Genomic DNA, 57,671 nt, shown 5'->3' on the forward strand with positions numbered 1-57,671 from the left:
TAGAAAAAATTATTGAAGAGAAAGCTTCTCAACAAGCTGAAGAGCAAGAAGCAATGGCTGAGCGTAATGCCAAAATCGAAGAGATCCGTAAGCAAATGGAAGCTATCGGATTATCTGTTGATGATATTGGTGGAGCAGCAGTGAAAGCCGCTCCTAAGAAGCGTGCTCCTCGCCCAGCTAAATATCAAATTGAAGTTGATGGCGAGATGGTTCAATGGACTGGCCAAGGTCGCATGCCTACCGTATTTAAGAATCAACTTGAAAACGGCCGTACTATGGAAGACTTCTTGATCTAATTTCAAGTCTACCGACTAAAGCCCTGCTATATGCAGGGCTTTTTTGTTTTTACGTTAATAATATTACATTGGTCGTTACAATTGCTGCTTAGTCATTGTTAATAAGTTAGGATACCCTCACCTATTTCCTGTTTATCTAACAATAATAAGTAGAATAATGCGTAAACATATCATCACAACCCCAATCGCTTTACTTAGCTTGTTATGCAGTCACGCTGCGTTTGCTAATGAGCAACTCACTGATAACACCCCAAGACTTACAGCATTAACTCATGCAGAACTGATGCTTGCCCCTGGTAAATCGTTAAAGAATGCCACCTTATTGATTGAAAATAACAAAATTAAGGCTGTTATCAAAAACAACGATATTCCTGAAGATGCTTTTGTTATTGATTTAACGGGACATACAATATATTCAGGCTTTATCGATCCCTTTACTGAATATGCCATTGAGTATGAAAGAGAAGCCCAAGATAAATCGGGGCCTGTATATGAAATAAAGCGAATTGGCGGCAATGCGAGTAATGGCGCAATACATGCCCAAATGCAATGGTTTAATTATGTCTACCCAGATAAAGACCAAGCAAAAAAATGGATTGATAACGGCTTCACCAGTGTTCAGTCTAGTTATTTAGATGGGATCTTTAGAGGACAAGGCGTGACAATATCATTAGCTGATAAAAAAGCTAACGATGTTATTTATAATGCACAGACAAGTCAGTTTATGGCCTTTAACAAAGGTTCATCTGTTCAAGATTACCCACAATCCTTAATGGGTAGTCTGGCATTAATAAGACAAACCTTCTCTGACGCTAAATGGTATAACGAAAATAAGAATAAAACCGCCTCTAGTAACGAGGTAGAATTTAATATTGCCTTAGAACGCTTAGGTGACCCAAAAAAACAACACTTTATCTTTGAGACTAAAAACCTCAATAACCAATTACGTGCAGCTCGATTATTAAACGAACATAACTTTAGCGGAAGCTTAATTGGTAACGGCAGTGAATATGCAAGGCTTTCTGAATTAAAGTCCTACCCCTTTAGTCTCGTTTTACCCTTAAATTACCCAGCAGCTCCAAAAATAACCGACGGTGACAGTGAGCGAGAGGTGAGTCTTGCCTCTTTAAGACACTGGGAACGTGCCCCGAGTAATCTCGCTATGGTGGCAAATGCAGAAATCCCCTTTGCATTAACTCAATATGGAATAGAATCCGATAAATTTTGGCCAAGGCTTAAACTCGCACTGACGAGAGGTTTATCTGAAGAAGCTGCACTGGCAGCGCTGACCACTGACGCCGCTGAAATTTCGGGAATTGATCACTTAGCCGGTAAGCTAGAGCCTGGCTTTATGGCTGATTTGGTGATCACCGATGGTAATATTTTTGATGACGGTAAAATTGTCAGTATTTGGTTACAAGGTGAAGAGCAGCAAGTCATCAATCGAGACCGAGCACTACTCGATCATGCCTATCAAATACAGATAGACGAATTAACCTTTGACCTTAATATCAGTCAATTCCCATCGCTAAGTGGTACTCTCTCAAGTGGCGAAAACGATATAAACCTTGCCAATCTGGACTATCAGTTAGGTCGCCTAAGCTTTAGCGCTGATCTTTCCAAGGCCGGCATAGAAGGTATGAGTCGCTTTACGCTATGGTTAGATAACCAAGGATTAAGAGGCCGGTTACTCGATGGCAATAATCAAGCTATCCCCTTTGGCGGAATAAAGCTTGAGCCCATGGCCACCATAGACAATAGTGACAATGGCAATAAAGACAACGTAAAGCTTATATCCAAACAAACCTCCCCCAATGTGGCGTATGGCTTAAATGAGCAACCCGCACTTGATAAAGTGCATATTAAGAATGCCACCATCTGGACATCTGATGAGAGTGGCGTGTTAGTCAATAATGATTTGATTATTTCTCGGGGAAAAATTGAAGAGATAGGTCAAAATCTTAAAACACCTTCTGGCTACACCACTATTGATGCCACAGGGAAACACCTTACTGCTGGTATTATCGATGAGCATTCTCATATTGCCCTTAATGGCGGCACGAATGAGGGTACCGATGCGATAACCTCTGAGGTACGTATTGGCGATGTGATCAATCCAGACGATATTGCTATTTACCGAGGCCTTGCTGGCGGTGTTACCACAGTGCAGCTCCTACACGGCAGCGCTAACCCCATTGGCGGCCAAGCACAGATCATTCAGCTTAAGTGGGGTGATAATGCCCAGCAGCTTAAATTTGAAGGTGCACCAGCAAGTATTAAATTTGCCTTAGGTGAAAACGTAAAACAGAGTAATTGGGGTGATGCTTTCACCCGCCGATTCCCTCAAAGCCGTATCGGGGTCAAATCGCTGTTTAGTGAAGCCTTCAATGAAGCCCTTGCCTACCGCAAAGCACAAACTGATTATAACAAGATGCGTTCAAGCGAGCGTAGACGTACCGTTGCACCGCAATATAACTACCGCTTAGAGGCCATTGCTGAAGTACTTGAGCAAACTCGTAATATCCATATTCATTCTTATGTGCAATCTGAAATATTAATGTTCCTGCGTCTTGCTGAAGCGTATAACTTTAAGGTCAGCACCTTTACCCATATTCTTGAAGGTTACAAAGTTGCCGAAGAGATGGCTAAACATGGTGCTCATGCTTCTACCTTCTCTGATTGGTGGGCGTACAAATTTGAAGTCTATGATGCTATTCCACAAAATACCTGCTTAATGCAAGACAAAGGCGTACTCACCAGCATCAACTCCGATGACTATGAGATGCAGCGCAGACTTAACCAAGAAGCGGCAAAGTCGATGATGTATTGCGGTATGTCAGCAGAAGATGCCTGGAAGATGATCACCATCAACCCAGCTATTCAGCTTGGTATCGACGCGCAGGTCGGTTCATTGGTTGAAGATAAACAAGCCGATGTTGTGCTATGGGATAACCCGCCACTATCAGTCTATGCCAAGGTGGATTCGACCTGGATTAACGGCCGCCGCTATTTTGATCGTGAACAAGACAAAGTAGCGCAAATTGACGTCGTAACAGAACGCGCGGCGTTAATTCAAAAAGTCCTGCGCAGCGATGATGTCCATAAACAAGGTGAAAACCCCATTGATTTAACAGAGCCAGAATGGCACTGCGATACCCACTTCAACGCATGGCAACAGTCAGCGACAGGAGCACTGTAATGAAGTTAAATACCTCTTTTAAACATAGCGTTTTTATGCAGGCCGCAGCCCTGCTAAGCCTGCCTTTTTGTTTTATGGCAAACGCCCATGACATGCTACCGGCAAAGGCACAAAGCCAGACCATACTGTTTACTAACGCAACGGTGCACACTGTCACTCATGGCGTAATGCAAGACAGCGACGTGCTGATTGCTGATGGTAAAGTCATTGCCGTCGGGCAAGATTTAGATGCGGCCAAAACGAACGTTGCAGAGCCCGCTGGCAATGCCTCATCCAATGCACCATTAAATTCAACATTAGACGCAGGAGCAAGCCCAGATCACTCACTGCTGCTTGTTGGCGCCGAAATTATCGATGCCAGCGGTAAGCATCTGTATCCAGGACTCATCGCCCTAGATACCACCATGGGATTAATTGAAGTTGAAATGATGCGTCCCAGTAATGATGCCTATGAAGTGGGTTATATCAATCCGCAATTAGAAGCGATTAGTGCATTTAATCCGGATTCTGAGATTATCCCCACGGTGCGCGTTAACGGCATTACTCACGCCCAAGTCGTGCCACAAGGCGACGGTTTAGCTGGTCAGTCGGCATTGGTGTCAATGGACAGCTGGACCATTGAGGATGCCTTAGTTGAATCAAATAAGCAGTTTCACCTTTACTGGCCACATGTTCGCTGGTTATCAAAAGAGGCGGATAAGCGTAAAGAACAGTTAGCGGATCTCAAGCGTAGACTCGATACCGTCTACAGTGCTTTTGCCGATGGCAAGCGCTATCAACTCGCTGATAAAGCCGACAAGGTCAATACGATTGACCTTAGGTGGCAGGCGCTTGCTCCTTTATACGAAGGTAATGCACAACTATTTATTCATGCGCAGTCACAAAAGCAGATTGAAGAGGCGATAGCTTTAGCTAAGCTTTATGACTTTAACATCGTCATAGTCGGTGGATACGATGCCTGGCGAGTGGCTGACGCCTTAGCGGAAGTGAATGCTAAGGTGGTTTACAATCAAACCCTAGCACTGCCTAAACGCAATGATGAACCTATTGATCTCGCCTTTAAGATCCCCGCATTGTTAAACCAAGCACAAGTCCCCTTTGCGCTCGCTTTTTCATCTGACTGGAATAGTAGAAACTTACCTTTTGCAGCCGGACAGGCCGCAGCATATGGTTTAACCAAAGAGGATGCGCTTAAAAGTATCACTTTAGATGCTGCAAAAGTATTAGATATTAATGACATGGGGGCTATCGCACCTGGATTTAAAGCCAATCTAATCTTAGCAACGGGTGATATATTGGATCCTATGCATGCAGGTATTGAATCTGTTTATATTGATGGCCGAAAAATTGATCTTAATAATCGTCATCAACAGCTTTATCAAAAGTATCTAAAGCGCTAGAATTTCAAACTTATAGCGCAACGAAAGCTTAATCGTGAAAAAGTGCTCTTTATGAGCACTTTTTTATTAATGGCTTGAGTGAGCAACGGCATTTTAACCTCAATAATAAGACAGGCCCGCCACCATGAAATATTTATTACCCTCTGCTTTTATCCTTTTGCTGAGCGGCTGTGCCGGTGAATATACCTTTAACAGCAATTTGGACAGCGATGCAATTAATGACTACTTTAAAGCATCGGACGTGACGGTTTATGAAGGTACACTGCAACCTGTAGGCCCTTTTGAGATTAAAGGTATGGTCGAAGGTGAAACCTGCCAAATATCAAACAATGATGCACCAGCCTCAATCGTTGAAGCTCGTACGCTGGCTCGCCGAGCAGCTGCAGACAAGCAAGCTAACGGGCTAGTGATAAAAAAATGTTTGTTGATTAAAGAAGCAAGCCAGAACTGTGTTAGCCGCGCGATTTGCGTTGGCCAAGCAATTGTCACCAAAAGTGACACTCAATAATTTTATTTACTCATTTTAGAAGTAACCTTAATGTCTTTTACCAGCCAGATCCAAGCAGTGGCTTTTTGCCGCACTCCCTATAAACAAAAATTTGGCATACCTAGGCAGCCAGGTTTAGTGAGTGCCGCCCGCGGTTTTGTTGAATTAGCTCCACCTTTTAATCAAATTGATGCAGTGAGAGGATTGGAACAATACTCTCATTTATGGCTGCTATTTTGTTTTCATGAAAACCTCGCTGCCGGCTGGAAAACAACGGTGCGCCCTCCAAGACTCGGTGGTAATGAAAAGCTTGGCGTATTTGCCACGCGCTCTACCTTCAGACCTAACGGTATTGGCCAGTCAGTGGTTAAGCTCCATGCTGTGCATACTAATAACGGCAAAGTTAGCCTTGAGATCTCGGGCATGGACTTGCTTGATGGCACGCCGATTATTGATATTAAGCCCTATATTCCCTTTTCTGACTCAATCGACAATGCTCAAGGGGGAATTGCCCAGGAAGCGCCAGTTTTAGCCAAGGTGAACTTTACCGAGCAAGCACTAAAACAACTTGAGCTATATCAGCAAAATCCAGCTTACCCGCACCTTGCAGAATTGATTGAAGGTGTACTGGCACAAGATCCCCGCCCTGCCTATAAAAAATCTAAAGCCGATCCTAAGCTGTATCAAGTCGCGCTATATGACTTAGATATCTTATGGGTGATAACCGATACCGGGATTGAAGTCACTGAACTTAGAGCCTCTACGGTGGGCAAAACCCAGCCACCGGCAACTCAGTCAGCTCATCAAAGCTAGATAGCCATATGAATCCGCCACCAGCAGCACAACATAAGCCTGATTATCAAACTCAGCATAAAAAGCGCCTGTCTTATATGCCATGGCTTTATTTCTCATTAAAAGAGAAGCACCTAGAATGGGCAAAACCTTGGCAAGATGATGTACAAGCCCACTTTTGTGCAGTTGAAACCGTCTCTATTGGCGAGCGCTGTTTCATCGCGCCAGAAGCGAACCTGTTTGCCGAGCCTGGTCGCAATATCACTATCGGTGAGCAATGTATGATTGCTGCCGACAGCTTCTTACATGGCCCCATTAGCCTCGGCAATGAGGTCGCGATTAATCACGGCTGCTCACTGGATGGTGGCCGCCATGGTATTACTATTGGTCATCAAACCCGTATCGCCAATAACGTGACTATTTACGCCTTTAATCACGGCATGGCGTCCGATATGCCTATCTATCAACAGCCATCTAACTCTAAAGGCGTGGTGATAGGTGAAGATGTCTGGATTGGCGCTCAAGCGGGTATTGTCGATGGCGTCACGATTGGCAATCATGCTGTCATTGGTATGGGCGCTATTGTCACTAAAGATGTGGCTGATTATGCAATTGTGGCAGGAAATCCAGCACGAGTGATTGGTGATAGGCGAGATAAGCGCTAGCCGTTTCAGTGCAACTACAACATAAAAACTAGCCTACAGGGCTTTGACTTCCTGCTGAGCAATCACTTATTTAATGTGCTTGGAATTAAGATCATCCCTTGAAAATGATTCCCCTAATCACGAAACATATTTTGGCCTTGGTATAAAGCACATTTGAGCTGTGATATTTAACCACCTATATTTATTGAGTAACCATGTAAATAGGAGGATGCGATGCGCACTCGAGATATTTTGTGCCCGATAGACTTTTCAGAAACGGCTAATCACGCACTAGGATATGCCGTCGAAATGGCAAACTTATATAGGGTAAATATTCAGTTATTAAATGTAATAGGCCTACCTTATATCGCACCAGATTTCGGCATTGTGATAAACAGCCCCGCAGAGCAACTCATAGACCCTGAACCCTATGCCAATGATAAGATGAAACAGATAGTGGCTGAAGTACGTGAAATGCTCCCAAAAGGCTTGAGGGTAAATAGCAAAATCCGCACGGGGGATGTAGTTAAGCAAATTTTAGCGGAAGCTGAAGCACAAAGAGTCGGAATGATTGTCATCGCCAGCCACGGCTATACGGGGTTATCTCACCTATTAAACTCCAACGTCGCTGAAACTATTGCAAATCAGGCTAAATGTCCTGTTCTGGTCGTTAAATAGTAGCACTCGATATTAACCGCTAGGTTATTGGCTACATCTCTGCAGTTCTGTTATGCCAATCAGTATAAGAAGTTGATCGACTCAGAGCGTTTTTTGACACTCTAATTCAAGGCGAATAGATGAGATAGTGGTTGTTCCCTTCAGAACCTATTCAGCGCAGAAGTAGGCAGCCAAAAACACTCTTTCAGTATCGGTTTACACTTTTTTACAACCACAAATTCTCCAGAGCTACATTGAGAAAACACGCACATAAACGAGCCGTAATACACGGCGTGGCGACGCTAACCCAGCCGTCATTGGTATAAAAGCAGTCACCTCTAAAACCGTTTGCAATTATGTAATTATGGAGGATTGTCCAGCTAAAACCCTGGGGATATGCAAAGTAAAACCTAATGCTTGCGCACCGCGCTGGCTGCGTTGCTCCGCGTTACGCGCGCTCTTTTAAACTAATTTTGTCATTTTCTTGAATAAATTCAATTTAAAACGGTGGTATTGCAATATTTGTTCTATCTTCAATAGTAATAATGTAAGCCCTTGACCAATTGAGAGTTATAACTATGTCACCCCATACTCAAAATCCAGCTAACTGCAATTGCATAAAATTTAACCTTCAAAGATATCCAATATCTCAAATCTAAGTTTTTCGCACTTTACTTTTTAAATAAATATATAAGATGTGTACTAACCTGGGAGTCCATTTAATGAAACAACAAAATGCGCCAACAAGTACAGCTAGGCATATGAGCCTATTTGGATTTTTTGCTCTAACCGCCACCATGGTTATGACCGTATATGAATACCCGACCTTTGCTTCATCGGGCATATCACTGGTTTTCTATTTGGTTGTCGCGGGTGTCTTTTGGTTTTTACCTGTCGCTTTATGCGCTGCAGAAATGGCAACTGTCGAAGGTTGGGACAAAGGGGGGGTATTCACTTGGTCTGGACATGCATTAGGAGAACGATGGGGCTTTGCTAATATCTTTTTCCAATGGTTCCAAATCACCGTTGGTTTTGTCACCATGATTTATTTCATTTTAGGCGCGCTGTCCTATGTATTTGACTGGGCTGCACTCAATGATAATAGTACGATAAAGTTTATCGGAGTAATGGTTATTTTTTGGGGACTCACTTTATCTCAATTAGGCGGAACCAAGTACACAGCAATGATCTCCAAAGTCGGTTTCTTGCTCGGTATTCTCATTCCAGCCTGTATCCTATTTAGTCTCTCGATTGCATTTTTTGTCACTGGTGGTATCAGTGATATGCCGATCACCACTGAAGCCTTATTACCAGACTTCACCCAACTCAATACCTTGGTTGTATTTGTGTCATTTATCCTTGCCTATGCGGGTATTGAGGCATCGGCGACCCACGCCAACGAAATGAAAAACGTAAAAAGAGATTACCCTATCGCTATTATCATGCTGGTGATATTAGCCATTGTGCTAAATGCCATCGGTGGCGTTGCGATTGGTGCTGTCGTACCTGAGAAAGAACTTGGGCTGTCAATTGGAGTAATCCAAGGATTCGAAGGGTTATTTCACTATTTCACTCATGATATGGATTGGGCAATTCGAGTGATTGCGGTGTTAATTGCACTTGGCGTAGTCGCTGAAGTATCGGCCTGGGTAGTTGGCCCATCATGGGGTATGTTAGAAGCAGGGAAAAAAGGCTTACTCCCCGCTAAACTCTCTGCCACAAATGCTGAAGGTGTGCCAGTTAACTTTTTACTTCTACAAGGTGCGATTGTTTCAATATGGGCGGCGGTACTGACATTTGGTGGGGGGGGCGCTAACGTTTCCTTCTTTACCGCAATATCGCTAACGGTAGTGATATACGTTGTCGGCTATATTATCTTCTTCCTCGCCTATATGAAGGTCGTGCTAAGTTATTCAAACCTGCCTCGCGCCTTTGAAATTCCTGGAGGAAAAGGCGTTAAGATGTTCGTCGCTATCAGTGGATTAGTTATATCCATTGTTGCTCTTGCAATCTCATTTATTCCACCGGCACAAGTTGGCGGAGGAGCTGCTGCAACTGAGTATATGACGATTCTGGTTGTGAGCTTTGCTATTACCCTTGTTTTGCCATTTTGGATATACCACGTAATGCGTAAAAATAATCCATTGCCACCAGGCGTAAAAATGCTTGATGACAACGAAACTTCAAGCTAATAGCAATGGTTGAGGATAGAGAACAGAGATCTCTATCCTCTATAGAACCCATATAACCCAATAACCTCGTTATCTTAAAAAGCCACTAACTTTTAGTGGCTTTCTTTTATCGATATACCGTTAAAGTTAAACCAGAACCTAAGCCCAGGTTTGTAATCCTATTATGCCAAACCAAGCTAAATAACTGACCACCAACAAGTGTGTAAAAGAGGCAATGGTGCAATACCAGTAGTTCACCTTATTCATCTCACTCGCCTTCGCTTTTATGGCCACATAACAACCTAAAAACGTAAAGATTAACAAGGCTATACTTGATAGCATTAAGCCTATGGACACATAGGTTATGTTACCCAATAACCTGAAAGGGTCGACACCACCAAGTTGGAACATAAACACAAAACATAAGACCGACAATGTTGCGAGTAAAGGCCATACTCGGATCATTAATGCATTACCTTTAATGTCAGCGCCCATAATGATACGCACTCCCCACACCAATAAATACAGCAGACCTGTCACGTTGATAATCAACCAGAGGGCTAATATTGTAAACTGGCCAAAGACTATCACGGCACTGACGGAGCGATATACCGATGAGTCAGAATGAAAAACCGGCCCTACCAATGGATCTTCAACAAATGATAGGTTCATTTCACCGGTTTCGGCTGACTGAAACAATGTCTCAGAAACTGGAAAATATTCCTTAGGTACACCACCTAATAAATTTGTTCGAATGAGTTTTCCCCCCTTAAATGTAAATTGGTAGATATTCAATACCCGCTCAAGAAACTCGGTCATCGCCATGCGTGAATTAATTGGATAATAATATCCTTGCAACGCTTTCATTGAGTCAGTCACAGCTTGTGTGGCTGTGATACTTTTTTCTGTAAGCTCTTTAGTTTCAAATTCACGGATGAGATCAGTAATTTTCTTTACCGACTGCGCGTCATCAGAGTTAATCATCACAACATGACCCACGCCCGCTTCGGGTAAATATTCAAGCTTGGTTATTCCGCCGTTAACCCCACCGTCATGACCTTGGTAGATCCATTGTTTGTAAGGGGTTGAGTAATTGCTAAGTCCGTAACCCGCCGTTTGACCAGCTTGTGCCGCAGGTGTTGACTTAACTTGCTCCATGCGCGCAAATGAAGCTTCAGAAATCAATGGCTGCTCAACAGTACGTCCTCTATTCACCAGAAAAGACAGAAACTTTGCCATATCATTAGCTGAGGCATTTATTGAGCCCGATGGCCGCATAATAATGTGCCAATATGCCTCTTCTTTCCCCTTAGAATAAAGTGTCGCACCTTTGGCTTTAACATCATCAGACTGGAAATAGCTCATGGTCTCCATCCCCATAGGAATGAAAAAGTTTTCGGCAACGTAATCTTCAAATACTTGCCCAGTGACCTTTTCGACGATATACGCGGCAACAGGAGGTCCGGCATTGCAGTAAGCCATTCTACTACCAGGCTTCCAACGTGAAACGCGGGAATGAGGATGATAATCTAGACCTTGTTTGAGCGTTGCTGGCGAAGGGTCGTTATGGGCATACTCAACGATATGAATATCATCCCAGCCGGTGGTGTGCTCCAAGAGGTGAACAATACGAATTGGGTCTGACGCTTCCCACTGATTGGTATAGGCTATTTCTGGTGCAAGATCGGCAAGTTTATCGTCAAGAGATAACTTACCCTGCTCTACAAGTTTCAATATTGATAAAGAAACAAACATTTTAGAGGTCGAGCCAATCCGGAACAGGGTTTGACTATCGGCAGGTTGGTTATTGGCGATATTAGCCAAGCCTATTGCCTCAATCCAAACCGGCCCCTCTTGGTTAACCATCGCAATAGCAACGGCAGGCAGTTCCTCTGTTTCAACAATGTCGACAATCGCGGCTTTGAGTGCTTCTAAAGTCGTTGGTGATGAGTGCTTAGCCTCATCCGTCGATGCTAACGGTTGCTCCGCAAAAAGCCAACTTGACCACAATAGGCCAAATAACACACATAAAAATCGCTTCATTTTCAATCCTTTAAATGAGCCAATTTAGCTAATATGACAACATCCTTGATATGAACCTATCGACCAAAAGACCTACATCAGCTTTATTCTTTTAAGTTAAAATATTAATTTAAAAACATATAGATAGTTACACATAACAAAACACTAATCTACCCAAGGACTTCATGCGAGATTGAGGAGAGAATAAATAATAGAGAAGGTAAACAGCTAACTGGCCACAGGGCTAAAGGCTGAGCATTGCCAAAGAGCATAATACGAAAGCAATCAGTTGAAAAAAACGAGCAACGCAATAAATGCCGTGCACACCCCCAACGTACTCAATACTCGGATCACCGAGGTTGGATATTGAGTTTGAATGTCAGGGTAAATATAAAAAAGATACGATATGGAAGGAATACCGATATAAAAACTGCCCAACCTTGAATTTGGCGGTAACGTTAATGTGGTCAATGCCAGTGCATAAACAAGAAAGAACAGTGTAAACAACCACTCTGCACGTGCGTACTGCTTGTACTTAACAAGCACTATCAGTAGCGGTAAAAATATCAATTCCATTATTTTACAGTCGCTCTCAAAGTCGAGGTTGAGATAATAGGTATCGGAAGAAAACAACGGGTCCATTTACACAAGGTTGCTCAACAAACCCCAGTCTAAGCAATAGCTTTGCAGAAGCCTTATTGCTCTGGCTGACACCTGCAATCAAGTAATCCCAACTTTGACCTTGAATTGAAATATCAATAAAGCCTTGGAGCAATTCGGTCGCCAACCCTTGTCCCCAATACGGCTCACCTAGCAGGTAACCAATATGGGCGTCACGTTTACTTCCTATAAACACAAACATAAAACCAATAATAACATTCGCTTCTGTATGTTTGACGACAAAAAGACGACTCTCCACTACCATACGTTTAAACCATTTTCTGGCGTCAGAAAGTGAATCGATGTGCTGAAAATGTGGCGGCAAGTTTTCAACGACGGCAGGTGTTAACAGCTCAGTGACTCGAACCAGCAATGGCGATAATTCAGCTGGCGCTATCTCAGAAAATAATTCCGAAACCTCCAATCTTGATGTTTGATAATGTAACGCCATATTGGCTCACCTTGTTATAAACAATTTTTCTGTGTCATAAGCTAACATCAATCTGAACTTGTACGCATCAAGATGTAGGCATAATCCTACAATAAAACACGAGTTTGCTCATGGATAACAGGGTTAGGTTTTTTCCTATAACTCAACTGCTAACTTAAAGTATTAACTCAACTTGTCACTCATCATCGTCAAAGCAAAGGAGTATAACCTGCATCGCTTAGCGCAAAAACCTATGTTCAAAGTAAATAAATCACTCGAATCGCAAAATCCATAGGTGACAGAAGCACTACAAGTGATAAAATAGCGCCCATTCAACTCAAATTTGGACACCGGTAATGCGCGTAAGCAAGTACCTGCTATCAACTCAAAAAGAAACGCCTGCTAATGCAGAAGTGGTTAGTCATCAGTTAATGTTACGTGCGGGTATGATCCGTCGTAACGCATCTGGCTTATACAGCTGGTTGCCGACAGGTTTACGTGTACTACGTAAAATCGAAGCGATTGTTCGTGAAGAAATGAACAAAGCGGGCTCAGTTGAGATCCTTATGCCTATGGTTCAACCTGCCGATCTTTGGGTTGAAACGGGTCGTTTTGAAAAGTTTGGTCCTGAACTACTTCGTTTCCAAGACCGCCACAACCGTGACTTCGTACTGGGTCCAACTCACGAAGAAGTGATCACAGACATCGTGCGTAAAGAGGTTAACTCATACAAGCAGTTACCACTTAACCTATACCAAATTCAAACCAAGTTCCGTGACGAAGTTCGTCCACGTTTTGGTGTAATGCGTTCACGTGAATTCTTGATGAAAGATGCTTACTCTTTCCATATCGATCAAGAAACGATGGATGAAACCTACGAGGCGATGTTCCAAGCCTATAGCAACATTCTGACTCGTTTAGGCCTAGCCTTCCGTCCAGTAATGGCTGACACAGGTTCTATCGGTGGCAGCATGTCACACGAGTTCCACGTATTAGCTAACAGCGGTGAAGACTTAATCGCTTACTCAACAGAAAGCGATTACGCTGCTAACATTGAAAAATGTGAAGCGCCACTGCCTACTGACACGCGTCAAGCAGCTACTAGCGAGATGACATTAGTTGACACGCCAAACGCAAAAACCATTGCAGAGCTTGTTGAGCAACACGGCATTGCGATTGAGAAAACAGTTAAGACATTAATCGTTAAGGGTGCAACTGAAGAAGCGCCATTAGTGGCTATCGTTATTCGTGGCGACCACGAGCTAAACGAAGTTAAAGCAGAAAAACTTGATGCGGTATTAGCGCCATTTGAGTTTGCAGATGAAGCCGCTATCCGTGATGCTGTTGGCGCTGGTACTGGTTCTATCGGTCCTGTTGGCCTAAATATGCCTGTATTTGTTGATCACAGTGTTAGCATCATGAGCGACTTTGGCGCGGGTGCAAACCAAGATGGCAAGCACTACTTCGGCATCAACTGGGAGCGTGATTTACCAGAAGTTGCCGCATTCGACTTACGTAACATCATCGAAGGCGAGCCTAGCCCATGTGGTAAAGGTACTATTGCACTACTTCGCGGTATCGAAGTGGGTCATATCTTCCAGTTAGGTACTAACTACTCTGAAGCGATGAATGCTAACGTACTTGACCAAAATGGTAAGTCACAGACTCTACTTATGGGTTGTTACGGTGTGGGCGTAAGTCGTATGGTTGCTGCTGCAATTGAGCAAAACAACGATGACCGCGGTATTATCTGGCCTGAAGCGATTGCACCGTTCACTGTGGGCATCTTGCCAATGAACATGCACAAGTCGCATCGCGTTAAAGATATCGCCGAGCAACTATATCAAGACCTAAACGATGCTGGCATGGAAGTCATGTTCGACGACCGTAAAGAGCGTCCTGGCGTAATGTTTGCTGATATGGAGCTTATCGGTATTCCACACGTTGTGGTTATTGGCGATCGTAATATTGATAACGGCATGTTCGAATACAAGAACCGTCGTACTGGTGAGAAGCAAGATATCCCACTAGACGAAATCGTTGAGTTCTTAAAAGCGCAACAAGCTTAATCGCGAACCTTAATCGCTAAGTAATCAATAAAAACGCCGATGATATCATCGGCGTTTTTTTATGCTAAAAATATAAAGATCCCCATCACTGAATCTCCATGCATATGACAGCTTGTTTTTTATCTTTGTTTTCACTTGTTACTTGAAGAACACTCCAGAGTCACATATTCTAAATTTAGGCCATGTGTTTTGAATATGTTTTAATTTTCAACCGATAAGGAACGTCGACTTGCCAGATAAAATAGCATTAGTCCTTGGTGGCGGCGGCGCGCGAGCGGCCTATCAAATCGGGGTTCTCAAAGCGATTGTACAGTTTTATCCACGTAATCACGGGATCCCGTTTAAGATCATCTGTGGTACGTCTGCTGGCGCAATCAACGCGACATCAATAGCAACCCATGCCTCCTGTTTTCATTTGGGGGTGCGTAAGCTTGAATGGGTTTGGCGTCATGTTCATGCCCGTAAAGTCTACCAAGCCTCCATTGGTGGGGTATTGAAACATTTAAGTAAGATGGCGCTAAAAGGCCTGCAAAGCGACGGGGTATCAAACTCAGCTGGTAGCCTATTTAATAGTGAGCCGTTACGAGGCCTGCTTAACGATCTCATCAGCTTTGAACGCATCGACCGTAATATCAACAGCGGAGCACTTGAAGCTGTTAGCCTAGATACTTCCTGTTATAACAACTCACGCTCAGTGACATTTTTCCAGGCTAATGCCCATATCAATAACTGGCACAGGGCAAGACGTCATGGCGTACGTACTCGTCTCAATACTGATCATCTATTAGCCAGCTCGGCCATACCTATGGTGTTTCCTTCGATAAGATTAAATCAAGAATATTATGGCGATGGCTCGGTACACCAGCTGGCGCCGTTGAGTAGTCCAATACACCTTGGCGCAGATAAGATCATGGTGATTAACCTTGAAAGTCCACATAAAGTTCAATCAAAAGAGTTAGAGCATCACCCAAAGACGGCAACGATTGCTGGTCACTTACTCGATACTATCTTCTCTGATACGCTAAACAGCGATCTTGAAAGGTTACAGCGAATTAATACCACGCTAAATCTGGTCCCCGAACAGAGCCGTGATCAACTAGCACTAAAAACCATCGAAACATTAGTGATTAAACCCAGTGAGGATTTAAGCGCAATGGCATCACGCTACTTTCAGGATATGCCTTTTGCGATTAAAACCATGCTAAAAATACTGGGGATAAACGAACACTCCGACTCAAGTATTGTGTCATATCTATTGTTTGAGCAAGGCTATTGCAGTGCATTAATCGAATTAGGTTATGAAGACGCTATGTGCCAGATTGATGAGATAAAACAATTTTTTAATCTTCAATAAACTAAGGCTTATCAGCCAACAGAGCGCTCGCCACGCTCTTCCCCCAATCTTGATATATTAATGCACCAGGATGAAAGCCATCTGTTGCCATCGCATCACTATTGAGTTGATGACCAAATTCCAACAAGGTGAATTTTGGCTCTTGCAGGGCGTAGCGTTGTAGTTGACGGTTAAAGGCTTGGCTACGCTGACCAAGAAACCAGCGCAGTGGCTGCGGCAATACCGGAAAATCCCCCATGGGTGGCACTCGAGTCAATATCAAACGCTGACAGCCCAGCTTTTCAGTGACTAACTCAACTAAGGCTTGTTGCTGGCTTATCCATTGGTTAACGGTTAACGGGCTTAAAACATCGTTCACTCCAAGCGATACCACTACGGCCTCAAAATGCATGGTTTGTTGCACTACCAACTCTTGTTGTAACATCTCAATGGTCTGGGCGGTATTATGACCAGACTTTGCCAGTAAACGCCAATCAACTTGGTACCGCTGGGCAAGCGTATTTACCACCACGCCCGTTAATGCTTGCTGCTGGCTAGCAACGCCAACTCCAGCTGCGGCGCTGTCACCTAAAATGAGTACCGATAATCCCGCGCCGTCCCCCACAGAACCTTGCCGGGGCCCTGCAGCTTCCGGCAGTTTTGGGGTATTTCTCTTAACGATACGCCCCTGTAATAATAAGATCGGTGCCAACAGGATAAAAATGAGGTAATGCACAATGTCACTCCAGGGAGCCCGCAGCTTTTACTTAAATATGCTGCAACGAGATGGTGGGCTAAATCTACTTTATAACGGTTAACTATAGCTAAACGTGACCCATTGAGAGTAAAAGAGTGGCTTAGCCTTGCAATAAAAAGATCTCGGCTTTTTCCATGCGTCTTGGCTTGCCAAGTAAGATCAGGATATCGCCAGACATAATCTGCCAATCGGATTTAGGATCCTCAACCTCAGCGCCTGCTCTTCGCACCGCTCGCACTTCAACTCTTAACTTCTCCCACGGGATCTCACCTAGGGTCAGTCCAACCGCATTCGCCCCTTTAGGCAGAGCAACAGCATGCAATAGCTCAAGGGTCAAATCGGTTTCAGCTCCGGAGAAAAAACCATGTAAATATTGGTAGTGATTTCGCCGCTCAGATTCCAGGCGTTTCAATATTCTTGCTAGCGGCACACCACATTGATATAGCACTTGAGATACTAACATCAAACTACCTTCAAGCGTCTCAGGAATAACCTGACTTGCTCCTGCTTCCTCCAACTCCTCCATCCCGGTATCGTCACGAGTACGCACCAAAATCTTAGCCTCGGGTGCTAATTGACGACATAACGGCAACACCTCTTGGAGGATCCGCTCACTACTAAAAGTGATTACGATTAACTTAGCTTCACGCACCTTTGCCTGCTTTAAGATACTTCTCTTACACACATCACCAAAATAGACAGGCTCTCCAGCGGTTCTGGCCTCAGAGACTCTTTTCGGGTCGAGATCCAGCACTAAGTATGGGATAGCTTCAGTTTTCATAAACCTAGCAATGGTTTGCCCTACTCGTCCATAACCTAAAATGAGCACCAGATCGCCTTTGGCATCGACTTGTACATTCAAAGACTCATTATTATCAGCCTTAGGCTTGAGTCCTTGCAGCATTCTTGCAATATCGACACTATGCCTAACCAGCCAAGGCGCTAGTGCCATCGATAGCACTGCCACCATCACTAAGGTCGTACTTGTTTTATTATCTAGCAGTTGATAATTGACCGCTAAGGCCAACACGACAAAACTGAATTCTCCCACCTGCGCCAAACTCAGGGCCGTCGCAACTGATGAGCGAAAAGACTCTTTAGCCACTTTCAATAAAGAGAAAATCACTAAGGCTTTACCTAAAATCACAGCGATAAGGATAAAGATGATTTGCCACCAGAACTGGGCAACCAATTGGAAGTCTAACAGCATACCGATGGAGATAAAAAACAGCCCCATTAATAAGTCCCTAAAGGGGCGAATATCGGCTTCTAGCTGACGCCGATACTGGCTTTCTCCAAGTAACATACCTGCCATAAAGGCGCCCAATGCCATCGATAAGCCTAACCACTGAGTAATCGCTCCGGTGACTAAGGCGACCACTAACGTTGACAGTACAAATAGTTCATTTGAACGTGAACGGGCAACCTCATCAAACAGCTTAGGCAAGGCCCACTTGCCAAATGCCATCAGTGCAATAAATGCGAGGCTACCTTTTAGTAAGGCAAAAACCACATCAGTCCACAGTAACGGCGCGCCATCACTGGCTAAAATAGGTAACAAAATAAGTAAAGGGACAACGGCGATATCTTGAAATAACAGCACACTGACCGAAAGCTCGCCATGGCGGCGCCTCATCCATCCTTGCTCATTCAATAACTTAAGTACTATCGCCGTAGAAGAAAGCGCTATCGCAGAGCCTACGACGACTGACTCGGTCACACTGAGATTACATAGCAGTGCGATTCCCATGCTTAACACAGTCGTTACAACGACTTGCGCACTACCTAAACCAAATACAGTACGGCGCATTGCCCATAGCCTAGGCAAAGAAAACTCGAGCCCTAAACTAAACATCAGTAACACGACACCGAGCTCAGCAACTGACTGCATTTGCTGTTGGGTAAACCAGTGAAAACCACTTGGACCGCTAATTACCCCTGTCACTAAGTAAGCTAAGATCGCTGGTAAACCTGCACGTCGTAGTATTGCAATAGAAACAATTGCAATGACCAACATCAGTAGCATTTGAATGAGAAAGCTATGTTCCATCTGTGCGGTGTACTCCTTAACCCGAAGACATTCGTCAAAATGCCGACACCAATATATTCCATTCACTTATCTAGAGAGTAACTGAATGACAAATAAAGACAAATATAATTCCCTTAGCACTAGGCACAGTTTTTGCTTGGTATATCTAAGAGCATTAACTTTGCGTTAGCGCAACACTGTTAGAAAACTGGGAGTCAATACCAATGGAATTTGGGCTAGTAACCGAGTCTTCCCCTATTGAATATCGAAAACCTACTGTGGTAACTATGTCTATGCCAGTGGAGGTTGATCTTTATCGAAAACCTACTGGGGTAAATAACTCTATGCCAATGGAGGTTGATCTTTATCGAAAACCTACTGGGGTAAATAACTCTATGCCAGTGGAGGTTGATCTTGTTGCTATCATCCAGCAACTGCATCAACATTTAGATCCTAGGACAGTCTTTGCCTGCTTCGGCAAAATAATGGGGCAACATTTGCCGCTTTATGGTGTTCGCTTAGCCTATAAGGACTATCAGTTCCATTGGGGTCAGCAAAATGGTTACGCCATTGAGCAAAAGTTGACCTTAGCCGACTGCCAAGTCATCGTTAACTATAATCTAAAAGCCCCTTTAGTGCCGTCTCAAACCCAGAAGTTGAACCAGATCCAGCAGCTCGTTTTACAACCGTTGTTTAATGCGATTCAATTTAAAGAGATGTCTCTACAGGCCATGTATGATGCGCTAACAAACTTAGGTAACCGCCATTACTATCAAGAGTCATTAAAAAAAGAGCTCGCTCGAGCCGAGCGCAATAGTGATGAGTTTTCATTAATTACCCTAGATTTAGATAATTTTAAACAGCTCAATGATGACTTTGGCCATCAGTTAGGCGATAGCGCCTTAGTTGAGTTTGCACAGATGCTAAATACAACCATCAGAAACAGTGACCAGGCATTTCGAATAGGTGGCGATGAATTTACCATATTGGTTCAAGCCAACGTTGAGGCCGCTAGCATTTTGTGTCAGCGGATCTTAGATGCCATCTCTACTCATCAATATTTAGAAAAGTATCAAGTGAAAACCAGTATGGGCGTGGCGCAATGGCGACATCATGATACTGAAGATAGTCTTTACCAACGTGCAGATAATGCGCTATATGAAGCTAAAGCCGCTGGCCGCCAGTGCTACTGTGTCGAAAACAGCTAACTTGCGTTCAGCAGCACTTAATGCCTGATAATGGTTAAGATGAAAGTTAGAAAAGAGGGGGTAATGGCTAGCAATATAGAATAAACAAACTCATAAGGCACATTAAAGCCCCTTTGCTTACCGATACCTAATACTTATTAGTATAAAACCAGCCCGACATCATCACCGGTCGCTAAATATGGCCTTTCTATCCAGTAGCCCACAGCAGATACGAGTTTACCGTCATAACAAAGCAGCGGCACGGTGCCACGCCGCCAGGGAGCAAGTCCCCACTCCTGCCATAACTTTTTAAGTTCACGGCCTTTACTACGGTTATGGGGCTGACAACGAGTACTGCCAGGCAGTGCAAACTCGATAGAGACCTTCTCCACTCCTAAAGGCAATCTAAGACGCGCTCCACTTTGGCAATATCTTGCCGATAAGGCCTCTCCAGTGACTAGCTTAATAGCTCCGTTTATCAAGTCATCACAGCCATTAAGTTCAATACTCAACAAACCTTTTTTGTCCGCGACAAAGAGAGCATTCTTCAGCGGCATAAAATAGCCTTCGCGCTTATAACGCTTGATGATAACGTCGGTTAAGCGGATCTCAACATTGGCATCAACTTTAGCATCGAGCAACTGGGCTAGGATCTGCTCTCCTTGCACCTTAGAGGGCGGAGCAAAACCTAGCATGTCCATGTGACCGCGCAGTAATAATGACTGCCAAGCATGGGAGTGCTGGGCTAATTTATCTAAATCAAGCAACCAATCACTGCCCTTTCGAAGCTGAATATTCGGTAATTTCTGCGCAATCTCTTCATCGAGTACCGACTGCTGTAATGCGCACAGTTCAGCGCTGCGACTGGCTGTCGCGGCGATACTAGGCCAGCGTTGCTTGAGTTTAGGGATAATATCTAAGCGAAGAAAGTTTCTATCATACTTATCATCAAAATTACTCTCATCTTGAATATGAAGGATATTGTCTTGCTTCGCGTAGGCTTCTATTTCATCTTTACTGCAATCGAGCAGTGGTCTAATAATCCAGTTTCGCTGATTAAAGCGCTGCACTTTACCCATGGCTGATAAGCCTTTAGGGCCAAGGCCTCGCTTGAGCGCTAATAAAACGGTCTCAAGTTGATCATCTTGATGGTGGGCAGTCATTAAAATATCATTGTTGGATAACTCTGATAATAACGCTTCATAGCGCACACTGCGGGCCTGCGCCTCAACACTCACCCTAGGTGCGAGCTTAACCTCGACATGCTTTACAACACATTTCAGATCGTATGATTTTGCTTGCAATAAGCAATGCTCAACCCAAGTGTCAGCATTAGCACTTAACCCATGGTGAACGTGCACTAACACACACTCAAAATCAGGAGTGATTTTGGCAAACTGACCTAAACCATAGGCCAGAATTTCAGAGTCGACGCCGCCACTATAAGCTAGCACTAACTTAGGCTTATTGGTGACAGTTTGATTTTGAGTATTTTCTACCTTACCCGCTGCCGCCACCTTAGGTGGCAACTGTTGCAGGCAAGCTTGGATCAGCGAGACAATATTCATGCTAAAAAACGATCCGAACCTTTCCTGAACCTGTTAACGACTCGAGTGCCAACATCAACTCATCGGTTGGATTGACTCGCCAATTATCGCCTAAAGTAAACTGCGCTTGTGACTGAGGCTGGGCGTAATTAATCAACACAGGTACAGCGCCCGCTTTCCAAGGCTCAACCGCAGCCTTAAACTCGCTTAACCACTCATCGTTGACCTTGTCTGCTTGCAAGTCAATTTCAACCGCATTGGCAAAATGGCTACGCGCTTCCCCCATATCGATAATGTTACGCGCAGTCATTCGGTTACCACCAGAGAAGTCATCGAAACTAACCTCTCCTTCAATAATCAAAATGCGGTCTTTCTCAAGCAGGTGATTAAACTTCTCAAAGGCTTCAGTAAACAGCATCACCTCAAGACGCGCACTCTTATCATCTAGGGTCACCAGACCCATCTTGGAGCCACGCTTAGTCATCATCACACGTGTCGCCACTACAAGCCCAGCGGCTTTCATGGTTTTGCCACGTTCAGTAGGATGCACATCTTTTAACCGACCCGAAGTGTAATGCTTAAGCTCTTTCAGATACTGGTTAATCGGGTGACCTGTGAGGTATAAACCTAATGTGTCACGCTCGCCTTCAAGCCAAACTTTATCCGGCCAAGGCGTACATTCAACAAACTGCTGCTTACTGTCTTCAGGTTCATTATTGAGTAGACCAAACATATCATGCTGACCAATCGCTTCGGCTTTAGCATGCTGATCGGCTGCGCGAATAGCTTCCGGTAACGTTGCCATCATCGCGGCTCGATGCGGGCCTAAATTATCAAGCGCACCAGCGCAAATCAGTTTTTCAATGACGCGGCGGTTAAGCTTCTTTAAATCGATTCGAGCGCAGAAATCAAACAAGTCCTTAAAGGGGCCATTTTTACGCGCAGCGAGAATCGAGTCTACAGGACCTTCACCAACACCTTTCACCGCGCCAATGCCGTAAACAATATTCAGATCGTCATCAACGGTAAATCTAAATAAGCCTTTATTTACATCAGGCGGAATAAGTGGCAAGCCCATACGCTCACACTCATCAACCAAGGTGACAATCTTATCGGTGTTATCCATATCCGCCGACATTACTGCCGCCATAAACTGCTGTGGATAATGGGTTTTTAACCAAAGTGTTTGATAAGACACTAATGCGTAAGCGGCCGAGTGAGATTTGTTAAAACCGTAACCCGCGAATTTTTCCACCAAATCGAAAATTTTCATCGACAACGGACCATCAACGCCATTGGCAATTGAACCGGCCTCAAACGTACCGCGCTGCTTGGCCATCTCTTCAGGCTTTTTCTTACCCATAGCACGACGAAGCATATCGGCGCCGCCCAAGGTATAGCCAGCAAGTACCTGAGCAATCTGCATCACCTGCTCTTGATAGAGAATAATGCCGTAGGTTGGTGATAACAGCTCTTTCAGCGACTCATGTTGATATTCGGCGTCAGGGTATGACACTTCCTCACGGCCGTGCTTACGCTCGATAAAGTTATCTACCATGCCTGATTGCAGTGGACCCGGTCTAAACAGTGCAACCAGTGCGATCATATCTTCAAAGCAATCTGGCTGTAGGCGTTTAATCAAGTCTTTCATACCACGAGATTCCAACTGGAATACCGCGGTTGTTTCATATCGTTGTAGTAATTTAAAACACTTTGGATCAGTCAGCGAAATCGACTCAATACGCACCGGCTCTTCACCGTTCTTCTTTTTGACGCTGTTGACCATCTGCAACGCCCAATCAATAATGGTGAGCGTTCTTAGACCCAAGAAGTCGAACTTCACTAGGCCTGCGGTTTCAACATCGTTTTTGTCGAACTGAGTTACCGGGTTTAAGCCTTCGGTGTCACAATAAATTGGCGAGAAGTCAGTGATCTTAGTCGGGGCAATAACCACACCACCAGCGTGTTTACCCGCGTTACGTGTCACCCCTTCCAGAATGCGACACATATCGATAAGATCTTTTACTTCCTCATCAGCGTCGTATGACTCTTGCAAGCCTGGCTCGACTTCAAAGGCTTTAGCCAAAGTCATGCCGGGTTCCGCTGGGATCATTTTTGAAATACGGTCAACAAAACCATACGGGTGACCAAGCACGCGGCCAACATCTCGAATTACCGCTTTAGCCGCCATAGTACCAAAGGTAATGATCTGCGATACCGCATCACGACCATAAAGGTCGGCAACGTGGTCAATGACCTCATCACGTCTGTCCATGCAAAAGTCGACGTCGAAGTCGGGCATAGATACACGTTCTGGGTTTAGAAAGCGCTCGAATAGCAAGTCGTATTCAAGGGGATCCAAGTCGGTAATTTTAAGTGCATAAGCCACCAATGACCCTGCACCTGAACCACGGCCAGGACCAATTGGAATATCGTTATCTTTACCCCACTGAATAAACTCCATTACGATAAGGAAGTAACCAGGAAAGCCCATCTGGTTAATCACTTTAAGCTCGATATCGAGACGCTCATCGTATTCAGGGCGTTTCTCAGCTCTAAGATCTGGATCAGGGAAAAGAAACTCGAGTCGCTCTTCAAGGCCCTTTTCTGATACATCGACCAAGAAGTCTTCAATGGTCAAATCACCTGTCGGGAAGTTCGGCAAGAAGTATTCGTGCAGTCTTACGGTAACGTTACAGCGCTTAGCAATTTCGACCGTATTTTGAATCGCCTCAGGAATATCTTCAAATAGCTCGCACATCTCATCGCTACTTTTAAAGTATTGTTGGTCACTGTATTTCTTCGGTCTGCGCGGATCGGCTAGCGTAAAGCCATCATAAATTGCGACCCGAATTTCGTGGGCGTCAAACTGCTCAGGCTTATTAAATACCACCTGATTAGTCGCAACCACTGGTAAGTCTTTTTGCTCGGCAAGTGCGACCGCCATGTGCAGATAACGCTCTTCATCTGGACGACCTGTTCGTAGCAGCTCTAAATAATATCGGTCAGGAAAGTGGCTCTTATAAAAGTCGATTAATGACTCTACTTGACCATGGTTATCTTTCAGCAACGCACGACCAACATCACCGTCTTTGCCACCTGAAAGCAGAATTAACCCTTCGTTATATTTCACTAACCATTCATGGTCAATCACAGCTTTGTCGTTAATATTGCCGCGCAGATACGCATCGCTAATCAACAAAGTCAGGTTTGAGTAACCTTTATTGTCCATCGCTAAGGCAGTAATAGAACAAAACTCATCAAATCCTGGGACTTTTACCCAAAAATCGGTGCCAATAATAGGCTTGATACCCGCATCATGGCAGCCTCCATAAAACTTGACCAAACCACACATGTTCGTCTGATCGGTTAATGCAACCGCAGGCATTCCAAGCTCAGCCACTTTCCCTAGAATAGGCTTAACTTTAGAAAGTCCATCAGACATAGAAAAATCGCTGTGGACGCGCAAGTGAACAAAACGTGGATCAGACATAATTAGGAGTATCTTTCTTTTTTGATAAATGAAGACTGCTGGTCAATCTTACAGAGTAAAACATGGGGTGATTGCAAACAAGTTTAACTGCAATCGCTCAGGCTGATGAGTTAATTTTCCGGCAAAAGGATGCCTCAAGCAAGTAAATCTTTCACCGGAAAAATTGTGTCGAGCTAAATTAATGCCTCACGAACGGGGCGAAAGCTTTTACGATGCTCAGGCAGTACACCGTGCTTTGCGAGTGCTTCAAAGTGCGCTTTAGTAGGGTAACCTTTATGTTTGTCAAAACCATAATCTGGGTATTGCGCAGCAAGGACATCCATCTCTCTATCACGAACAACCTTGGCAATAATTGAAGCTGCACTAATCGCATCGATAAGGCCATCACCTTTGATAATTGCATGACTGAGCACACCAAAGTCAGGACTGCGATTACCATCGACTAACACACTGCTTGGCTTAATACTGAGCCCTGCAACAGCACGCTGCATCGCCAGCATAGTCGCATGCAAAATATTTAGATCGTCAATTTCAGCTGGTGTCGCTGAGCCCACACTAACACTTAAGGCCTTTTGCTGAATTTGTTCAAACAGCAACTCACGCTTTTTCTCTGACAGTTTCTTAGAATCATTTAACCCTTCGATAGGGTTATTAGGATCTAAAATCACCGCTGCGGTGACAACATTACCAATCAAAGGTCCGCGGCCTACTTCATCAACACCTGCGTATTGACCAATACAAATTTGGGCCACTTGTTCAGGAGTGATATCTTTTATTACAGCCATTATGCTTGTTCCTCAATCAGTTTTATCACCGCATCAGCTGCGCGAGCACTGGCGTCTCGTCTTATCATTTGATGAATTGACATGAAACGGTCATGCAGTGGTGTAAAATCATCGTCCAACTGCTTTGACACTGCTGTTGCTATTTTCTCTGGCGTACAATCTGCTTGAATAAGCTCTTCAACAATATCTTCATCTGCCAGTAGGTTAGGCAATGAATAGCGTTTAGTCAGCATCATGCCTTTGGCGATACGATAAGTGATAGGACTCACTCGATATGCCACCACCATAGGTCGCTTAACTAACATAGCTTCAAGCGTGGCTGTGCCCGATGCCAATAAAATACAATCAGCCGCCGCCATCACTTCACGAGAATGACCTTCAATGAGGTGGATCTCTAAATCTGGCGCATACTCGCGTAAGGCAAGCTCGAATTGATCACGACGTTTTTGATTAACCAAAGGCGTAACAAATTTAATATCAGGATAGCGCTGCTTGATTAGGGTTGCCGCTTTAACAAAGGGCTCGGCTAACATCTTAAGCTCACCACCACGAGAACCAGGTAATATCGCTAAATACTCAGCATCTTTATCCAGACCGAGTAATTCACGTGCCTGTGCTTTATCACTTTCAAGCTCAATGTCATCGGCTAACGTATGTCCAACAAAGGTGCAAGGCACTTGGTATTCATCGTAAAACGCTTTTTCAAAAGGTAACAATGACAACACCATATCCGTTGCCCTAGCGATTTTAAAAATACGTTTTGGTCGCCACGCCCATACAGATGGACTGACGTAATGTACGGTTTTAATACCCCGAGCTTTAAGCTTGAGTTCCAAGCCAATATTAAAATCGGGTGCGTCGATGCCAATAAAACAATCGGGATTCAGCTTAGTGAACTCATCAACTAATGTTGCTCGAACTTTTAGTAGTCTCGGTAGGCGTGACAATACTTCAACAATTCCCATAACAGCCAGCTCTTCATAAGAGAAGATAGACTCAAAACCAAGGGCGTCCATACGTGGACCACCAACCCCAATAAATCGAGCATCAGGATATTGCTTCTGCAACGCTTTTATTAAGCCTGCTCCGAGGATGTCGCCCGAGATCTCTCCGGCAACCATTGCAAATACACGAGGATTGTTTGAACTCATAGAATAACGTCTGTGGTTAATAATGGGAGGAAAGAAAGAACCCGCTTTTACACGGGTTCAATAACTTACTTAGCGGATGATGCCTCGCTGAGAGGAAGCAACAAATTCAATTAGCATTTGAACTTGTTCGTCATCAACTGCAGCCTCTTTAAGCTGCTCAATCGCTTCTGCAACCGTTAAGTTGCTGCGATATAGAGTCTTATAGGCTCTGCGGACTGAAAGCTGTGATTCTTTTGAGAATCCACGGCGCTTTAAGCCTTCGATGTTCAAACCTCGAGGAATCGCAGGCTGACCCGATGCCATCACAAAAGGCGGCACATCGTTAAGGATAAGGGAGCTACCAGCCGTGAAGGCGTGAGCACCAATATGCACGAACTGATGCACACCGGTCATGCCACCTAAAATAGCCCAATCACCAACATGAACATGACCGGCAATCGATGCGTTATTAGCCATAATGACGTTGTTACCTACCACACAGTCATGAGCGATATGCACATAGGCCATAAATAGGTTGTTAGAGCCAATACGTGTTTCCCACTCATCTTGAGTGGTACCACGGTGAATGGTGACAGACTCACGAATAACGTTATTGTCGCCAATAATTAATCGGGTTGCTTCACCGGCATATTTCTTATCTTGGCAATCTTCACCGACTGAGGCAAATTGGTAAAACTTATTACCTTTACCAATGACGGTAGGTCCTTTCACAACAACGTGTGAACTGAACCAACAGTCATCACCGATTTCAACATCAGCACCAATATAGGTCCACGGACCAATAGTGACATTTTTGCCTATTTTGGCATCAGGGTGAACATAAGCTAATTTATCAATCACTTAGAAATCTCTCTACGTGCACACATGATTTCCGCTGAACAAACAATCTCGCCATCCACTTTAGCAACGCCAGTAAACACGCCAATCCCACGGCGCTCTTTAATCATTTGCACTTCAAAATGAAGTTGGTCACCAGGCTCAACAACGCGCTTAAAACGCGCTTTATCAATACCGGCAAAATAGTATAACGCGTCATTAGACGGCTCATCGCTCATGGTTTTAAAAGCAAGGAGTCCTGTAGCCTGCGCCATAGCCTCTAAAATCAATACGCCTGGCATCACAGGTTGAACCGGGAAATGTCCCTGAAAAAATGGCTCATTAATTGTGACGTTTTTAATAGCGTGTAAGGTTTCACCTGGTGTGAAATCCAATACTCTATCGATCAATAAAAATGGATACCTATGAGGTAAAAATTTTAGGATCTCTTTGATATCCATTGTATTCAATTGATTTGACACGAATCTTTCCTTTATCTGCACAAAGCAGTCATTTACTTTACGTTATTTTCCAGTGCTTTTACGCGCTGAAATAGCGTATCTAGCTGTCTAAAACGAACGGTATTCTTACGCCACAGCTTATTATCCATTGCGGCTGTTGCCGATGAATAAACGCCTTTTTCGCGAATAATGCTAGTGACGTTGGTACTGCCAGTCACATGTACGCCATCAGCAATACTTAAATGACCTGAAATCGCACAATTACCGCCGATAATACAATACTTGCCAATCGTTACACTACCCGCAACAACCGTACTACCTGCTATAGCAGTATTAGCACCGATAATATCGTTATGGGCAATCTGGACTTGGTTATCTAGAATAACCCCGTCGTGAATTTCAGTATGGGCTATGGCGCCTCGGTCTACCGTCGTGTTAGCACCGATTTCAACTCGATCACCAATACGCACACCACCAGTTTGCGGGATCTTAACCCACTGACCGCGTTCATTAGCGTAACCGAAACCATCAGAACCTAAAATCGTTCCCGAATGGATGATGCAATCTTGGCCTAAATGAACGTTGTGATAAACCGTTACATTAGCCCATAACAGTGTATTTGAACCAATCACACTATCTTGACCAATAACACAGCCCGCCCCAACTTGAACGTTATTACCAAGAATAACATTCTCGCCAATGACCGCATTCGCACCAATTGCCACGCCTTCACCTAGCATGGCCGAGGCCGCTATTTGTGCCGATGGGTGGATACCGTCTGCCGCCTTTGGGGTTGTATCAAGAAATTGTGCGATGCGAGCAAAACCGACATAGGGATCATTTAATACAATCGCATTGCCTGTAAAACCTTCTGCATCTTTAGGCGTCATTAAGATCGCAGACGCAGCTGAACTAGTCAGCTGCGAACGATACTTTGAATTTGCCAAAAAAGAGATTTGACCTGAACCTGCACCGTCCAAGGTGCCTACAGTTGAAATTTCAACTGAGTCATCACCTTGAACGTCTGCATTTAAATGGTCAGCCAATACTCTTAAAGTATAGCTTTTCATCTATTTACTTGCCTTTACCTAAAGCTTCAACCACTTTGTTACTGATGTCAGCACTTGGCTTAACATAGATAACAGCACCACGTTGAAGTACCATGTCATACTGCTCTTTTTCAGCAATAGTATTAATTGTCTTTTGAACTTCAAGCAGTAGCTTGTTTTGCTCTTCACCGTTACGGCGACGCATATCTTCATCTAACGCTTTGCCTTTCAATTGTAGCTCAGCTTTCATAGATTCCATTTTACGCATCATGTCGGTCTTTTGTGACTCGCTCATTAGCGCCGCATCACGTTGCTGTTTTTCTAGCAAACCACGAAGCTCTTCTTGCATCTTTTGCACATCAGCAACACGGTCACCGAACTCAGCTTTTAATGTTTCGTTCACTTGCTCGCGCTGTGGCAACTGCTCAAAAACTGCTTGCATATCAACTACTGCGATCTTTTCTGCGTGTGCCGCTAGCGGTGCACCTAAAAGAACCAAAACCATCATTGCGCGATTCAACATCTTATTCAAAACAAACTCCTTTATCTCAGCAAAACTTGCCGATTTTTTCAAATTGATTTTAGAAAGTTTTACCAATATTAAACGAGAAGATCTCAGTTTCATCATCCTCGTATTCCTTGATTGGCCATGCAAGGCTAAAGACCATAGGTCCCATCGGCGATAGCCACTGCACGCTCATACCCCAAGAGGCACGAATACGGCTCGGATCGCTATAATCTTCTAGTCTATCAAACTCTTCAACTGGAAGGTAACGATATGAATCGTAGTCAAACTCAGTGTCCCACACGTTACCGGCATCCACAAAGAAACTAGTACGTACAGAATTTGTATAAGCCTCGTCCAGGAATGGGGTAGGCACAATAAGCTCTAAACTGGCAGTTGCAATGGCGTTACCACCAATTGAGCGACCTGAACTCACCTGAATCTGGTTAGGATCGCCAGGTAAGCTACAGCCTTCACCCGATGGATCTGGCGCACATGGCTCGCTGCCACGATACAAGTAGAATGAGCGCGGACCCACTGAGTTAGACTTAAAGCCACGCAATGAGCTGCTACCACCCGAGTAATAGTTTTCCCAGAAAGGTAAGATCTGGTCATTATCGTTAAACTTACCGTAACCGTTACCGTAACCTAAACGCGCTCGGCTTAGCACAACAAAGCTGTGATTACGGTTAAGTGGGAAGTAAAAGCTTGTATCAAAATCCGCTTTAAAATACTGCAGATCAGAACCTGGTACCGTCATCTTACCGTTTAAACGCTGTGATGAACCATCCGATGGGAAAGTACCACGGTTTAAGTTACTGCGTGACCAACCCAGACTTAATTCGAAGTTATCGAAAGCTAAGCCAGCATTTGGATCATCACTGTCACGGTAAATATCGTAGAAGCGAATCGCTTGCTCATAAGCAGAGATTTCAGAGATCTCGTTATGACGATATCCAATACCACCGTTAATACGGTTATATTCGTTAATAGGGAAACCTGAGTTTAACGAAATACCATAAGAGCTGTTCTTATAGGCTTCAAGGTTTGCCTCATCAGCATCAAACTCACTCCAATAGATACTACCACCTAGGCTCACGCCATCTTTAGTGAAGTATGGATCGGTATAGTTAATATTGACGTTCTTAGAGTATTTGTTGGTGTTTAAATTAATACCAGCCTGATTACCCGTGCCTAAGAAGTTACTTTGCTGAACACCAAACTGAAGACTAAGTCCAGATTCAGTACCGTAACCAACGCCAGCATTAAATGAGCCTGATGGCTGCTCTTTAACACTAAATGCCACATCGACTAAATCATCGGTACCTGGCACTTGCACAGTTTCAGTATCAACAGTCTCGAAGTAACCTAAACGGTTAAGATTAGATTTTGACAGCTCTACTTGCGCAGAGTTAAGCCAAGCACCTTCCATCTGACGTAACTGACGACGCATGACTTCATCTTTCGTTACCGTGTTACCCGTAAAGCTGATATTACGAACATATACACGCTTGCCAGGATTGATGTTGATGTTGAGGTTTACCTCTTTCGTTTCATCATCAATTTCTGGGTAGGTTTTCACTTCAGGATAGGCGTAACCAAATCGACCTAAGTATTTACCGTACATCTCTTCGGTAAAGGTCACATCACCGCCGTTATACATATCACCGGATTTCAAAGGTAAGATGGCTTCAAGCACCTCTTCTTTACCCATTAAGTCGCCAGTTAGATTAACGTCTTTGACTTTGTACTGCTCACCTTCATCGACGTTAATCGTAATATAGAGTCCTTTACGATCAGGTGTCATTGCCACCTGCGTAGAGGTTACATCAAAACGAATGTAGCCACGGTTTTGGTAGTAAGTCTTAATCGTTTCAAGATCAGCTTGTAGCTTTTGTTTTTGATAACGGCGCTCGCCAAACAGATCCCACCAAGCGACATAGTCTTTTAGCTCAAGCATGCCGATAAGCTCAGCATCACTAAACTCGGTGTTACCCACGACATTAATCTGACGAATTTCGGCGGCTAAACCTTCGGTAAAGGTGAACTTAAGCTCAACTCGGTTACGGGGTAGATTGATAATTTCGGCTTTAACTTTAGCACCGTACTTACCTACGCCGTAATAGAAATCCTGCAAGCCTTTTTCGATACCAGAGAGCATAGTACGGTCGAGAGACTCGCCGACTTTCACACCAGAGCCATCAAGACTCTCTTGTAACTGCTCATCTTTAATATCTTTGTTACCTTCAAAGGTAACAGAGCTGATGGTTGGGCGCTCAGTCACTTTAACGACCAACACATTACCATCGCGCAGCACTTCAATTTTTTCGAAGTTAGTTGATGCATATAAGCTTTTTATTGCTTGTTGCAATTTTAATTGATCAACAGTATCCCCAACCTTCACAGGTAGGTTGAGCAAAGCCGCACCGAGTGCCACTCGCTGTAAACCTTCAACTTGGATATCAGCTACTTCAAAAGGTTGGAATGTTTCGGCCCAACCGTTCCCTGAAAAAGACGCTCCGACTAATAACATCGAGGCAAAAAGTTTATTCAATCTCATAGAGCACTTCTAATTATTTGTCTGTCCTTGCTCAGAGTCGGGAAAAGTCATTGAAAAGCGCAACACTCATCAACATCAGCAGCATAGCTGCCCCAATTCTGAATCCAATTTCCTGTACCTTATCCGGTACAGGCCTGCCTGTAATTACCTCAATGAAGTAATACAAAAGGTGTCCCCCATCTAACACTGGCAAAGGCAATAAATTAATAATGCCTAAGTTCACGCTAATCAATGCAAGAAAACCTAAAAAATATACCAGTCCGACGTCAGCGCTATTTCCCGCACCTTGTGCAATAGAAATAGGACCACTCAAGTTTTTAACTGAAACGTCACCAGTAAGTAACTTGCCAATCATCTTAATGCTGACAGAGACAAGTTGCCATGTTTTATCGACTGCAACTGGAAAAGAATCTAAAAATCCGTATTCCAATTGTATCTTCATGTTTTCTGGCCATGGTTCAGATGTTGGGGCCACGCCAATCACGCCTTCAAGTTGACCTTCAGCATTTTCACGAGACTTAGGCGTTACCTTAACCGTGAACTGCTCTCCATCACGACGTATGGTAATGCTGACAGGCTTATTGGCTGAGCCCTGAATAATCTCTACGAAACGCGGCCAATCTTGGTATTTTTCACCATCAATCGCAACTAAGGTGTCACCCACCTTGATACCGGCCTGACCCGCTGCGCCATCATCACTAACGAGTGCCAGTGTGGGTAATATCGCAGGACGATACATGCCAAGACCAATAGCGGTGATCGGCAGTTCTTTTTCGGGGTTAATCTTCCAATCTTGTGTATTTAACGAATAGGTATGCTCATCGCCAGACGAGCCTTGCAAGCGAGACAGTGGCGCGACGGTCACATCGACATTACTGTCACCTATGTGTCCAGCTAGGGCGAGATTAACTTCTTCCCAATCCCTGACTTTTTGGCTACCAATCGCCATGATCTGCATCGGCTCTTTAACCACGATTTGCGCAGCAGGTGTGCCCGCGATAGTTGAGTCGATGATTGGTTTAATGGCTGGAACGCCAATAAGATACATGGCGTACAATGCAATAATCGCAAAGATAAAGTTAGCAATGGGGCCAGCACTTACAATGGCGATGCGCTGCCAAACTGACTTACGGTTAAAGGCTTGTTCTTTTAACTCTTCAGGCACCTCATCAACGCGCTCGTCGAGCATTTTGACATAGCCACCCAGTGGGATCATCGCAAGGACATACTCTGTGCCATCTTTGCCAGTCTTGCGCCAAATAGCCCGACCAAAACCGATCGAGAAGCGCTCAACTTTTACGCCGCAGCGACGTGCGACCCAAAAGTGCCCATATTCATGAGCAGCAATTAATATCCCCAATGCAACAACAAAGGAACCTAGGTTCCATAAAAAATCGATCATTCCTTTCCTCTGAACTAATTGAGCTTAGTGATAGCGTCTAACGTGTATTGACGACTTTGAAAGTCTAACGCCAAAATATCATCGATACTGTTTAATGGATGCGTCGCCGTATTCATTAAGCTTTGTTCGTTTATTCTTGCTATATCGGTAAAACGTATCTTGCCACCTAAAAATGCTTGTACCGAAATTTCGTTGGCAGCGTTTAATACCGTTGTCGCTTCCTGGCCTTGCTTACAGGCTTCGATCGCCAGCGCTAAACAGGGGAAACGATTAAAATCAGGTTCTAAGAAGCTTAACTGTCCGACTTTGAAAAAGTCTAAAGGTTCAACTCCTGAGTTAATTCTCTGTGGAAAAGACATACAATGAGCAATCGGTGTACGCATATCGGGGTTGCCTAGCTGTGCTAACACTGAGCCGTCACGATACTGCACCATAGAATGAATCACACTTTGAGGGTGGATCACAACCTTTAGCTGCTCAGGACTGGCGTTAAACAACCAACGCGCCTCAATGTACTCAAGACCTTTGTTCATCATAGTCGCCGAATCAACCGAGATTTTACGCCCCATAGACCAGTTAGGATGCTTACAAGCCTGCTCAGGAGTCATTGCCGATAACGTAGCCAAATCAGACGTTAAAAATGGTCCGCCAGAACCTGTCAGCAAGATGTGAGAAACCCCTGCAGCCACTAGATCGCAGCGGCCAATTTCAAGCTGAGAACGCTCAGACAAACACTGAAAAATGGCATTGTGTTCACTATCGACGGGTAACACTTGCGCACCAGAGTTTTGCATCGCTTCGATAAACAATTGACCCGACATCACCAGCGACTCTTTATTGGCAAGTAGCACTCGCTTACCGGCGTTAACCGCCGCAAGTGTCGAAGGCAAGCCCGCTGCGCCAACAATGGCCGCCATCACCGTATCAACGTCATTGCTACTGACAAGCGATAAGAGTTCATCTTCACCGCTTGTCACTTCGATATTTAAATGGCTTGGCAGTTGCTGCTTCAGTGCTTGAGCAGCATTTGCATCGACCATATGGGCAATTTTAGGTTGATGCAAAGTACAGATCTCTAGCATCTTTGCGACATTGGTATTTGCGACCAGTGCAAATACCTTGTACTGCTCAGGATTACACGCGACAACACTTAAAGTGCTCGCTCCGATAGAGCCGGTCGCGCCTAAAATCACCATGTTTTGCATTTAGTTACATCCAAAAAGCTATATAGATTAATGTGAATACAGGTAAAGCAGCCGTGAGGCTATCGATTCTATCTAATACGCCACCGTGACCCGGTAGGATCGTGCCAGAGTCTTTAATTTTCGCCACTCGCTTAAACATACTTTCAGACAAGTCGCCTACTGCAGAGGCTAGTGCAGTAAATAAAGTCACAGCGATAAGTAAACCAATCTCTTGCTCTGGTGAGAAATACATAATACCTGCAACCACTAACATGGTCGTCAACAGACCACCGAGCAACCCTTCTATCGTTTTGGCTGGACTCACATTTGGCATAAGCTTGCGCTTACCAAATCGCTTACCTGCAAAATAAGCACCTGAGTCTGTAGCCCAAACGACAAGCATAACTAAAAATACCAAGGTGCCACCGTAATATGGCGATGCTTGAGTACTAAGTGCCTTAAGGGAAAGTAACGAAACGAAACATGGGATCAGGGTCAACTGACCAAACATGGATTTCAGCATGTGGCTATTTTCCCAGAAGCGTGCGCTTTTCGGGAAAGATAACACCATGATGAACGACATAAACCACCAGAACCCACCAATTAGGATCACCGCGAGAAATATCGGATGTAGCATACCACGGTGCCAAATTTCATCAGCTGGCACCATTAGGTTTAGCGCGGTTAATAGGACGCCGATAGTGACGGTGAAACTCCATTGAGTCATCTCACAGTTGCTATCGATAATACGCCCCCACTCCTTGGCGGCTATTAAAAAGACTCCCAATAGTGCCCAAGAAAAATACTCAGTCGGTAAACCGAAAATGGCACCAAAAACTAAGGGGATTAACCATATTGCTGTTATTATTCGTTGTTTTAGCAAAAAACTTCCCTCATTAATTATTATAAAGAGCGGATGGTATCGATTTGAGTTCCTGTCAAACCGAATCGACGCTGACGATTAGCAAAAATAGCAATCGCGTCTTTAAACGCATCCTCATCAAAATCCGGCCACAGAGTGTCAGTAAAGACTAACTCAGCGTAAGCGGCTTGCCACAAGACAAAGTTACTTATGCGATAGTCACCACCTGTGCGGATCATTAAATCAACTTCGGCTTGATTTTGCATGCACAAATGCTCACTAATTGCCTCTTCGGTAAACTGAGTGCTGCTCATTTCACCAGATTCGACCTTAGCAGCTAATTTTTGCGCCGCTTGCATAATGTCCCATCGTCCACCGTAGTTGGCCGCGACATTAAGCACTAAATCATGATTCTCTGCCGTTTTCTCTTCTGCTGCTGCAATCTGCTTTTGCAAACGGGGAGAAAATCGACTGATATCACCGATAATATTGAGGCGAACCCCATTGTTGTGTAACAGCTTAAGTTCACGCTGAAGCACTGTAAAAAACAGCTCCATTAACAAGCTGACTTCTTTGTCTGGTCTGCGCCAGTTTTCACTAGAAAACGCAAACAATGTTAATGATTCAACACCCAAATTTCGGGCCGTACTCACCGCTCGCCTAACCGCCTTTACACCCGCCTTATGGCCGATGACTCTTGGCTTTCCCTGCGCCTGTGCCCAACGACCATTACCATCCATAATGATAGCAACGTGTTTGGGGATAGACTGTTTTACCAAAGTCGATATCTCATTTGGTAATGTCTCTGTCACTTCAGTGTCAGATTGGGAATCGATTGACATCTATTACAACCCTTAAAAATAGACAAACGCCGTGTAGTATAACTCTACACGGCGTCTGAACTCTAGGGCATGTTGTCCATTCAAGTTTAATTTTTGTCCGAGCTCGCCGCTTTTATTACAAGGCGTGAACTGTGAAGCTTAATACCTGTCGCAAAAAGCTCGCTACTTCTCAATAAAGAAGCAAAAAATCTGCACAAGGCCTCATTAAAAATCAACCTAAATAGTGAACATTCCCCTATGCTGATGAGTACGATTAGAACTCCATCAGCTCCTTTTCTTTAGCAGCCAAGATTTCATCGATTAGCTTAATGTGCGCATCAGTTAGCTTCTGCACATCATCTTCACTGCGACGAACGTCATCTTCAGTGCACTCTTTGTCTTTCTCTAATTCTTTTACATTCGAATTAGCATCACGGCGAACATTACGGATAGCAATACGGCCGTTTTCTGCTTCTGCACGAACCACTTTGATAAGGTCTTTACGACGCTCTTCAGTTAGGGCTGGCAATGGAATGCGAATAGTCGCGCCTGCAGACATTGGGTTTAAACCAAGATCTGAACTCATGATTGCCTTTTCAACAGCTGCAATCATAGTACGGTCAAATACAGATACCGTTAACGTACGAGCATCGCCAATAGAGACACTTGCAACTTGCTTAAGCGGAGTCAGCGAACCGTAGTAAGGTACTTGGATAGTATCCAATAAGCTTGGGTGTGCACGGCCAGTACGAACTTTAGCCATTTGAGTTTTTGTTGACTCTACACACTTGTCCATGCGAGTTTGCGCATCGCTCTTAATTTCGTTTATCACGTTATATGTCCTTTTAAGTCACTAAATATTGCTTAATCAGCTTTAATCATTGTGCCTTCTTGCTCGCCCATGATAACGCGGCGCAGTGCACCTGGTTTATTCATGTTAAATACAAGCAATGGCATATTATGGTCTCTGGCCATAGTGAATGCAGCCAAATCCATTACTTTCAATTCTTTTTCGAGTACTTCATTGTACCCCATTACATCATACTTGACGGCTTCTGGGTTTTTAACTGGATCATCTGAATAAACACCGTCAACTTTCGTGCCTTTAATCACTACTTCTGCTTCAATCTCAATACCGCGTAAACACGCAGCAGAGTCAGTCGTACAGAATGGGTTACCTGTACCTGCAGCAAAAATAACAACACGGCCTGATTTAAGCAAACTAATTGCTTCAGCCCAGTTATAGTCATCACATACGCCTTTAAGCGGAATAGCTGACATTAAACGTGCATTAACATATGCACGGTGCAACGAATCACGCATTGCTAAGCCGTTCATCACTGTTGCCAACATGCCCATGTGATCGCCCACTACACGGTTCATACCCGCGTTAGCCAGACCTTCACCCCTGAACAAGTTACCACCGCCAATGACAACACCCACTTGAATACCTAGCTCTACTAGCTCTTTGATCTCCTGCCCCATACGATCAAGCACTTTAGGATCAATGCCGAAGCCTTCTTCACCCATTAGGGCTTCACCACTTAGTTTTAAAAGAACACGACGAAATGCAGGTTTAGGATTGGTACTCATATTTATTAGTCCTGATTATGGCGATAGGGGTTATACACTGGAATAGTTATACCGAATGTTACTTAGCAAAACACAAAACTATTCGAGTATATACGATAAGACCGCAGCAATTGCTACGGTCTTATGTTTGCTAAAAAAGGAGATTAAGCCTTATTTGTAGCAGCGATTTGTGCAGCTACTTCAGCAGCAAAATCTTCTTCTTTTCTTTCGATACCTTCACCCACTTCTAAGCGGATGAAGTTAGTTACTGAAGCGCCTTTCTCTTTAAGAATTTCGCCAACAGTTTTCTTTGGTTCCATGATGAAAGCTTGACCAGTAAGAGAAACCTCACCAGTGAACTTCTTCATACGACCGACAACCATCTTCTCAGCGATCTCAGCAGGCTTACCTTCGTTCATAGCGATTTCGATTTGAAGTGCTTTTTCTTTCTCAACAACTTCAGCAGGAACGTCAGAAGGGTTAACATACTCAGGCTTAGACGCAGCAACATGCATAGCAATGTGCTTTAGTGTGTCTTCGTCAGCTTCACCAGTAACAACAACACCGATACGATCACCGTGACGGTATTGTGCTAGGTTTGCACCATCGATGTATTCAACGCGACGAACGTTGATGTTTTCGCCGATTTTTGCAACTAGTGCAACACGAGTCTCTTCGAACTGTGCTTTCAAATCTTCGATAGTTACTTTAGATGCTGCAGCAACATCTAGTACTTCGTTAGCAAATGCTAGGAAGTTAGAATCTTTTGCTACGAAGTCAGTTTGACAGTTAACTTCTAGTAGAGCAGCGTAACCTTCACCTTGCTTGATAAGGATAGTACCTTCAGCAGCGATGTTACCCGCTTTTTTAGCAGCCTTAGCAGCACCGCTCTTACGCATGTTATCAATTGCTAACTCGATGTCACCGTTAGTTTCAGTCAGTGCTTTTTTACAGTCCATCATGCCAGCGCCAGTGCGGTCACGAAGTTCTTTAACTTGGGCAGCAGTAATTGCCATTGCTAAATCCTCTACAGATAATTCTTCAAATTCAATAGATATAAAACAGGGGCCTATCAGTTTAAATGAGAGCGCCCCTGTTCACCAATCATGTATCTTGGTTAATAAGGGTGATGAAAATCATCGACCTTTATTATTCAGCTTCTACGAAACCGTCTTGCTCAGCTTGTACAGCTAGGTCTTGACCACGGCCAGCTTTCGCAGCAGCAGCAACAGCACCAGTGTAAAGACGGATAGAACGCATAGCATCATCGTTACCAGGAACGATGTAGTTGATACCGTCTGGAGAAGAGTTTGTATCAACAACAGCAACAACTGGAATACCTAGGTTGTTAGCTTCTTTAATAGCGATATGCTCGTGGTCAGCACCGATTACGAAAATCACGTCTGGTAGACCAGCCATGTTCTTGATACCACCTAGAGACTTCTCTAGCTTATCAAGTTCACGAGTACGCATTAGCGCTTCTTTCTTAGTCAGCTTGTCGAAAGTACCGTCTACAGACTGGCTTTCAAGGTCTTTAAGACGCTTGATTGATTGACGAACTGTTTTCCAGTTAGTCAACATACCACCTAACCAACGGTGATCAACATAGTACTGATCACAAGAAACAGCAGCTTCTTTGATAGCTTCGCTTGCAGCACGCTTAGTACCAACAAAAAGAACTTTACCTTTCTTAGATGCAACGTTGCTGATGAAAGCAAGTGCTTCGTTGAACATTGGTACAGTGTGCTCTAGGTTGATGATGTGAACACCGTTACGAGCGCCAAAGATGAATGGCTTCATCTTTGGGTTCCAGTAACGAGTCTGGTGACCGAAGTGAACACCGGCTTGTAGCATGTCGCGCATTGAAACTGTAGTCATTTTATTTACCTTAAAATATTAGGGGTTAGACCTCCACATATCCCATATCTTCGACCCTATTGAGGGCACCCCGAAGAACGTGTCGATATGTGTGTGATTTAGTATTTATCAATAGCCATGTATAATGGCCGCCATCTTAACTCGAACGAACCACCTTAAGGTGAGATCGACAAGAGTCAAACATAACGGCGCGCTTTATACCATAATATGAAAAAAAGCACAAATATTTACGTCGTTTTTCAGGCATAATCGTCAGATTGAAAGACGATAATTTAAAGACTAAGAGATACTAGAATGAGTATAGTAATTAAGACAGCTGAAGAGATTGAAAAGATGCGTGCCGCGGGTAAACTAGCCGCACAAGTACTCGAAATGATCGCACCACATGTCAAAGCGGGTGCGACGACCAATGAATTAAACGCTATCTGCGCTAAATTCACTGAAGATAATGGCGCTATCTCTGCACCTCTTGATTATCATGGTTTTCCAAAATCAATTTGCACCTCAATTAACGATGTGATCTGTCACGGCATTCCAAGTGATCGTCCGCTTATTGATGGTGATATCATCAATATTGATATCACGGTCATTGTTGATGGTTACCACGGTGATACCTCTAAGATGTTCCTTATCGGCGATGTCAGCCCAAAGAACGCTCGCCTATGCCGTATCGCCCAAGAAGCGCTATATCTAAGCATTAAAAAAGTGCGTCCAGGCATGAAGTTAGGTGAAATCGGCACCTTGATTGAAAAGTTCATCAAATCAAAGAAAACCGGCCTTGAAAAATACAGCATTGTGACCGATTACTGCGGTCACGGCATTGGCGCAGGCTTTCATGAAGAGCCACAGGTCATGCATTACAAAAATAATGACAAAACCGTATTACGCCCAGGCATGTGTTTCACTATCGAACCTATGATTAATGCCGGCCGCCATACTAGCGTTCTGGATAAGAAAGATAACTGGACAGTCACCACCTCTGACGGCAAAAATTCAGCTCAGTGGGAACATACATTACTTGTTACCCAAACTGGCGTAGAAGTCTTGACCTTACGAGAAGAAGAAAAAGAGTTGCCTCGAGTGATTAATCACTAATTTTATGGCCTCTGCTCAAAAAAGCGTGCTCAGCACGCTTTTTTTCTATCTAAAACCCGCTTCAAACGCTGAGTCTACAGCCAAATACCTGCACCAAAATAAAGCAAGATGCCGTAATCCTAGCTAACTGATGATTAATCATAATAAAGCCCTTTAAATTAGCTTTTTTTGCAGAGATAATCGTTCACAACGGATCCGTTCTCGAAAAAGAGATTTGATGAATAGTGCTCAAGCTGCAAAAAATGCGTTAATCGACCAGAACCAAGAATTATTAGAAACCTTTAATGCAACTTCTGATATTCGCTCGATAGTGAGTACTCGCTGCCAACACGTTGATAAACTGTTGCAAAAGCAGTGGCACGCCCATCATCTCGAACAGTTTCCTATCGCATTAATCGCTGTAGGTGGTTATGGCCGCGGTGAACTACACCCACATTCAGACGTCGACCTATTATTCCTGACCGAAGGCGAGCTATCTCAAGATGCAGAACAAGCCCTAGGTGCATTCATCGCGTTTATTTGGGATGCAGGCTTAGAAGTCGGTCATAGTGTACGCAGCATTGAACAAACCCTTGAGCAAGGCCGCATAGATGTCACTGTGGCAACCAATTTACTTGAATCGCGCCTACTTTGTGGCCCCCAGGCTTTGTTTACTCTACTTTACCGCAATATTCGCCAAGATAATTTTTGGCCCAGCAGTGAGTTTTATGTCGCCAAGCGGGACGAACAAATAGCCCGTCATACTCGCGCCAGCGCATTTGATTTAGAGCCTAATTTAAAAAGCTGCCCCGGTGGGTTACGCGACATTCAGACTGTCGCCTGGGTCGCCATGCGCCACTTCAACGCTGAGAAATTTGAAGAGTTGGTGTACCACGGCTTTCTTGAGCCAACAGAGCTTGACGAGCTATTAGAAGCCCAAGACTTTTTGTGGCAACTGCGCTGTTCATTGCACTTAATTTCCGGCCGTGATGAAAACAGGCTGTTGTTTGACTTGCAGCCGCAGGTCGCTAAGTTAATGGGTTATGAAGATGGCACCCAGCTTGCTGTTGAGCAGATGATGAAGCGCTACTACCGCACGGTTAGACGAGTCATGGAGCTAAACCAAATGCTGCTTCAACTCTTCAAACGGGCAACATTAGGCCACATAAAAGCATTAGAAGTCGTCCCGATAGATGACAACTTCCAACGCCGCGGTATCTTTATTGAAAGTTTACATAGCGACTTATTTGATACGCCAGAAAATATCTTACAGCTGTTTTTGTTGGTCGCTAAAAACTCCAATATTCAAGCTATCTACGCCGTCACGTTACGCAGTTTACGCCGCGCTAGACGTGCTCAGCTGCAACCGCTTATGTACCACGAGTCATGCCGTAAACTGTTTATGCAGATTTTGCGTCACCCTCGAGGAATTGTGGCACTGTCGCTGATGCACAAGCACGGTGTACTGTCGGCATATCTTCCCGCATGGCGCGCCATTGAAGGCCAGATGCAGTTTGATCTGTTTCATGCTTATACCGTTGATGAGCACACCCACAGGCTACTACTCAATATTGAGCGATTCTCTCAGCCAGAGCAAAAAGAGGAGTTCCCACTAGGCTCTGTCCTCATAAACCAACTCCCTAAAAAAGGCTTACTGGTACTCGCAGCAATCTTCCACGATATCGCCAAAGGGCGCGGCGGCGATCATAGCAAGCTCGGCGCGACCGATGCGCTTGATTTTTGTAAATTACATGGCATGAATGATCATGATGGTCGCTTAGTCAGCTGGTTGGTTGAAAACCACCTGGTGATGTCTGTTACCGCCCAGCGCCGGGATATCTCCGACCCCGATGTTGTCGCTGATTTTGCAGAGCGCGTTCGCGACGCCGTGCATTTAAGTTATCTCTATTGCTTAACCGTTGCCGATATCTGTGCCACCAATGAAAGAACCTGGAATAACTGGAAAGGCTCACTGCTGCGTGACTTATACTTTTCAACCCAAAGAGTGCTCGCCAGAGGTAAGGAAAAGCCGGTCGACATTCGCGCCCGCGTGCGTGAACATCAAGCTAAAGCGAAAAAAGAATTACTGCGCCGTGGTATTAAGGAAAAAGAATTAGACGCTCTTTGGCAGCGCTTTAAGGCCGATTACTTTTTACGAAATCAACCTAACCAAATTGCTTGGCATGCTGAGGCAATTATCAAACACAAACATGATGAAGCCTTAGTCTTGATCTCCAAGCACGCTACTCGCGGGGGAACTGAGTTGTTTGTATATGGCAAGGATAAACCAAAGTTATTTGCCGCCGTGATGGCTATTTTAGATAATAAAAATATTACCGTTCACGATGCAAGCATCATGACCTCTAAGGACAACTACGCGCTGGACTCTTTTGTTATTTTGGAACAAGATGGCCAGCCCGTATCACAGCTCTCACGGATCCAGGGGATCAAGAAGACGTTAATAAAAGCCTTAAGTAATGAAACGCCTAAGTTGCCAAAGTTTAGAAATCTTTCAAGAAAGATGAAACCTTTTAAAGTTGCAACCCAAGTCAGTTTCCCTGAGACCCGTAGCCATGGTAAAAGTATGATGGAGCTTATCGCTCTCGACTCCCCAGGGTTACTCGCCAGAGTCGGTGAAGTATTGTACCGCTGTGAAATTACCTTACTCGCAGCGAAAATCACCACCATTGGTGAAAGAGCTGAAGATTTCTTTTTGTTGCAGAGCGCCGATGGCCAGCAACTAAATGACACTCAACAACACACATTACGTGAAGCACTCATGAGTGCTTTATAGATTTATCATTAAACGAAAATATTGGGAGAAGTAAATGGAGGCTTTACGCCAACGAATTGAAGCGGCTTTTGAAGCACGCGCAGAGATCACTCCGGCAACAGTTGATGCAAGTGTTCGCGCTGATGTCGAAAAAGTGATTGCCATGCTAGACACTGGCGAAGCCAGAGTTGCTGAAAAAATTAATGGCGAATGGCACGTTCACCAGTGGTTGAAAAAAGCGGTATTACTTTCATTCCGCATTTTCGACAACCAAGTTATCGATGGCGCAGAAACCAAATACTTCGACAAAGTACCAATGAAGTTTGCTGATTACGACGAAGCCCGTTTCCGCAAAGAAGCGATCCGCGTAGTACCACCAGCAGCAGTCCGCAAAGGTTCATTTATTGGTAAGAACACAGTACTAATGCCATCTTACGTCAACCTTGGCGCTTATGTTGATGAAGGTTCTATGGTTGATACATGGGCAACTGTCGGTTCTTGTGCTCAAATTGGTAAGAACGTTCACTTGTCTGGCGGTGTCGGAATTGGTGGCGTTTTAGAGCCATTACAAGCCGGCCCGACCATCATTGAAGATAACTGCTTTATCGGCGCACGCTCTGAAATTGTTGAAGGTGTTGTGGTTGAAGAAGGTAGTGTGATCTCTATGGGCGTTTATATCGGCCAAAGCACACGTATTTTTGACCGTGAAACCGGTGAAGTACATTACGGCCGCGTTCCAGCAGGCTCGGTAGTTGTTGCAGGCAACCTACCCTCTAAGTGTGGTACCTATAGTTTATACGCTGCCATCATCGTTAAAAAAGTCGATGAGAAGACTCGCGGAAAAGTCGGCATTAACGAACTACTGCGCATCGTCGATTAATTGAGCCTAGGGCTCATTACTCCACGCTTTAAAATCCCGCATTTTGCGGGATTTTTTTCTTCTGTTGTTATCATACTTTGGTTAGCATACTTTGGTTAGCATTCTTTGGTGATCTCAAGGCCGCTCAGCTTTATAAAAGCTAAAACACCACCGTTTTATTACCGTAAACAATCACCTCTTCATTAACCACTAAATGCAATGCTTTGCTCAAAACGCTTTTTTCAACATCACGGCCACAGCGAGCCAAATCCTCAGCACTAAAACTATGATCAACCGGGATCACATCTTGTTTGATAATGGGTCCCTCATCGAGCGAATCCGTCACAAAGTGCGCTGTCGCCCCGATGATTTTGACACCTCGCTCCCATGCTTGTTTGTATGGGGCGGCCCCGACAAATGCAGGTAGAAATGAGTGATGGATATTAATAATCTTGCTCGGATATTGGCTGACAAATTCAGGAGCTAACACCCGCATAAACTTTGCTAATACAATATAATCAGGGCTGTAATTAGCGATAACGTTAAGCATCATAGCTTCATGTTCGCTACGACTTACATCTTGGTGGCTGATGTAATGAAAAGGGATATCAAACTTTTCAACCAACGGCTGCAGCACCTGATGATTACCAATCACCGCCGCGATTTCGACATCTAAGGCGCCTGAGTAGGATTTAATTAAGATATCACCTAAACAATGAGCTTCTTTGGTCACCATAATCACAATGCGCTTTTTACCTGCATCAACTAATCGGGTATGGTTTTTCTCTGGCAGTACCGCCTGTAATTCTCGCTGTAACGAGGGAGAAAAAGTTAGCCCTTCGAGCTCGGTACGCATAAAAAAGCGCCCTTGAGCATTATCAACAAATTCACTATTTTTAATAATATTTAGCCCGTGCTCAAAACAAACCCCGGTGATCTTAGTGATAAGTCCTGGCGCGTCTGCACAATCAATGATTAATATTTTCCTTTCCATACGCCCTCTGTAACCCGTTAACCTTACCCGAACCTATCAAGCTACCTTGCTCAAAAAAAACTTTCAATCACCGACAGTTATTTATACCCATCGTACTCAATATGTGGTCAGTTCAGAGCCTCTCAGGCTTTTCAATTCAAGGCGTGTTGATGAAGAAATGGTTTTTCCCTTTTCAGTCAGTGCAACACAGAAGTGGCATGGCAGAATGGCTCACGCTGTGCGCCTGATGTTTGATGTTTGATGTTTAAAGCAAATGGTAAAGCTCTGCATACTGCGTAAGATGCTCTCGATATACGACGAAAGGGATTTAGGAGGTAGGACGAAGCAGTATGCAGAGCCGAGAATAACGATTAGCTTCAATCATCAGCCTTGGCTGCAGATCCTTGAATTTCGCTGAATGTTCACATCTTTAACCATGCCTCAATAAATTAACCGTGCCAGCCATGAGACTAAGCACACTAACCAGCCATAAGGCTAGGCCAAAGTTTGATTTATAAGCACAAAAAAGCGCGTTAAGTAAACGCGCTTTGGATCAGTACAACTGACTCTGTTGCTATGCAGCTAACTCGGTATCGATGAGTTTATTCCAACCAGGCAGCCAAGCTAACGCTTCCACTTCAGGCTCCATAGTTTCACCAGCATCAATTTTCAGAAAATGACCAAGACGCTTAGCACCTAAGTCTTCAAAGAGAGCCAATAACTGCTCACCTGCGCCGCAGTATGTTTCGTAACTGGAGTCGCCAAGTGCAATTAAGCCAAATTTAAGTTGTGGCAAGTAAGGGGCTTTTGACTGCATCTCATAGAACCAGGGCTGGATATCATCAGGTAAGTCACCTTGTCCAGTTGTTGAACATACTATCAATAGCAGTTCATCTTCTGGTGGTACAAAACCTGATAACTGCTCGGGTTGATGCAGCACAGCATCACGCCCAAGCTCGATTAACGCTTGCTGTAGTGTCTGTGCCACAAACTGCGCGCCACCATAAACTGTTCCAAAAACTAGATTCACTTTTTTCATGTTTTACTTCGCCTAAAAGCTATTTAGTTATATCCTTAACATACTGTATCAATGAATATTGCTGCAAGCTTTGCTGCAATAATAAAAGTTACCTCAAGAAGGACAGGCCGTAATGAAGCATTCTTGTAGACAAAGGCACCGAAAACACCTTCAACGCAGTGCCCATATCCGAAGAATGTGTTACTTCCATTCGGTACAATATCTAAAGTCCAATATGACGCCCCTTAGTCGTCTTAGCGATAACAATCAAAGCGAAGAAATAATCAACAAGTTAACTAAAAGTTCAACTTCATGAGACTGTGCGTATCGAGAGCTTAGTTAATCGTTAACAGGCTCTGGTATCAATTAAGCGATGATGAGTGGCTGCTTGTCATCAGATAAAATATCATCGTGCCAGCCTAAACCTTCAAATAATTGTAACCATTCAGCTTCTAGCTCTGTCTCAATTTGGATCCTCTCCCCTGTTCTAGGGTGATTAAAGCTCAGTTTCTTTGCGATAAGCCATAACCGGTTAATTCCAAAGTGAGAGCGGAAAAACTTATTTTGTTTTCCATCACCATGGGTTGTGTCACCAAGGATCGGGTGACGTAAGTGCGCCATATGACGTCTTAGCTGGTGCTTACGCCCGGTGTGTGGAGAAAGCTGAACTAACGCGAAACGGCTCGTGGCATAACGGCCGGATGAATACGGGATCTCACTATTTAGCAACGGCTGATAACTTGTCACAGCATCTTGCGCAGGCTTGTTAGGATCGACATCTTTATCACCTAGATCATCAAGCTCCTCTTTTAATGCATAATCAAGAGTGCCAGCCTCATGCATATTGCCACGAACAATGGCCAGGTACTCTTTATCGACGCTATGTTCGGCAAATTGCCCACATAGTGCGTTGGCCATTTCACTACTTTTGGCAAACAACAATATTCCCGAAGTTGGCCTATCTAGCCTGTGTACCGGAAATACATGACAGCCAACTTTATCGCGCGTGAGCTGCATGGCAAAAAAACGCTCACGACGAGCAAGATAACTACGGTGAACCAAAAGACCGGCAGGCTTATGAATAGCCACCACATCATCATCTTCATATAACACTTCAATATGAGGGGCGACTTCTTGCTCAACCTCAATATCAAGTTGTTCGTTATCTGCTACTTCTCTTGTCTCTTCACTCATTTTAAATCTCTCTTAACAGCACTATTGTGTTTGACTCAATAGCGCATCTAAATCAGTTAAAATACTAATTAGATTTTGTAACTTAGGCTCACTAGCCCAGACATGTTGTGCCATTGGCGCGATGGCCATCGCTTTTGGTAACGGTATATTATTATCGAGCATATAACGCATTTTGGGTAAAAAAATAAACTGCAACCAGTGCTCAAAGGGCATCACATCGCACGCAAAAGGTGTGGTACTGGCTAATGCCTCTAATGATGGGGCGTGTAAGCTTAATAAATCTTGTTTAGCTAACTCAGCCTCTAAAGCATCCAGTTTCTCGCTTGTTTCAACTTCTATCAAGGTAGCCTCTTTAGTTGATATGAGCTGCATTTAATCGCCATTATTCAGTCCATATTCGATGCCGTTACTTGGTAATCACTCAATAAATGGTCATTTCACACTCTAAACGCTGTCACTTATCGATAGCAACTACATGCCGTTTAGGTAAATACAACTCAGGAAATTTAACGCGCGATGATACCATCTAGCCTGACTTATCCCTATAATATGTGCCAATTAACCTACACTTGAAAACGATATGACAGAAATAACGACCCTCAGCCAATTTTTAAAAACTGCTAACACTCAATTCCAAGTTTATGACATGGGCCGTCGAGTACAACATATCGATATGATGGCATTTCATCAGATTGAAGAGCTTAATTCACCTTACCCATCACCCATTCAAGGTCACGCTCAATTTGCCATCGTATTCTGGGATGCGAGTCAGCAACACTATATTTGGTTTATTAAACTGCCGTTAGATGAACGCGGGCTATTGTCTCCTGCACCACGCACACAGTTTATTAAGATGATTGTCGAAGCGTTAGGCAGAGATCCAACCAAAACGTTAACCGAACAAGAGCAAGAGCAGCTAGCAAATCATCCATTCAATTTTAAGCCAACCCAAGAAAAGCTGGCTGTATTTAACGCATTAGTTAGAAAACAGCTAGGACAAAAAGCGTCACCCCAGTATGAGTTTGCATACCAGTATCTATCGGGGCAACACCCGACAGAAGAATGGCAGAACATTGGCTTACAGGGTATTGCTGATGTCAGTGTTAGAGCCGATGAGCTTGACCATCAAACACATCTAACAAACGGCTTTGATAACTGGGCAACAGAGGTTCAAATTGCCGCATGTCAATGTTTAGAGCACTTGAATATCGATAATGAGCTAGCTCAAAAACTACTCGAAAAGCTGTATAGTGCAGACCAAACTGAAAAAGCTTATTTCCTTAGGGCATTGGCTTCTCAGCCGCAGTTAAGTCAACAAGCCATCGTTCACTTACATGAAACGAACAACTTATCTTTAGACATGCTCATCACCATAGCCGCTCGTAATTGGTCAGCATTAAAAGATGAGCAAACTCTCACTATCTACTTAGAAGCTTTAGCAAAGCAAGAACAGCACTTCTTTAACCAGATTTTTGCTGATATTGTGGCTATTCCATTAATTCGCACTCAGCTACTGGCTCAATTGCGAAATCCTAATCGTAGCGCAGAGCTTGCAGCCGCGATTGGCGGCTTGTTTAAGGTAACGAAAGGATGATGACAGACTTTTTAATCATTGCAGCAGTAATTCTTATTGCAGCTTTTTTTTGGCAACTCAGGCAAATGGCTGAGATTAGTCGTATTTTCGTAAATAAAGAATGCCAAAAACAGAAAGTACAATTACTTGCTATTGCCCAAGAGTCAGCCAAACCGAGTCTAGGGGGCAGCAGTGGTCTCACATGGAAAGTAAAGTATTTGTTTGAGTTTAGCACTGATGGGATTAATCAATACCGTGGCAACTTATGGATGCACGGCAAAAAAATACAAAAAATCCAATGGCCAATTTTCCCTGAACCTGAATGGCATGAAGCGCCAGAGTCGAAAGGTTCTTTAGGTGGTGGTTGTGGTGGCGGGCGCTCTCGTGGCAACTGCAGCTCTGGTCGGTGTAAATAACCCTGCACGTTAGGTTAGCTTTAACGTTAAAGCTGATGTAAATAAACAGAGCCCTATAAAAGAAGTAAAGGCGCGGCCCCAGAGGAGACGCGCCTTTTCTATCATTGTGTAAGCTCATCCTGCTATATGAGTGCTCCCTGCACCATCCATGCGTAACTTTGCTCCTGCATCATCCATGAGTCCTTATCTTCCTTGTATCTTACGATACGCTTCCATTCTTCTTGATAGTCCATTTACCAAGCTTGCTCTATCCTGAGCGTGTCCAACGTCATCCTTGAGAGTCCATTCCATCACTATCCTTAGCGCTCCTACCTTCCTAGGTAGCAAAACCTTCCATCCTGGATTGTTTGGCCGTTCCTTGGTAGTACCAGCAATCAGTCCTTGAAAGCCTCGTCCATGATAGTCATCCATTAAGTGCCGTAGTCTCGACACTCGCTCGTCCGTGAACCTTCCTTAATTAATCATGCTTCCTTGCACATTTAAATAGTAATTCAAAATGTAAGATAAATACGTGACCAAACATTTATTTAACACGCACCTTAACAAACCATTAAACAACCAACCAAGCTAACACATTGTATTTAAATTGTTTATGCTATTTGGATACATTTAAACAGCTTAATTTGGGACTAATTTCTCACGAACCTGTAAGAGATCTCTTACATCAATCGAAGCGAATAATCTGATCTCGCCCAAAATAGAAAGGGCGTACCAATTGGTACGCCCTAGCACAGCTTTATTTTAGCTTTCCCGCTATATATGTGCGATCCTTGCATCATCCTTGGTTAACTTGCTTCCAGCATCTTCCTTGTAAGTCCTTTTATATCCTTGTACTAAACGTACTGAGTCCATTCATTAGCCTATCCTAAGCTAAAATCCTCTTCCTGAGGTTGTCCTATTTGCATCCTGCAAAATCAATCACTTTCTGGTTTCCAGTTTACTCACTCGCTATAGCGATTACTTAACAGTTTTATTAAAAATACAAAGTGGCAACCAAACACTAACAACAAAAAAAACCTGAAAAAACCTGAAAAAACTTTAAAAACAACAGCTTGATAACAAGCAAAGACTCGTATCTCTATGAGGCTTTACTGATATCCCACAATTGCGTGAGAGATCTCTTACAAGAATCCTATCTCAAAGCGAGTTTCTTACTGATTTTTATGAGTTAACGCCCTAAATAGCATTACCCAATCAGCTAAAAAACTGTATAAGGGATACTCAAATGTTGCGGGACGATTTTTTTCAAAAATAAAATGGCCTATCCAAGCAAAGCCATAGCCAATTACAGGTAACAGCCATAACATCCACCATTGACCACTCAATAAGGCATAAATCATCGTTAAGATAACTAGGCTACTACCTACATAATGCAAAGCTCGACAGGTTTGATGCTGATGTTGAGACAAGTAAAAAGGATAAAACTCCCAAAAAGACTCAAAGCGCTTACTCATTGTTCAGCCCTCGATAAAACAGTAGTTCTCCGCTTACTTTTCCAATCGCTAACTGCTCTAGACTTTCAAAGCCATGTGCAGCAAACAAACCAATATGAGATGCCGTGCTGGCAAAAACACCCACGCCATCAAGATGCGGCTGTTCATCACACCAACTTTGAACAGCTTTTACCAGTAAGCTGCCATAGCCTTTACCTTGCTCGTTATTTGCTATCGCAATAAATTGCAAAATGCCACATTGATTACTCGGCAAATTATCGATTATTTGATTTTCTTTATGAATAAGTGCCTGAGTCGATTGCCAGCCCGTACTTAACAGCATTTTTAAACGCCAATGCCAATAACGCGCCTCACCTAACGGTATTTGCTGAGTCATGATACAAGCAACACCTACCAATCTTTCTCCAGCAAACATACCAATTAGTGCCTGTTCTTGCTGCCAGATCTCATTAAGTTCTTCTCGAATCGCACCTCGAAGTTTTTGTTCGTACTGCGCTTTATCGCCATTAAATAAAGCTTCTAAAAAGAAAGGGTCATCATGATAGGCGTTATATAGAATAGAGGCTGCAATGCGTAAATCTTCAGCGGTTAAGTAAACTGCGCGGCATTCTTCCATGGTTTGATTTTCCATTGTTATTTTCCTTGTTCTCCATCACACAACTCCAATGTAGCAAGCCCTTAGAAAAGTGCAATTAATAATCAATTCCAAAGCGCAATGTCAAAAAATGAGTGACGGTTTTGCCGATAAATCGCTTTATCGTCCATACTGAGATAAAGCGAGAAATCATTAACGAAAGGTAAAATATGTTATGGATACCACCCCACAAGATCTCACCCAGCTCTTTTTACAAATGGGTTTAGAAAGTCATGAAGAAGCCATTGAAAAGTTCATTGCTGAACATGGATTAGCAGCTGACGTACGGCTACATGAAGCGCCGTTTTGGACTGCTTCACAGAAACATTTTTTAGTTGAATCGTTTAATGAAGATGCCCAGTGGACTGAAATAATCGACCAGCTGGACACCCTTTTAAGAAAATAAGCCTATTGCGATCTAAATTTTGCTGTAGGCCATTTCTCCCCAGCCTACTACCGCATTATTACTGATCACCACAGGTGTACATTCATCCTTTGTAGTCTTGCCATCACCATGGGTGCGTTGAGTTCGATAAAAAAGCACGTATACCTCTTTATCTTGCTGAATGTATGCTTCATTAAAATCAGCCGTTCCCATTAGCGTCGTTACTTGGTTCTTAGACATACCAAGAGAGATTTTTGACAAATTGTCGCGGTTTTTATCCTGAACCTTTTCCCATGAACCATTCTCTGATCCGCCATCACCAACGTTGACCACGCAGCCAGTTAGCCCTAAGCTTGCAATCCCAAAAAACACTAAACCTAATAAATTATTTTTCACTTTAACTTCCTGTATTAACATTGTTTTAATTTTATTTAAAAAGCAATTAACATACCAAACACTAAGTTACTGTTTTAACAATACTTTATTAATTTCATCGTTTTAGCTTCGCTAATAGATTAACGAAAATGCTAACGAGTAAGGAATTTGACGAACCATGAGTCCAATAGAACAAGTACTAGCTGCCGCCAAAAGGCTCGATGATGAAGGCAAAGCCGCAACACTGGCACTCATAAAGACTAAACTCGGCAATAGCATAGCAATGCCTATATTGATCCAAGGGTTGCAACAGTTTAAATCCATGAGTACTGAAGACAAAAAAGCCTTGTCGGCGCAGATATCCACTGCAAAGGAAAGCGATGACAACGCCGCATTAAGTCACTCAGAGCAAGCAAATAAAATCACTCAACTTGAGCAAGAGTTTAGCCTGTTAAAAGGTGAGTTCAGTGTTCTAAAACAGCAGTATAGCGAACTAAAGCAGCAACTTAGTGAAGTTAAAACACACCAAAATACCAGTGAAGGAAACAATATCTAATGCATGTGATTGAGTTACGATTTGAATGCTTTGATAACACTACAATCACAGCCGCAGAAAAAGCGATTAATGGCTTACTTGAAGCGTATCGCGCTAATGGGCAAATTTTAGGCCGTGAATTTGCCGTCGCCTTTAACGATGGCGAATTTAAAGTCAGGCTGCTAACGCCAGAGAAAAGTAGCTTATCTAAGCGCTTCAACAGCCCATGGGTTGAAACAGCACTCAGTGAACTGACCGAAGCCAAGCTATTAGCCCCACGAGAGAAGTATATCGGCCAGGACATTAATTCTGAGGTCTCAAGTCAAGAGACTCCTAGCTGGCAGCTGTTATATACCAGTTATGTGCATATGTGCTCACCGCTTCGAAACGGCGATACCCTGCAGCCTATCCCGTTATATCAAATCCCAGCGACAGCCAATGGCGACCATAAACGCCTGATCCGTTGGCAAACTGAATGGCAAGCCTGTGATGAGCTGCAAATGGCTGCTGCAACCAAGGCTGAGTTTGCAGCGCTTGAAGAGTTAACTAGCCACCAAAGTGACCTCTTTAGACGTGGCTGGGATCTACGGGGCAGAGTTGAATACCTAACCCAAATTCCAACTTATTATTACTTGTACCGCGTTGGCGGTGAAAGCCTTGCCGTTGAAAAGCAGCGCCCCTGCCCTAAGTGTGGTAGCAAAGACTGGTTACTCGATGAGCCATTATTAGATATGTTTCATTTTCGCTGCGAGACCTGCCGCATCGTGTCTAATATCTCTTGGGATCACTTATAAAGCTCGATAGCTTTCCTAAAAAAATAGCTTTGCTATAAATTTCCCCATAAAAAAATGGCTCAATTAATATTGAGCCATTTTTCTTTATACAATGAATAAATCGATTACTTGCCGCGTAGATTGCGCCACATTAATTTCATACGCTGCCAAATACCTGGGTGATCGAGCTCTGGCATAGACTCTTCAATCAGCTTTACTGGCGGCGTCACTCTGGGCGTTAATTGCTCAATAAATTCATTCAACGACTTAGCAAGCATAGTACTCTGCGCTTCACCTGGGATCTCAATCCACACACTGCCGTCGGCATTATTCACCGTCAGCATGTTATCAGCTTCATCGAGAACGCCAATAAACCAAGTTTGCTCTTGCTTAAGCTTCTTCTTCATCATTAAGTGACCAATGATATTTTGCTGCAAGTATTCAAAGTCTGTTTGATTCCAAACTTGAATAAGCTCACCAGTGCCCCACTTTGAGTCAAAAAACAGCGGCGCAGAAAAGTGACGGCCATAAAAAGCATTAATTTCAGGGGTCAAGCTAAGCTCTAGTGCTGTTTCAACATTATCAAACTGACCAGGCTCGTCTCTGATCACAGCTTGCCAAAAAACCGCTTCATCGGCATCAGGTTCACTCGTAATGCAGTCAGACTCTTGCTGCTGGGCGTAATATCGAGGCTGCTCACCAAGCTTTTCTACATAGGCTTGTTGATATTTAGATAAAAAAAGATCTAAAGCGGGTAAAGAAGACACTTAAGCCAGTTCCAAAATCAGTTATAATAGGGGTCTATTTTGACATGGAAACCGTATTGATGACACAACATCATGATCCCTATAGTAACGCACCCGAACTTTCAGAATTAACGCTTGGAAAGTCGACAGGTTATCAAGAGCAGTATGATGCATCTTTACTTCAAGGCGTGCCGCGTAAGTTAAACCGTGATGCTATTGGCCTGACTCAAGAATTGCCGTTTCATGGCAGTGATATTTGGACTGGCTATGAGCTTTCCTGGTTAAATGCGAAAGGCAAGCCTATGGTGGCTATTGCTGAGTTTAGTCTCAGTTTTGATAGTAAGAATCTTATCGAGTCTAAATCGTTCAAGCTGTATTTAAACAGCTATAACCAGACTCGATTCGATAGCCTGCAAGCGGTACAAGAGCGCTTAACCCAAGATTTATGCGCCTGCGCCGATGGCGAAGTCACTGTTAAAGTTATCGAGCCGAAACAGTTTAGCCACCAGCGCATTGTAGAGCTACCGGGTACCTGTATCGATGATCTAGATATTGAAGTTGATGACTATAGCTTCAACCCTGACTACTTAGTTGACAGCGTCGATAGTAAAGCGATTGTCGCAGAGACCTTGACATCAAACTTGTTAAAATCAAACTGCCTAATCACTTCACAGCCAGACTGGGGCACAGTGATGATCCGCTATCAAGGGCCAAAGATTGACCGTGAGAAGTTACTTAGATATCTCATCTCATTTAGACAGCATAATGAGTTTCACGAGCAATGTGTTGAGCGAATTTTCGTTGATCTCAAACGTTTCTGCCAATGTGCGAAACTAACCGTTTACGCCCGTTACACTCGCCGTGGTGGTTTAGATATCAATCCGTATCGCAGCGACTTTGAACATCCGGCAGAGAACCAACGTCTAGCCAGACAGTAAGTATCTCGGCTTTAAAAATGCCTGTACAGCATGAGCTGACAGGCATTTTTTACACCCATACCAACCAGTATAATAAAGTGATCTACCTAGAGTGTTTTTTGGCTAACTCATTCAGGCAAAGAGATGGTGGAATGCTTGTTCCCGTATGAAATCAATCAACACAGAAGTAAAAAGCCCCCGTCCCTCAAGCCAGTCCTCTAAGTTCAATGGCTAAATTTAACGTATCCCTAAGCCAGATATTCGCCGGACTTAGCTGCAATTTGTGACTCCATACCATGTAATACTCGATAGGCTCCACATCAAAGGGCAACTCAAATACCTGTAACCCTAACAAGGCTGCATATTCATCAGTATAGGATTTAGAGGCGATAGCTAGTGCATCACTTTTAGAGGCCACTGCCATCATACTTAAAATCGATGATTGCTCACTGTGCATCTGTCTCGCCGGTAAAACATGTTTAGTCAGCAGTTCGGCAACACTTAAGTTATAGCGGCGCATTTTAAAAATAATATGCTTTTCACTAAAATATTGATCCTGGGTCATTGTGCCATTGATCCGTGGGTGATCTTTTCTTGCCACACACACCAATTTATCCTGCATCACCTTCTGACTTTTAAACGATGTCGACTCGGGTAGCCAGATATCCAGTGCTAAGTCGATTTTCTCTAGCTGCAGATCCATCTGCAACTCTTCCTCTATTAACGGCGGTTCACGAAATACAATATTGATTGAAAGGCCATGTAAGACTTGCTCAACCAAGCCTTGCAGAAGTTGTATCGCCGACTCGCTCGCATACACATAAAAGGTACGCTCGCTTGAGTGGGCATCAAATGCTTCAAAACTCGTCGCCACCTGTTCAATCGTTGACATTGCTGGTGCTAATTGTTGATACAGATTCATCGCACTGGCGGTGGGTTTCACTCCTCTTCCCACCCGAATGAACAACGCCTCTCCGACTATTATTTTTAACCGGGCTATGGCGTTACTCACTGAGGACTGCGTCAAGTCGAGCTCCTCTGCAGCCTGGCTAAATGATGACGTTCGATATACGGCAGTAAAAACCCGAAATAGATTAAGATCGAATGCTTTTTGCTGTGACATAAGACACTCTCGCTCCCATAAAAGATTAACCCAACATATTACATCCAAGCCTATCGGATCTTGATAGACCGATTCACAGAGCCTAATCACTAAGCCTAAACACAGGCCCTAATCACAGAGCCGAATCAAACTATGTCATTAACTCAAATCTTCAACATTGCAGGGTGAAAATAAAGTCCAACGCTTTAGTAAACCATGATTAGTCGTCACAAACATAGAGGGCCCACTCATTCATATTATAAATACTAAGTTCTAAGTTAGCGCTAATTATTAATCCTTCCAAGATCAATATACTGGCCTCAATCAAGCAAAAGTCTCGTTACAGCATCACAAGTTAATGCCAGCACAGAGACTTAACACTTTGAACCTATTCAATCTTAAAAGGGTATCCTATGAAACAGACACTACTTGCTATCTCAATCGTCTCTATTTTCTCGTTCAATGCTGCCGCAGCCCAGCACGAACATGATCACATAACAGTGCATTATCAAGGTAAAGATGCGACTAAACACACTATCGCCCACAATCAGGCCGTAGCGGACACCCTTAATTTTACCGATACTCGCGCTTTCGAGCAGTCCTCAAAAAACCTCGTAGCCAAATTTGATAAAGCCACAGCCGACATTCTCA

Annotated in this window: 52 protein-coding genes (2 of these 52 cut by a window edge); 21 read left to right on the forward strand and 31 right to left on the reverse strand. The window is 43.8% G+C overall.

What is annotated here, in order from left to right:
• The 8 genes from ACVBJC_RS09175 to ACVBJC_RS09210 form a co-directional block, all read left to right on the forward strand.
• Nucleotides 1–296, forward strand: the 3' portion of a protein-coding gene (locus tag ACVBJC_RS09175; RefSeq protein ID WP_447160566.1) for an H-NS histone family protein. 97 nt of this gene lie to the left of the window's left edge; 296 of the gene's 393 nt are visible here — the last part of the coding sequence; its start codon lies off the left edge, out of view; its stop codon occupies nucleotides 294–296.
• 157 nt (nucleotides 297–453) lie between these two features.
• Entirely contained in the window at nucleotides 454–3,495 is a 3,042-nt protein-coding gene (locus ACVBJC_RS09180; RefSeq protein ID WP_447160567.1) for an amidohydrolase family protein, read from the forward strand.
• Between the two features lie 35 nt (nucleotides 3,496–3,530).
• Nucleotides 3,531–4,895, forward strand: a complete 1,365-nt coding sequence (locus ACVBJC_RS09185; RefSeq protein WP_447160654.1) for an amidohydrolase — start codon at nucleotides 3,531–3,533, stop codon at nucleotides 4,893–4,895.
• 124 nt (nucleotides 4,896–5,019) lie between these two features.
• The gene (gene rcsF, locus ACVBJC_RS09190; protein ID WP_447160568.1) at nucleotides 5,020–5,403 is read left to right on the forward strand and encodes an Rcs stress response system protein RcsF; all 384 of its coding nucleotides are present in this window, start codon (nucleotides 5,020–5,022) and stop codon (nucleotides 5,401–5,403) included.
• Nucleotides 5,404–5,433: 30 nt separating this feature from the next.
• Nucleotides 5,434–6,195: a tRNA (N6-threonylcarbamoyladenosine(37)-N6)-methyltransferase TrmO gene (tsaA, locus tag ACVBJC_RS09195; protein WP_447160569.1), complete on the forward strand. Its 762-nt coding sequence runs from the start codon at nucleotides 5,434–5,436 to the stop codon at nucleotides 6,193–6,195.
• 8 nt (nucleotides 6,196–6,203) lie between these two features.
• The gene (locus tag ACVBJC_RS09200) at nucleotides 6,204–6,839 is read left to right on the forward strand and encodes an acyltransferase (protein WP_447160570.1); all 636 of its coding nucleotides are present in this window, start codon (nucleotides 6,204–6,206) and stop codon (nucleotides 6,837–6,839) included.
• A gap of 213 nt (nucleotides 6,840–7,052) precedes the next feature.
• A complete protein-coding gene (locus tag ACVBJC_RS09205; RefSeq protein ID WP_447160571.1) occupies nucleotides 7,053–7,496 on the forward strand; it encodes a universal stress protein in 444 nt (147 codons plus the stop codon).
• Between the two features lie 701 nt (nucleotides 7,497–8,197).
• Nucleotides 8,198–9,667, forward strand: coding sequence for an amino acid permease (locus tag ACVBJC_RS09210; RefSeq protein WP_447160572.1), 1,470 nt, complete (start codon nucleotides 8,198–8,200; stop codon nucleotides 9,665–9,667).
• A 138-nt stretch (nucleotides 9,668–9,805) separates the two neighbouring features.
• Here the strand turns inward: ACVBJC_RS09210 and ACVBJC_RS09215 are convergent, their stop codons facing one another.
• From ACVBJC_RS09215 to ACVBJC_RS09225, 3 genes are all read right to left on the reverse strand, one after another.
• Nucleotides 9,806–11,689 carry a serine hydrolase domain-containing protein gene (locus ACVBJC_RS09215; protein WP_447160573.1) on the reverse strand — a complete coding sequence of 628 codons (1,884 nt, stop codon included), beginning with the start codon at nucleotides 11,687–11,689 and terminating at the stop codon, nucleotides 9,806–9,808.
• A 264-nt stretch (nucleotides 11,690–11,953) separates the two neighbouring features.
• Nucleotides 11,954–12,244, reverse strand: coding sequence for a hypothetical protein (locus ACVBJC_RS09220; RefSeq protein ID WP_447160574.1), 291 nt, complete (start codon nucleotides 12,242–12,244; stop codon nucleotides 11,954–11,956).
• A gap of 16 nt (nucleotides 12,245–12,260) precedes the next feature.
• Nucleotides 12,261–12,779, reverse strand: coding sequence for a GNAT family N-acetyltransferase (locus ACVBJC_RS09225; RefSeq protein WP_447160575.1), 519 nt, complete (start codon nucleotides 12,777–12,779; stop codon nucleotides 12,261–12,263).
• Nucleotides 12,780–13,114: 335 nt separating this feature from the next.
• Here ACVBJC_RS09225 and ACVBJC_RS09230 point away from each other — a divergent pair, with 335 nt between their 5' ends.
• On the forward strand, nucleotides 13,115–14,827 hold the full coding sequence (locus tag ACVBJC_RS09230) for a proline--tRNA ligase (protein ID WP_447160576.1): 1,713 nt from the start codon (nucleotides 13,115–13,117) through the stop codon (nucleotides 14,825–14,827).
• Nucleotides 14,828–15,056: 229 nt separating this feature from the next.
• Complete coding sequence (locus tag ACVBJC_RS09235; RefSeq protein ID WP_447160577.1) at nucleotides 15,057–16,181, forward strand: patatin-like phospholipase family protein; 1,125 nt, start codon at nucleotides 15,057–15,059, stop codon at nucleotides 16,179–16,181.
• A 1-nt stretch (nucleotide 16,182) separates the two neighbouring features.
• On the opposite strand, the gene ACVBJC_RS09240 is transcribed toward ACVBJC_RS09235, so the two are convergent.
• A complete protein-coding gene (locus ACVBJC_RS09240; protein WP_447160578.1) occupies nucleotides 16,183–16,896 on the reverse strand; it encodes an SGNH/GDSL hydrolase family protein in 714 nt (237 codons plus the stop codon).
• A 121-nt stretch (nucleotides 16,897–17,017) separates the two neighbouring features.
• Nucleotides 17,018–18,967 (reverse strand): monovalent cation:proton antiporter-2 (CPA2) family protein, encoded by a 1,950-nt coding sequence (locus tag ACVBJC_RS09245; RefSeq protein WP_447160579.1) that lies wholly within the window; start codon nucleotides 18,965–18,967, stop codon nucleotides 17,018–17,020.
• 203 nt (nucleotides 18,968–19,170) lie between these two features.
• On the opposite strand from ACVBJC_RS09245, the gene dgcS reads away from it, so the two are divergent.
• A complete protein-coding gene (gene dgcS / locus ACVBJC_RS09250) occupies nucleotides 19,171–20,154 on the forward strand; it encodes a diguanylate cyclase DgcS (protein ID WP_447160580.1) in 984 nt (327 codons plus the stop codon).
• A 137-nt stretch (nucleotides 20,155–20,291) separates the two neighbouring features.
• On the opposite strand, the gene tilS is transcribed toward dgcS, so the two are convergent.
• From tilS to rpsB, 17 genes are all read right to left on the reverse strand, one after another.
• Complete coding sequence (tilS, locus tag ACVBJC_RS09255; protein WP_447160581.1) at nucleotides 20,292–21,701, reverse strand: tRNA lysidine(34) synthetase TilS; 1,410 nt, start codon at nucleotides 21,699–21,701, stop codon at nucleotides 20,292–20,294.
• A 1-nt stretch (nucleotide 21,702) separates the two neighbouring features.
• Nucleotides 21,703–25,173 carry a DNA polymerase III subunit alpha gene (dnaE, locus tag ACVBJC_RS09260; RefSeq protein WP_447160582.1) on the reverse strand — a complete coding sequence of 1,157 codons (3,471 nt, stop codon included), beginning with the start codon at nucleotides 25,171–25,173 and terminating at the stop codon, nucleotides 21,703–21,705.
• Nucleotides 25,174–25,346: 173 nt separating this feature from the next.
• Nucleotides 25,347–25,958 (reverse strand): ribonuclease HII, encoded by a 612-nt coding sequence (gene rnhB, locus ACVBJC_RS09265; protein WP_447160583.1) that lies wholly within the window; start codon nucleotides 25,956–25,958, stop codon nucleotides 25,347–25,349.
• Entirely contained in the window at nucleotides 25,958–27,109 is a 1,152-nt protein-coding gene (gene lpxB / locus ACVBJC_RS09270) for a lipid-A-disaccharide synthase (RefSeq protein WP_447160584.1), read from the reverse strand. Before lpxB ends, rnhB begins: the two co-directional genes overlap by 1 nt.
• 69 nt (nucleotides 27,110–27,178) lie before the next feature.
• Nucleotides 27,179–27,949, reverse strand: a complete 771-nt coding sequence (gene lpxA, locus ACVBJC_RS09275) for an acyl-ACP--UDP-N-acetylglucosamine O-acyltransferase (RefSeq protein ID WP_447160585.1) — start codon at nucleotides 27,947–27,949, stop codon at nucleotides 27,179–27,181.
• On the reverse strand, nucleotides 27,946–28,407 hold the full coding sequence (gene fabZ / locus ACVBJC_RS09280) for a 3-hydroxyacyl-ACP dehydratase FabZ (RefSeq protein WP_248999623.1): 462 nt from the start codon (nucleotides 28,405–28,407) through the stop codon (nucleotides 27,946–27,948). Before fabZ ends, lpxA begins: the two co-directional genes overlap by 4 nt.
• Before the next feature lie 32 nt (nucleotides 28,408–28,439).
• A complete protein-coding gene (lpxD, locus tag ACVBJC_RS09285) occupies nucleotides 28,440–29,456 on the reverse strand; it encodes a UDP-3-O-(3-hydroxymyristoyl)glucosamine N-acyltransferase (RefSeq protein ID WP_447160586.1) in 1,017 nt (338 codons plus the stop codon).
• Between the two features lie 4 nt (nucleotides 29,457–29,460).
• Nucleotides 29,461–29,958 (reverse strand): OmpH family outer membrane protein, encoded by a 498-nt coding sequence (locus tag ACVBJC_RS09290; RefSeq protein WP_447160655.1) that lies wholly within the window; start codon nucleotides 29,956–29,958, stop codon nucleotides 29,461–29,463.
• Nucleotides 29,959–30,016: 58 nt separating this feature from the next.
• Nucleotides 30,017–32,500 (reverse strand): outer membrane protein assembly factor BamA, encoded by a 2,484-nt coding sequence (gene bamA / locus ACVBJC_RS09295; RefSeq protein ID WP_447160587.1) that lies wholly within the window; start codon nucleotides 32,498–32,500, stop codon nucleotides 30,017–30,019.
• A 31-nt stretch (nucleotides 32,501–32,531) separates the two neighbouring features.
• On the reverse strand, nucleotides 32,532–33,902 hold the full coding sequence (gene rseP, locus ACVBJC_RS09300; RefSeq protein ID WP_447160588.1) for a sigma E protease regulator RseP: 1,371 nt from the start codon (nucleotides 33,900–33,902) through the stop codon (nucleotides 32,532–32,534).
• 14 nt (nucleotides 33,903–33,916) lie between these two features.
• Nucleotides 33,917–35,107 carry a 1-deoxy-D-xylulose-5-phosphate reductoisomerase gene (gene ispC, locus ACVBJC_RS09305; RefSeq protein ID WP_447160589.1) on the reverse strand — a complete coding sequence of 397 codons (1,191 nt, stop codon included), beginning with the start codon at nucleotides 35,105–35,107 and terminating at the stop codon, nucleotides 33,917–33,919.
• A 4-nt stretch (nucleotides 35,108–35,111) separates the two neighbouring features.
• Nucleotides 35,112–35,969: a phosphatidate cytidylyltransferase gene (locus tag ACVBJC_RS09310; protein WP_447160590.1), complete on the reverse strand. Its 858-nt coding sequence runs from the start codon at nucleotides 35,967–35,969 to the stop codon at nucleotides 35,112–35,114.
• 20 nt (nucleotides 35,970–35,989) lie between these two features.
• Nucleotides 35,990–36,790, reverse strand: a complete 801-nt coding sequence (uppS, locus tag ACVBJC_RS09315) for a polyprenyl diphosphate synthase (protein WP_447160591.1) — start codon at nucleotides 36,788–36,790, stop codon at nucleotides 35,990–35,992.
• A 253-nt stretch (nucleotides 36,791–37,043) separates the two neighbouring features.
• Nucleotides 37,044–37,601, reverse strand: coding sequence for a ribosome recycling factor (gene frr / locus ACVBJC_RS09320; RefSeq protein WP_447160592.1), 558 nt, complete (start codon nucleotides 37,599–37,601; stop codon nucleotides 37,044–37,046).
• A gap of 32 nt (nucleotides 37,602–37,633) precedes the next feature.
• A complete protein-coding gene (gene pyrH / locus ACVBJC_RS09325) occupies nucleotides 37,634–38,362 on the reverse strand; it encodes a UMP kinase (protein WP_447160593.1) in 729 nt (242 codons plus the stop codon).
• A 143-nt stretch (nucleotides 38,363–38,505) separates the two neighbouring features.
• Nucleotides 38,506–39,357, reverse strand: a complete 852-nt coding sequence (tsf, locus tag ACVBJC_RS09330) for a translation elongation factor Ts (protein WP_447160594.1) — start codon at nucleotides 39,355–39,357, stop codon at nucleotides 38,506–38,508.
• Between the two features lie 133 nt (nucleotides 39,358–39,490).
• Nucleotides 39,491–40,219, reverse strand: a complete 729-nt coding sequence (rpsB, locus tag ACVBJC_RS09335; RefSeq protein WP_447160595.1) for a 30S ribosomal protein S2 — start codon at nucleotides 40,217–40,219, stop codon at nucleotides 39,491–39,493.
• Between the two features lie 294 nt (nucleotides 40,220–40,513).
• Here rpsB and map point away from each other — a divergent pair, with 294 nt between their 5' ends.
• The 3 genes from map (at nucleotide 40,514) to dapD (ending at nucleotide 44,946) form a co-directional block, all read left to right on the forward strand.
• Complete coding sequence (gene map, locus ACVBJC_RS09340; RefSeq protein ID WP_447160596.1) at nucleotides 40,514–41,314, forward strand: type I methionyl aminopeptidase; 801 nt, start codon at nucleotides 40,514–40,516, stop codon at nucleotides 41,312–41,314.
• Nucleotides 41,315–41,531: 217 nt separating this feature from the next.
• A complete protein-coding gene (gene glnD / locus ACVBJC_RS09345) occupies nucleotides 41,532–44,087 on the forward strand; it encodes a bifunctional uridylyltransferase/uridylyl-removing protein GlnD (protein WP_447160597.1) in 2,556 nt (851 codons plus the stop codon).
• 34 nt (nucleotides 44,088–44,121) lie between these two features.
• Complete coding sequence (gene dapD, locus ACVBJC_RS09350) at nucleotides 44,122–44,946, forward strand: 2,3,4,5-tetrahydropyridine-2,6-dicarboxylate N-succinyltransferase (RefSeq protein WP_447160598.1); 825 nt, start codon at nucleotides 44,122–44,124, stop codon at nucleotides 44,944–44,946.
• 139 nt (nucleotides 44,947–45,085) lie between these two features.
• On the opposite strand, the gene purU is transcribed toward dapD, so the two are convergent.
• The 4 genes from purU to ACVBJC_RS09370 all read right to left on the reverse strand — a co-directional run bounded on the left by purU (nucleotide 45,086) and on the right by ACVBJC_RS09370 (nucleotide 48,482).
• Complete coding sequence (purU, locus tag ACVBJC_RS09355) at nucleotides 45,086–45,919, reverse strand: formyltetrahydrofolate deformylase (protein WP_447160599.1); 834 nt, start codon at nucleotides 45,917–45,919, stop codon at nucleotides 45,086–45,088.
• Nucleotides 45,920–46,472: 553 nt separating this feature from the next.
• Entirely contained in the window at nucleotides 46,473–46,937 is a 465-nt protein-coding gene (locus ACVBJC_RS09360) for a flavodoxin (RefSeq protein ID WP_447160600.1), read from the reverse strand.
• A gap of 345 nt (nucleotides 46,938–47,282) precedes the next feature.
• A complete protein-coding gene (gene truC / locus ACVBJC_RS09365) occupies nucleotides 47,283–48,110 on the reverse strand; it encodes a tRNA pseudouridine(65) synthase TruC (RefSeq protein ID WP_447160601.1) in 828 nt (275 codons plus the stop codon).
• A gap of 21 nt (nucleotides 48,111–48,131) precedes the next feature.
• Nucleotides 48,132–48,482 (reverse strand): YqcC family protein, encoded by a 351-nt coding sequence (locus ACVBJC_RS09370; RefSeq protein ID WP_447160602.1) that lies wholly within the window; start codon nucleotides 48,480–48,482, stop codon nucleotides 48,132–48,134.
• Between the two features lie 208 nt (nucleotides 48,483–48,690).
• On the opposite strand from ACVBJC_RS09370, the gene ACVBJC_RS09375 reads away from it, so the two are divergent.
• Nucleotides 48,691–49,704, forward strand: coding sequence for a DUF3549 family protein (locus tag ACVBJC_RS09375; protein ID WP_447160603.1), 1,014 nt, complete (start codon nucleotides 48,691–48,693; stop codon nucleotides 49,702–49,704).
• Nucleotides 49,701–50,099: a DUF3301 domain-containing protein gene (locus ACVBJC_RS09380; RefSeq protein ID WP_447160604.1), complete on the forward strand. Its 399-nt coding sequence runs from the start codon at nucleotides 49,701–49,703 to the stop codon at nucleotides 50,097–50,099. The genes ACVBJC_RS09375 and ACVBJC_RS09380 overlap by 4 nt, the downstream gene beginning before the upstream one ends.
• A 1,151-nt stretch (nucleotides 50,100–51,250) precedes the next feature.
• Here the strand turns inward: ACVBJC_RS09380 and ACVBJC_RS09385 are convergent.
• Both ACVBJC_RS09385 and ACVBJC_RS09390 read right to left on the reverse strand, forming a co-directional pair.
• Complete coding sequence (locus tag ACVBJC_RS09385) at nucleotides 51,251–51,553, reverse strand: Mpo1-like protein (RefSeq protein WP_447160605.1); 303 nt, start codon at nucleotides 51,551–51,553, stop codon at nucleotides 51,251–51,253.
• Nucleotides 51,546–52,184, reverse strand: coding sequence for a GNAT family N-acetyltransferase (locus ACVBJC_RS09390; RefSeq protein WP_447160606.1), 639 nt, complete (start codon nucleotides 52,182–52,184; stop codon nucleotides 51,546–51,548). The genes ACVBJC_RS09385 and ACVBJC_RS09390 overlap by 8 nt, the downstream gene beginning before the upstream one ends.
• 178 nt (nucleotides 52,185–52,362) lie before the next feature.
• Here ACVBJC_RS09390 and ACVBJC_RS09395 point away from each other — a divergent pair, with 178 nt between their 5' ends.
• Nucleotides 52,363–52,593 carry a DUF2789 domain-containing protein gene (locus ACVBJC_RS09395; RefSeq protein WP_447160607.1) on the forward strand — a complete coding sequence of 77 codons (231 nt, stop codon included), beginning with the start codon at nucleotides 52,363–52,365 and terminating at the stop codon, nucleotides 52,591–52,593.
• A 12-nt stretch (nucleotides 52,594–52,605) separates the two neighbouring features.
• On the opposite strand, the gene ACVBJC_RS09400 is transcribed toward ACVBJC_RS09395, so the two are convergent.
• The gene (locus tag ACVBJC_RS09400) at nucleotides 52,606–52,989 is read right to left on the reverse strand and encodes a DUF3192 domain-containing protein (protein ID WP_447160608.1); all 384 of its coding nucleotides are present in this window, start codon (nucleotides 52,987–52,989) and stop codon (nucleotides 52,606–52,608) included.
• Nucleotides 52,990–53,125: 136 nt separating this feature from the next.
• Here ACVBJC_RS09400 and ACVBJC_RS09405 point away from each other — a divergent pair, with 136 nt between their 5' ends.
• A complete protein-coding gene (locus tag ACVBJC_RS09405; RefSeq protein WP_447160609.1) occupies nucleotides 53,126–53,503 on the forward strand; it encodes a hypothetical protein in 378 nt (125 codons plus the stop codon).
• A complete protein-coding gene (locus ACVBJC_RS09410; protein WP_447160610.1) occupies nucleotides 53,503–54,276 on the forward strand; it encodes a Zn-ribbon-containing protein in 774 nt (257 codons plus the stop codon). Before ACVBJC_RS09405 ends, ACVBJC_RS09410 begins: the two co-directional genes overlap by 1 nt.
• Before the next feature lie 104 nt (nucleotides 54,277–54,380).
• On the opposite strand, the gene syd is transcribed toward ACVBJC_RS09410, so the two are convergent.
• Nucleotides 54,381–55,022, reverse strand: a complete 642-nt coding sequence (gene syd / locus ACVBJC_RS09415) for a SecY-interacting protein (protein WP_447160611.1) — start codon at nucleotides 55,020–55,022, stop codon at nucleotides 54,381–54,383.
• A 59-nt stretch (nucleotides 55,023–55,081) separates the two neighbouring features.
• Between syd and queF the strand changes: the two genes are divergently transcribed.
• Nucleotides 55,082–55,939 carry an NADPH-dependent 7-cyano-7-deazaguanine reductase QueF gene (gene queF, locus ACVBJC_RS09420; protein WP_447160612.1) on the forward strand — a complete coding sequence of 286 codons (858 nt, stop codon included), beginning with the start codon at nucleotides 55,082–55,084 and terminating at the stop codon, nucleotides 55,937–55,939.
• Between the two features lie 184 nt (nucleotides 55,940–56,123).
• Here queF and ACVBJC_RS09425 read toward each other — a convergent pair whose 3' ends face one another.
• Complete coding sequence (locus ACVBJC_RS09425; protein ID WP_447160613.1) at nucleotides 56,124–57,041, reverse strand: LysR family transcriptional regulator; 918 nt, start codon at nucleotides 57,039–57,041, stop codon at nucleotides 56,124–56,126.
• Nucleotides 57,042–57,433: 392 nt separating this feature from the next.
• Between ACVBJC_RS09425 and ACVBJC_RS09430 the strand changes: the two genes are divergently transcribed.
• Nucleotides 57,434–57,671, forward strand: the 5' portion of a protein-coding gene (locus ACVBJC_RS09430) for an alkyl/aryl-sulfatase (RefSeq protein ID WP_447160614.1). The gene runs 1,748 nt beyond the window's last position; 238 of the gene's 1,986 nt are visible here — the first part of the coding sequence; it begins with the start codon at nucleotides 57,434–57,436; its stop codon lies off the right edge, out of view.

The sequence above is a fragment of the Shewanella sp. 0m-6 genome (assembly GCF_052977325.1).

Excerpts from the sequence above, each read along its gene's own strand:
- ACVBJC_RS09180 (WP_447160567.1), top strand. The coding sequence starts at position 454 with ATGCGTAAACATATCATCACAACCCCAATCGCTTTACTTAGCTTGTTA.
- ACVBJC_RS09185 (WP_447160654.1), top strand. The coding sequence starts at position 3,531 with ATGCAGGCCGCAGCCCTGCTAAGCCTGCCTTTTTGTTTTATGGCAAAC.
- rcsF (WP_447160568.1), top strand. The coding sequence starts at position 5,020 with ATGAAATATTTATTACCCTCTGCTTTTATCCTTTTGCTGAGCGGCTGT.
- tsaA (WP_447160569.1), top strand. The coding sequence starts at position 5,434 with ATGTCTTTTACCAGCCAGATCCAAGCAGTGGCTTTTTGCCGCACTCCC.
- ACVBJC_RS09200 (WP_447160570.1), top strand. The coding sequence starts at position 6,204 with ATGAATCCGCCACCAGCAGCACAACATAAGCCTGATTATCAAACTCAG.
- ACVBJC_RS09205 (WP_447160571.1), top strand. The coding sequence starts at position 7,053 with ATGCGCACTCGAGATATTTTGTGCCCGATAGACTTTTCAGAAACGGCT.
- ACVBJC_RS09210 (WP_447160572.1), top strand. The coding sequence starts at position 8,198 with ATGAAACAACAAAATGCGCCAACAAGTACAGCTAGGCATATGAGCCTA.
- ACVBJC_RS09215 (WP_447160573.1), bottom strand. The coding sequence starts at position 11,689 with ATGAAGCGATTTTTATGTGTGTTATTTGGCCTATTGTGGTCAAGTTGG.
- ACVBJC_RS09220 (WP_447160574.1), bottom strand. The coding sequence starts at position 12,244 with ATGGAATTGATATTTTTACCGCTACTGATAGTGCTTGTTAAGTACAAG.
- ACVBJC_RS09225 (WP_447160575.1), bottom strand. The coding sequence starts at position 12,779 with ATGGCGTTACATTATCAAACATCAAGATTGGAGGTTTCGGAATTATTT.
- ACVBJC_RS09230 (WP_447160576.1), top strand. The coding sequence starts at position 13,115 with ATGCGCGTAAGCAAGTACCTGCTATCAACTCAAAAAGAAACGCCTGCT.
- ACVBJC_RS09245 (WP_447160579.1), bottom strand. The coding sequence starts at position 18,967 with ATGGAACATAGCTTTCTCATTCAAATGCTACTGATGTTGGTCATTGCA.
- dgcS (WP_447160580.1), top strand. The coding sequence starts at position 19,171 with ATGGAATTTGGGCTAGTAACCGAGTCTTCCCCTATTGAATATCGAAAA.
- tilS (WP_447160581.1), bottom strand. The coding sequence starts at position 21,701 with ATGAATATTGTCTCGCTGATCCAAGCTTGCCTGCAACAGTTGCCACCT.
- dnaE (WP_447160582.1), bottom strand. The coding sequence starts at position 25,173 with ATGTCTGATCCACGTTTTGTTCACTTGCGCGTCCACAGCGATTTTTCT.
- rnhB (WP_447160583.1), bottom strand. The coding sequence starts at position 25,958 with ATGGCTGTAATAAAAGATATCACTCCTGAACAAGTGGCCCAAATTTGT.
- lpxB (WP_447160584.1), bottom strand. The coding sequence starts at position 27,109 with ATGAGTTCAAACAATCCTCGTGTATTTGCAATGGTTGCCGGAGAGATC.
- lpxD (WP_447160586.1), bottom strand. The coding sequence starts at position 29,456 with ATGAAAAGCTATACTTTAAGAGTATTGGCTGACCATTTAAATGCAGAC.
- ACVBJC_RS09290 (WP_447160655.1), bottom strand. The coding sequence starts at position 29,958 with ATGTTGAATCGCGCAATGATGGTTTTGGTTCTTTTAGGTGCACCGCTA.
- bamA (WP_447160587.1), bottom strand. The coding sequence starts at position 32,500 with ATGAGATTGAATAAACTTTTTGCCTCGATGTTATTAGTCGGAGCGTCT.
- rseP (WP_447160588.1), bottom strand. The coding sequence starts at position 33,902 with ATGATCGATTTTTTATGGAACCTAGGTTCCTTTGTTGTTGCATTGGGG.
- ispC (WP_447160589.1), bottom strand. The coding sequence starts at position 35,107 with ATGCAAAACATGGTGATTTTAGGCGCGACCGGCTCTATCGGAGCGAGC.
- uppS (WP_447160591.1), bottom strand. The coding sequence starts at position 36,790 with ATGTCAATCGATTCCCAATCTGACACTGAAGTGACAGAGACATTACCA.
- pyrH (WP_447160593.1), bottom strand. The coding sequence starts at position 38,362 with ATGAGTACCAATCCTAAACCTGCATTTCGTCGTGTTCTTTTAAAACTA.
- tsf (WP_447160594.1), bottom strand. The coding sequence starts at position 39,357 with ATGGCAATTACTGCTGCCCAAGTTAAAGAACTTCGTGACCGCACTGGC.
- rpsB (WP_447160595.1), bottom strand. The coding sequence starts at position 40,219 with ATGACTACAGTTTCAATGCGCGACATGCTACAAGCCGGTGTTCACTTC.
- map (WP_447160596.1), top strand. The coding sequence starts at position 40,514 with ATGAGTATAGTAATTAAGACAGCTGAAGAGATTGAAAAGATGCGTGCC.
- glnD (WP_447160597.1), top strand. The coding sequence starts at position 41,532 with ATGAATAGTGCTCAAGCTGCAAAAAATGCGTTAATCGACCAGAACCAA.
- dapD (WP_447160598.1), top strand. The coding sequence starts at position 44,122 with ATGGAGGCTTTACGCCAACGAATTGAAGCGGCTTTTGAAGCACGCGCA.
- purU (WP_447160599.1), bottom strand. The coding sequence starts at position 45,919 with ATGGAAAGGAAAATATTAATCATTGATTGTGCAGACGCGCCAGGACTT.
- ACVBJC_RS09360 (WP_447160600.1), bottom strand. The coding sequence starts at position 46,937 with ATGAAAAAAGTGAATCTAGTTTTTGGAACAGTTTATGGTGGCGCGCAG.
- truC (WP_447160601.1), bottom strand. The coding sequence starts at position 48,110 with ATGAGTGAAGAGACAAGAGAAGTAGCAGATAACGAACAACTTGATATT.
- ACVBJC_RS09370 (WP_447160602.1), bottom strand. The coding sequence starts at position 48,482 with ATGCAGCTCATATCAACTAAAGAGGCTACCTTGATAGAAGTTGAAACA.
- ACVBJC_RS09375 (WP_447160603.1), top strand. The coding sequence starts at position 48,691 with ATGACAGAAATAACGACCCTCAGCCAATTTTTAAAAACTGCTAACACT.
- ACVBJC_RS09380 (WP_447160604.1), top strand. The coding sequence starts at position 49,701 with ATGATGACAGACTTTTTAATCATTGCAGCAGTAATTCTTATTGCAGCT.
- ACVBJC_RS09385 (WP_447160605.1), bottom strand. The coding sequence starts at position 51,553 with ATGAGTAAGCGCTTTGAGTCTTTTTGGGAGTTTTATCCTTTTTACTTG.
- ACVBJC_RS09390 (WP_447160606.1), bottom strand. The coding sequence starts at position 52,184 with ATGGAAAATCAAACCATGGAAGAATGCCGCGCAGTTTACTTAACCGCT.
- ACVBJC_RS09395 (WP_447160607.1), top strand. The coding sequence starts at position 52,363 with ATGGATACCACCCCACAAGATCTCACCCAGCTCTTTTTACAAATGGGT.
- ACVBJC_RS09400 (WP_447160608.1), bottom strand. The coding sequence starts at position 52,989 with ATGTTAATACAGGAAGTTAAAGTGAAAAATAATTTATTAGGTTTAGTG.
- ACVBJC_RS09405 (WP_447160609.1), top strand. The coding sequence starts at position 53,126 with ATGAGTCCAATAGAACAAGTACTAGCTGCCGCCAAAAGGCTCGATGAT.
- ACVBJC_RS09410 (WP_447160610.1), top strand. The coding sequence starts at position 53,503 with ATGCATGTGATTGAGTTACGATTTGAATGCTTTGATAACACTACAATC.
- queF (WP_447160612.1), top strand. The coding sequence starts at position 55,082 with ATGACACAACATCATGATCCCTATAGTAACGCACCCGAACTTTCAGAA.
- ACVBJC_RS09425 (WP_447160613.1), bottom strand. The coding sequence starts at position 57,041 with ATGTCACAGCAAAAAGCATTCGATCTTAATCTATTTCGGGTTTTTACT.